This window comes from Parabacteroides sp. MSK.9.14, from assembly GCF_019041495.1.
Taxonomy (GTDB): domain Bacteria; phylum Bacteroidota; class Bacteroidia; order Bacteroidales; family Tannerellaceae; genus Parabacteroides; species Parabacteroides merdae.
Map to the genome: position 1 here is coordinate 1 of NZ_JAHPXO010000026.1, position 57671 is coordinate 57671.

Below are 57671 nucleotides of genomic sequence, written 5' to 3' on the forward strand. Positions count from 1 at the left end.
TAAGAAATTTACTCCCCCATAAATGGCAAAGGTAGCATCGCGGAGACGATTACATAACTATCATGGGTAAAAGTGATAATATGTTATATATCAATATTTTATCAAATGTCAGATGTGTTCTGAAGCTGATACAAAATAGATTAAAGAGGCTCGTTTTTTCATGAAGACAAGCTACTTTTTTGGTGAAAACAACTTGAAAAGTTTCTTCAGACCCGGGTGGAAGGGCATGGGAGATCCGGGTGTGGAGGAGGGGGAGACCCGGATCTACGTGAAACCGAAACGGGGATGTAGAGCTGTTTATCTGCCTTGTTTGAGGAGATTTTATGCACTGTTTCTGATTATAATCCAGTGGAGTTCCTGTTTTTTAACGCAAACAGTCCCTTACGATTTACGTTTCCCCTATATTTGCCATAATCATATATAAAAGACATTTTCAAGATGAAAAAGAGTTGGATTATCAGAGTTTTTTGGGGCGCTCTCTTTTGGCGGAAGGAGCTTGGAATTCCGAGATATGGTAGTGACGATTGAAGGCGATAAACTTGTGCCATACGCAGGCAATATAGGCATGGCACTTGTTAATCAGTTCGAGAAGGTGGCTATCAATTTTAATGACTGCTTTGTTGTGTTTGAGTAGTTTGTTTCCCTTTTCTTTCATGGTCAAGCATGGAAATCGGAAGTATTTATGTACTTTTGTAAACATGAAAACATTTGTAATAGCAGGATGCGGACGGCTTGCCGGAATCGTTTCGGAAGCTGTCGTCAAAGGGTTGTTGCCCGAATATGAGTTGGTGGGAGTCTATTCGCGTACGGTAGCCAAGGCGGAACGTATTGCCGGTCGGATGGCAGAGGCAGGGAAAAGCTGTGCCGTCTGTACTACGGCGGATGAGTTGCTGGCCTTGAAACCCGATATACTGGTGGAGACGGCTTCTCCGGCCGCTCTTCGGGAGTTCGCCGTTCCGGCGTTGAAGAACGGGACTTCTATCGTGACCCTTTCGATCGGTGCGCTGGCCGATGATGCGTTTTACCGGGAAGTATGCGAAACGGCCAAGGAGAACGGGACACGTATCTATATCGCTTCGGGAGCTACCGGAGGGTTCGATGTCTTGCGCACAGCAGCCTTGATGGGGAAGGCGACTGCCCGTTTCTACAATGAAAAGGGACCTGATGCCTTAAAAGGAACACCGGTCTATGAGGAGGCTTTGCAGAAAGAACAGAAAGTCGTGTTTACCGGCAATGCGGTGGAAGCCATCCGCCTGTTCCCTACGAAAGTGAATGTCACGGTAGCCGCCTCACGTGCCTCTGTCGGTCCGGAAGCCATGCAGGTGACCATACAGTCGACTCCCGGATTTAAGGGGGACACCCAGCGGGTGGAGATCAGGAACGACCAGGTACATGCCGTCGTGGATGTGTACAGTGAGACGGCCGAGATAGCAGGATGGTCGGTTGTGAACACCCTGCTTAATATCGTTTCACCCGTTGTATTCTGAAAGATTGGCCAGTACCTTTTCGCTCAGACGGTCGAACGCTTGGCGGGTGCGGCCTGTCGAGGCCTGTACGCATCGTACATGCGGATGCTCCAAAAGGTGAGCACCTCCCAAGGCGCCGACGGTATCGCAAAAACAAAGGTTATTGCCCGATAACCATTTGACGAACGGTTCCTCGTCCCAGGCGGGAGACAGTCCTGTGTTGAACAGTATCTTCTTATCACCCAACTTCCGGAATTCGGCCTCGTGCAGCAGGACGGTGTTTTTGTTCAGGCAACAGAAGACGGCTTCGCTTTGCTCAAACAGTTGGTCTAAGGGAAGGAAACGGTACCCTTTCTCACGAGCCCATTCCTTTTCGCTACGGGCAAAATAAGCTATTTCCGCACCGAAGAACCGGAGTGCATCGGCAATCATGCCGCCTGACTTGCCCAAACCGATGATACCGGCTTTCAGCCCGGTAATCTCACGAACCTCGCCTTCCCAGGCCGGCTGGCCGAACCCGTGGAAGGAGCGTACCAGTTCGCTGATGACATATTCGACTACTCCTTCGTCTCCATAATCCCGGATACCTGTGACCTTGATACCGTGCTCGTTGGCATAAATGATATCGACGTTGGCGCTTTCCGGTGAGTAAAGCGAACAGCACATGCCGATGTATTTGATATTGGGACATCTTTCCATTACCTCGCGGCGGATACTCGAAGTATAACTCAGCAGCACCGCGTCGGCATCGCCGATGCGACGGACGATCTCCTCGTCATCCGCCGGAATATCGGGGTACATCACTACTTCATTTGCAAACGTGTGCAATGCTTCTTCTGCAGACGGGATCAAACTGACCGGCTCTATCGCTACTATTTTACTAAACATGGCAAATTATTCTTTTTGAAAATATGAAGAAACAAAGATACGTTTTTTTGTAAAGTTTCTATCTTTGTATTCAATTCAATCAATGTAATAAAATAAACTTATTTCTATCCATGAAGAATTCCAGAAGAGACTTCCTTAAAAAGGGAGCGTTGGCAGGGTTCAGTGCCCTGATGATCCCGGAGATCGCAAAAGCCGCTGTTAAAGAAAATACATCCGTACATGCTCCGAAGATTAATCTGAAAAAGGATTGTGTGATCCTGTTCCAGGGAGATTCCATCACGGACTGCGGTCGCGACAGGAATAGTAACCGTTGCAATACGATGGAACAATTCGGTAGTGGCTATGTGCTCTTTACCGCTACGCAGTTGTTGGAGGGGAAAGCGGCTTTGCAGCCGAAGATTTACAATCGCGGCATCAGCGGCAATAAAGTCTATCAACTTCGTGAACGCTGGGAGATCGACTGTCTTGCTTTCCAGCCGGATGTCCTGAGCATCCTGATCGGTGTGAATGATTATTGGCATACGTTGACGCATGGTTATAAAGGAACGGTCGAGACATACGAAAACGATCTGCGTGCTTTGTTGAAATATACGAAAGAGAAACTCCCGAATACGCAAATAGTCCTTTGCGAACCCTTCACTTTGCGTGACGGGGCGGCTATAGAAGATTCCAAATGGTATCCGATGTTCGATGAATTCCGCAAGTCTGCCCGTAAACTGTCGGAAGAATTCAATACCATATTCGTTCCCTTCCAATCGGGTTTCGATGCAGCGGTGAAGCTGGCTCCGGCACGTTATTGGTCGAATGACGGTGTGCATCCCGATTTACCCGGTCGTCAGCTGATGGCAAACATGTGGATGGAAGCAACTGGATTAAAGTAAGATATGATTTTGAGCGGGTGTAGGCTGTAAAAATAGTGCAAAAAAGTGCAGTCAGGTTTTGGAAAATAAAAAAATACCTCTATCTTTGCACCCGTTATCGCGGAAGTAGCTCAGTTGGTAGAGCATAACCTTGCCAAGGTTAGGGTCGCGGGTTCGAGTCCCGTCTTCCGCTCCAATCGGTAACAGACGCGGTATGAGGCCGCTTTTTTAATGTACTGAAGAAAGGCCCAGGTGGCGGAATTGGTAGACGCGCACGTTTCAGGTGCGTGTGTCGAGAGGCATGCAGGTTCGAGTCCTGTTCTGGGCACCTTTTCTCGCGCAGGTGGTGGAATTGGTAGACACGCTACTTTGAGGGGGTAGTGCCGGTTACGGCGTGTGAGTTCAAGTCTCATCCTGCGTACATACAGATAGTCCATATAGTTAGCTTCAAAAGCTGGTTATATGGATTTTTTTTATTCAAGCAGCCGATTGGGCTTCACTATTCCGTGATCGGTGAAGGTGGTTCACAGATTATGACAAAAAAACCTCATCCACATTCACATGTAGATGAGGTTATACCAAATCAGTTCATATGAAAACAAACTGAAGTAGACTAATACCTTAAACTTAGGAATAGTTTGTTTGATTAATGTAAGTTCTACACTGTAGAACCATTTCTGCAAATTTAATTATCTTTTTGTTATTATACAAACAACGTCTGTTCGGGTTCGTATAAAAAATGATTAAAAAACTTTTGTTGTTTGTTTCCATATCCGGACCATGTAAAAGCCCAGATGCGTAAAAGCGAAAACAAAAGAGATGATCAGCAGGACTTTACTTTCTTCCCAACCAACGGTTTGCTGATGCCAGAGTCCCGTGATCACACAAAGGATGGCAAGGACGATCCCGATCATATTCAGAGCCAGCTGACCGTGGCGGTTCGCCTGATTGTATTCCAGTTTGCTATGCTTGATGCCGTAGCACGCATAAATATCCAGCCCGATCAGCATCCATAGCACCAGCCGGATCCAAGTGTCGGCCGGTAGGAAAAGCATCATGCACAGGCAAGTGATGATCCCGGCAACCGGAACGAACGGAACCAACGGAGTCTTGAAGGCGCGATGCACATCGGGCATTGTCTTTCTGACCACAAGCACACCGGCACAAACCAGGGTGAAGGCGAAAAGGGTTCCGATACTGGTCATTTCACCGGCCAGGCGTGCCGGAACGAAAGCTGCCAGCAGACCGACGAGTACCATGAACAGCAGATTGCTGCGGGCGGGTGTTCTGAACTTCTCATTGATGTGCGAAAAGAACGGAGGTAATAGACCGTCATGGCTCATGCTGAGGAAAACGCGGCTCTGCCCTAACAGCGTCACCATGATGACCGAGCAATATCCGAATAGGATGGCAAGGACGATTGCCTTGTTCATCCAAGGGTAATCCGGATGAAGCACGCCCGAAGCATCTACTTCTCCCATATGTTCGATCGCAATTGCCACGGGAGCGATTCCCTGTTGGCCGCCAAATTCGGAATAATGGGCTACGCCCGTCATGACGTGGGCGAACAGCATGTATAATATGGTACAAACGAGCAATGAGACGAGGATTCCGATCGGCATATCTCTTTTGGGGTTCTTGGCTTCCTGGGCAGCCGTACTGACAGCATCGAAACCTAAGAAAGCGAAGAATACGATGGCCGCTCCGCGTAGGATACCCGATAGCCCGTATTCGCCTAACGTGCCGGTGTTTGCCGGAATATAAGGTATGTAATTGTCCGTATTGATATATTTCCATCCTAAAAAGACGAATATCAGGACGACCGACACTTTCAGGAAGACAATGATTCCGTTAAAGATAGAGCTCCCTTCCGTCCCGCGGATCAGGAAGAGGCTCATCAGGACAACGATCAGGAATGCCGGGATATTGACAATCCCTCCATCCCAGGGACAGGCAGTGAATGCTGTCGGAAGGTTGATCCCGAGCCCTTCCAAAAAGACGACGAGATAACGGCTCCAACTGATGCTGACCGTCGTTGCGGCAACTGTATATTCCAGTACCAGATCCCAACCGATAATCCAAGCGATCAGTTCGCCCATCGTCGCGTATGAGTATGTATAGGCACTTCCGGCAACCGGAATCATCGAAGCAAACTCTGCATAACAAAGTCCGGCAAAGCAACATCCGATTGCTGCAATGGCAAATGAAAGTGTAATGGCCGGTCCTGTATATCCGGCGGCGACTGTTCCGGTTATGGAGAAAAGTCCGGCTCCGATAATGACTCCTACGCCGAGTGCGACCAGACTCCAGGGGCCTAATACCCGTTTTAATGATTTACTTCCTGTTTGATTGGCTTCGGCCTGCAGGGCCTCCAAAGGCTTTTTAATGAATAATCCCATCGTTTATTTGTGCATAGTTATAAATTTGGGCACAAAGGTAGGGATTGCCAGGATGATATACAAATGCTAATTGTGAATGGGCAACCGCCTCCATACGAAGCTGGGAATCAACTTCCAGAAAAATACTAAAACGGCATATCTCCAGTCGATTACGGTGCGTCGTTTCTTCCGTTCGATCGCCTTTACTATTTTTCGGGCAACATATTGCGGGGACATCAGCATCGGGTATTTATCGTTTTTCAACAGATCGGTCTTTACAAACCCGGGACGGATATCCGTGAATACTATCGGGAGTTTTTCCATCCGTGCCAATTGGTCGAGCGCGTCGATATAAGTATTCTGGTAGCGCTTGGTCGCGGAATAGGAGGGAGCGGCTCCCAATCCCTTTGTCCCGGCGATGGAACTGATCACGGCTAATTGGCCGCCGCCATGTTTTTTGAAGTAATCGTATGCGGCAACGACCATTTGGGTGAAACCGACTGTATTTGTTTGGACGGTAGACAATTCAATATCGGAATGCAGATCCCGGTTCTGGCTGCCGATTCCGGAACTAAGCAAGAATACATCCATTCCGCCGACTCTATCGATTAATTCCGCTAACTTTTCCGGGGCGTCTGGGCTAGTTACGTCTATTTGTGCCGTTTCGATCTGGTCAGGTGCTTCCGACCGGATTTTTGCGAGCAATTCCGTCCGCCGTCCGGCAATCCCGATCCTCCATCCCTGCTTGCGGTACAGTTGAGTGATCTCGTATCCGATGCCTGAAGTTGCTCCGATGATGATGATTTTTCTTGCTGATGCCATGCTAAATGGTGATTTATATATGCAAATATACGATTTCTTTCGTACGAAAATCCTATCTTCGTGGCGTTGTTAACAAACCAATGTAGGAAATGAAGAAGTGTTTTTGTCTCTTGTTGACCTTGTTGTGTATTAGCTATTCGGCCGTGGCTGCCTCTGGTTTCCGTATAAAAGGGAAAATAGTCGATGCCAATAACAACCAACCGATTGATTTTGCCGATGTTCTCCTTTTTCGTGAAGGAGACGTTAATCCAGTGTTTCATGCTTTGCCCGATCGTGACGGTACGTTTCGCATTGCCGATGTGAAGGACGGGAAGTATAACCTTTTGGTGCGTTTGGTCGGTTACGATCTGTATAACTGCCCCGGTATTGTTTTGGATGCGGTTTCGAAAGCGGTAGATTTGGGAACGATTGCCATGAAACCTTTGGAGGTGGGATTAGCGGAAGTCGAAGTCGTAGCGCAGAAAAAGCAAGTGATTTATAAATTGGACAAGAAAGTGATCGAAGCCTCTTCAAACCTGCTTGCCGGAGGCGGATCGGCTGTCGATATCCTGGAGAATACACCCTCCATACGTGTGGATGCCGAAGGTGAAGTCAGTTTTCGTGGAAGTACCGGTTTCACGGTCTATGTAGATGGCAAACCGAGCGTGTTCAGCGGTACGCAGGCTTTGGAGCAGATCCCTGCAGGGCATATCGAGAATATAGAAATCATCACCACCCCTTCGGCCCGTCACGATACGGGAGGAGATGTAGGGATTATCAATATCGTAACAAAGAAACACGCCCAGCATGGTTTTAGCGGTATGGTGAACCTGACGGGAAGTACGGTCCTTTCGCGCGGGGTGGATTTTCTGGTGTCTCAGCAGAACAAGGCATCGCGTTGGTATTTGGGCGGTGTGTGGAGTGACCGCCTGCGCAAGAGCGATTTCGATCAGGAGAAAACGACTATTATCTCAGACACGGCAACGACCTCCCATTCCAACGGACCGCGTAAAAGCAACAATTTCAACTATTCGATGAAGGCGGGGTGGATGTACACATTGCCCCATACGACGTTGAATGCCGACTTTGAAGGTGGTTATGGCGGGCGTACGCGCAATGGTGATCTGGATTATAAGGAAAAACGCCTGACAGACGGGGCTACTTTCGGTGAAGGCGATTATTATAGTCGTGACGATTACGATCTGCATGAAACCTATTTCCAGGGAACAATCGGTTTCGATCATAAATTCGACGATAAGGGGCATCAGTTGATGGGCAGTTTCTATCTGAAATACGGAGGTAATGCGATGGAATATTTCCAGAGTGACCTTTTTAATAAGAATAACGAGCGTGAAAAGGGACATCGTGCTTGGGAAGATGAGCATCGCTGGACGGTACGGGGTAACCTGGACTATATTTATCCTTACAGCAAGACGGGACGGATCGAAGGCGGTTACCAATATTTCTCTTATTTGGAAGACGGCGACTACACGATGCATTTCTGGGACCCGGTAAAGAAAGAGTTTTATAACCGGGACGATATCTATAACACATTCTATTTCCAGCATGGCATCAATTCGGTTTATGCAATCGTTGCCGACAGCTATAAATCATTCGATTTTCAGGCGGGTGTGCGGGGAGAGCATACGCATCGTGTCCTGCGAAGCTCGATTCCGGGCAAGGATCGTACATATAATAAGTTCGAGTTTTTCCCTTCTCTTCATTTGGGCTATACGTTTCCGAAGGAACATAAGCTATTGGTTTCTTATTCGCGCCGTATCACTCGTCCGGAACTCTTTTTCATGGAGCCGTATATCACCTATCGGGATTTTTATTCGGCCGAGATCGGTAACCCGGATATCCGTTCGGAATATATCAATTCTTTCGAGTTGAATTATAAGAAGAATATCGGTGAACATACGGTTTCAGCTACAGTGTTTCACCGGAACCGCAAGGATAAGATCGAGCGTTTGCGTGTCCCCTATGAGGCTGGTGTGACACTGGATTCGATGGCGAATGTCGGACACGACTATTCGACCGGTATCGAATTGAGCGGACAGGTACAGCTTACCCGCTGGTGGAATATGAACCTGAACGGCAGCCTGTATCATTATAAGGTAAAGAACCGGTATAAAACCGGCAGTGAAAAAGAGACAAGTACGAACTACGATGTCATGTGGAACAACTCTTTCGATGTCTTTAAATATACCCGTATCCAGGTGGACGGCAATTTTGTCGGTCCGTCCGTTACGACCCAGGGGCGTACGGATGCTTTCTGGTATGTGAATCTCGCCGTTCGCCAGCAGTTGATGAACCGTCGGTTGTCGGCTACGCTTTCTTTCCGGGATGTTTTCAATTCTGCCCGGTATGTAAGTAAGATCATCACATCCGACCTGCAGTCCATCACACGAATCCGTCCCAGCTATCCGCTTATTACGCTTACGCTTAGTTATACGTTCAATAACTTCAAGGCCAAAAGTTCTCAGAAAAAGGAAGATCATGATTTGTTTGAAGGAACGAACCACTAAATAAATTAAGAATTGAAAATGAAAAATGAAGAAGAAAGCACTTCCGAATTTTCAAGTTTCAATTCTCAATTTATTTGTTACATTTGTATCTTATTTAAAAGAATATGGAAGAGCGGGAACTGATATTATTGTTGAAGCAGGGCAGCAAAGACGCATTTACTGCTCTGTATAAACAATACTGGAAACAGGTCTATAATTTCAGTCGCCTCTATTTGACCAGTGCCGATGCTGCCGAAGAAGTAGTACAGGAAGTCTTTATCAAAATATGGGAAACGCGTGAATTTCTTCGTGAAGATGACCATTTTAAAGGTTTGCTGTTTATTATCACCCGGAATCTGATCTTTAACCGGCATCGCAAAAATGTGAATGAAGATTTCTACAAAGTCACGGTCCTTGCCGCATTGGAAGAACCGTATGATGTGGAAGAAGAAATTGATGCTCATAATCTCCAAGAATATATAGATCGCCTGATCGATGAATTGCCACCGCGCCGTCGTGAGATTTTTAACTTGAGCCGTAAGGAACAAAAGAGCTACAAAGAAATAGCTATCCTATTGAATATTTCAGAGAAAACGGTCGAAAATCAAATCAGCGAAGCCCTCAAGTACTTGAAGAAGAATATCACATTGCTTCTTCTCTTTATCTGATTTAATATATCCCGCATCCTATCTCTTATTATCATTTGAAATGCTCGTTTCATAGGGGATATTGTCATATTTTTTTGGAAATTTGTACTGTCAGGTACTAAAATGATCTGTTTTTTCCGGATTGAGTAGGGGGAAGAAGTAACTTGCGTGTATTTATATATGTAAAGCGATTGAAATGGAATACAAAGACAAAAAATATATACTAAAGAAACTAATGCAGGATGCGCTGACTGAAGAAGAGCGCATAGCCTTGCAATCATCTCGCCGGGTGACAAAAGAAATGGAGCGGCAATGGAATAATGCTCCGGATGCAGTGGAGAGCGATCGTCCGGACGAGCCATCTATCTGGCGGAATATTTGTAAAGAAGTCTGGCAGCATGATGAAGGACGGAAAGTTGTATTTTATAAGATATATAGTATGGTCGCCTCCATCTTATTGGTATTGGGTGTGGCAGGAACTGTTTATTTTGCGTTGCAGGACAAGGCGAATGTTCCAATGTATGTTGTAAGTTCCGGCATACAGAATATGGAATCTGTCTCTTTGCCGGATGGAACGAAAGTGCAGATGGGACCGGGTAGCCGCTTAACCTATCCGGCTCGTTTCTCCGGTAAGACGCGTGAAATAACATTGGACGGGCAAGCCTTTTTCGATGTGGCGAAGAATCGCGAAAAACCTTTTATCGTCCATACGGAGGATATGAGTGTGGAGGCGTTGGGGACTGCGTTCGAATTGTTCAGTTACAACATGGAAAATAAGATGGAAGCGATTCTCCTGAATGGCAAGATCAAAGTAAGTGTGGAGAATAAGGAAACAAACCAAATGAAAGAATACTTCGTCTCTCCCGACGAAAAGATTTTGGTGGACCGGCAGACCGGCAAGATCACCAAACAGATTGTGGATGCCGACAAATATACCGCTTGGCGCAAACAAAAGATGCTGAGTTTCGAAAACGAAAAACTATCCATGATCATCCCACGTCTCGAACAGTGGTACGGCAGAAAGGTGATGTGCCAAAAGGATCTGGCTGATAAATACCGGTTCACTTTCAAGGTGAGGGATGAGTCGCTAGATCGGATACTTTTTATGATAAAAGCTTCTTCTCCATTACAGTATAAAGAGGAGAAGAATGGTGATTATACATTGACTTTAAAATAACTTATTATAAACAACTTAATTCTAATGCTTATGGGATAAAAAAGAGTTAACCTTTAAAAAATTGGAAGATGCCGGCAAGCACCTTCCAATCAGAGAGTTTTCAAAAAATGCTTGTCATAGGAGTCCAAGCCAAAGACTTGCATTTATTATTCATCAAAAACTATTACAAAGTTATGGAAAAAAACAGTGAGAGGGGGTATTGTATCCCGTTATTTAGAAAAACTAAACGTATCATGAAGATCACAACCTTATTTTCGTTGGGAGTTGCATGCTGTATTTCTGCCTCTACTTATGCGCAGAACTACAAAGTGTCGATCAACAAGCAGAACAGCAGTATTATTGAAATCCTTAGAGAAATTGAAAAAAGCAGTGAGTTTACATTCTTTTTTAACGATAATCGTGTGAATGTCAACAAAACTGTGAGTGTCAATGCCCAAAATGCTACATTGGAAGATGTACTGGATCAGGTGTTGAAAAATACCGGCTACAAGTATCAAATTATCGATCGCCAAGTGTTGATCAAGGTTTCGGACAACCTCTTATTGAGCGGTGTTCAACAGAATAAGAAAACTGTTACAGGTGTAATCCTCGATGAATCCGGCTTGCCGGTCATTGGTGCCAATGTGGTGGAGAAGGGGACTACTAACGGCACGATAACGGATGCGGAAGGGAGGTTCTCCCTTAATGTTGCATCAGATGCAACATTAATAGTTTCCTATATCGGATATATTCAGAGTGAAATATCTGTAAAAAATAAAACATCTGTGTCTATAACAATGAAGGAGGATGCAGAATTGTTGGATGAAGTAGTGGTAATTGGCTATGGATCGGCTCGTAAGGGGGATTTGACCGGTCCGATATCCAGTGTCAAAGGAGCTTCCTTAACAGAACGTTCTACTCAAATGCTGTCTACGGCTATGCAGGGGCAGATTTCGGGTGTGGAGGTTACTCGTTCTTCCGGGGGTCCTGGTAATTCTGCTACGATACGTGTTCGTGGTGTGACGACACTTTCCAATAACGACCCGCTTGTAATTATAGACGGTGTACCCGGTTCATTGAATGATGTCGTGGCTTCAGATGTAGAAACCATGAGTGTTTTGAAAGATGCGGCATCGGCTTCTATTTACGGATCTCGTGCTGCGGCCGGTGTTATTTTGATCACAACCAAAAGAGCTAAGGAGAATAAATTCAATTTAGATTATAATTATGAATATTCCATTGACAAACCTACTACACGACCGACTAATGGAAATGTGATCGATTGGATGAATGTTCAAAATGAGATTAAATGGAACGATGGTGCTTCTAATCCTTATTCGCAATATTCGCAGGAAACCATTAACTCTTGGATGGCTAATAATGCAATGGATCCTTATCATTATCCGAATACGGATTGGGTTGATTTGCTGTTGAAGAATACGACTTCTCATCAACAACATAACTTTAACGTTTCAGGCGGTACAGATAAATTGCAGTCCAAATTCTCGTTCAATTATCAGACGGCAGATGGGTATTATGCGAATAAATCGTATGAGCGTTATGCGGGTCGCGTGAACAACGATTATAAAATCAATTCTTGGATTCGGGCTAATATTGATGTTGATTTTTCTGCGTCGAAAAGTGTATCTCCTGCGACTGTCAATCCTATTTATTGGGCTTATTTGACTGCTCCATATTATAATCCTCGTTGGGAAGACGGGCGCTATGCAGATGTGAAATCCGGGGCCAATCCATTGGCTATGCTCAATGAAGGGGGAACGGATGGAAAGAATTATTATAAGTTTGGGGGAAAGGCCCAACTAGATTTGACTCCGCTTAAGGGATTAACGCTTACGGCCGTTTTTGCTCCTCGATATACGTTTGAAACAGGGAAAAAATTTACAAAAGCAGTGAATGTGTATTATGAGGATGGAAGCTCCATTGCTGCACAAAGTAATAAGACAACATCTTTAAATGAAACACGGAATATGACACAAAGCCGTACTTACCAGTTTTATGCTAATTATCAGAACAAATGGACTGACCATTCCTTGAATGCGATGGTAGGTTATGAGGGGTATAAGCATAAATGGGAAAATTTGGGTGCATCAAGAAATAATTATGAATTGGATACTTATCCTTATTTGAATCTTGGTCCGGAAGATTATCAGTATAATTCGGGCAGTGCAGGTCACAATGCTTATCAATCTGTTTTCGGACGTGCTATGTATTCATATAAGGACCGGTATATGTTACAAGCGAATGTTCGTGCTGATGCCTCTTCTCGTTTTGCTTCTGATTATCGCTGGGGGGTATTCCCTTCTGTATCGGCAGGTTGGGTTATTTCTAGTGAATCTTGGTTCCCTAAAGATAAGCAGATTGATTATTTGAAAGTGCGTGCTTCTATTGGGTCATTGGGGAATGAACGCATTAGTGATGCGGAATTTCCATATCAGGCGGCAATCAATTTCGGAAATAGTTATATGTATGATAAAGGTTCCCAATCGGTGACCGCTGTACAGAATGCTGCACAATATAATTATGCATTTAATGATATTACGTGGGAAACAACTACGACTTATGATATTGGTATCGATATTACTTTGTTGAATAATCGTTTGAGTTTAACAGGAGACTACTATTATAAGAAAACATCCGACATGCTTTTGACTTTAGGTTTCCCCTCTTATGCCGGTTTTTCTGCTCCGAAACAAAATGCGGGTGATATGTATACTCACGGTTGGGAATTTGAAGCAAGTTGGCGTGATCAGATTGGTGAGGTATCTTATGGTGTATCTTTTAATTTATCTGATTATCGTTCAAAAATGGGATATTTGGGAGACAGAAGAACTATAGATGGTAATAAGATTTATGAAGAAGATTCTTATTATTATGAGTGGTTTATGTATAAGACCGATGGTCTGTTTGTTACTGATGCAGATCTGTATGATTCGGAAGGAAACAAATATCCGACACTCACTGCTAACGATAAGGCTGGTAATATTAAATATGTCGATGTGAATGGAGATGGCGTTATCAATGCAGATGATAAAGTTCGTTTAGGTAATTCTTTGCCGGAGTTTCAGTTTGGTGGTAATCTTTTCTTAGGTTGGAAAGATTGGGATTTCTCTCTTTCTTTTCAAGGCGTGGGGCATCAGAATGTTCTCTTTAATTCTGCATGGATACAGCCATTAAAAGAACAATGGGGAGCTGTGCCTTCTCTTATATTGGGGAATTATTGGAGCCAGCATAATACGGAAGATCAAAACCGGAATGTCAAATATCCTCGTCTTACATATACCAATACTACTAATACTTATACCGGATCTGATTATTGGTTGTTTAATGGAGCTTATTTCCGTGTCAAGAACATTACATTGGGGTATTCGTTGCCGCAGAAACTTATGGATAAGTGTTTCATCAGAGGACTTCGGATATATGCAACAATAAATGATCTACCAGCTATCAGCCATTATCCTAAAGGATGGGATCCGGAAATAGGTGCAAGTTCCGACTTTATATCCACGTCTTTTACATTTGGTGCGAATGTTAAATTTTAAATTTATAGTGATATGAAACAGATAAAATTTTCTATATGTACTGCATCCCTATTCATGCTTATGTCGTGTGTCGATCTTAATTTAAATCCTCTTTCTGAAGGATCAAGCGAGAATTGGTATTCTTCTCAAGCGGAAATAGAAATGTCTTTGAATGATTTCTATCGTACAGATTTTTTTCCGATTGATGATATGAAATGGGGAGATGATGTAACTGCTCGAAATGAAACATCTGCCGTGAATAACGGAACATTGACTTCAGAAGACGGAACGATTGCCAAACGTTGGGAAAACTATTATAAAGGTATCGCACGTGCTTTACGTATAATCAATAATATGGATCGAGCGCGTGCTATGGGCGTTTCGGAAAGGGATATAGCTCAATATGAAGGTGAAGCTTATTTCTATTTAGGATATGCTTATGGTATGTTAGCTTTTCATTGGGGGGATGCGATTTTGGATAAGGTAGGTATGAGCTTGGATGAAGCTTATACCGCTTCCCGATCTCCGAAAGCAGATGTATTGGCTTACAGTTACGAATGTTTGGATAAGGCTGCGGAACGTTTACCGAATAGTTATCCAGGCATCCAGCGTGCCACGAAAGGGGCTGCTTATGCTTTTAAAGCAAGAATTGCTATTTATAATGAGGATTATGCAGCCGCTGCTACTGCTGCCAAGAATTGTATGGATTTGAATGTGTACAAATTGCATAGCAACTATCAGGATTTGTTTACGGCTTCTTGGTCTGACGAATGGATTTTCTTCTTCCGTGGAGATGTGACGTTGAAGAAATATTACTGGGCTGCGTCTGATGTGTTGAATAGCATATCTCGCCTTTCAGGAGGATGGGGTGGTCAAAAAGCTCCTTCCTATGAATTGGTCTGTGCTTATCCTTGTATTGATGGTAAACCGATTGATGAATCTCCGCTTTACAATCCGAAAGACTTTTTCGAGAACCGGGATCCACGTATGGCAATGACAATTGTTCCGTTTGCAACAGCATATAACAAGAGTGTGTTGGATGGAACGTATGATCCGAACGATTATGAATGGTTAGGGTATGAGTATTCTCCTTCTCCTGTTAAAACAACCGTTCAGAGAATTTCTGACGGTGCACAAGTGGGAAATAATGATTCTAAAGCAAGAGCGGAACATGCTTCCTATACAGGTTTATTATTTAAGAAATATGTTGATGAGTCATTTTTGGAAAATGGTAAAGCTGGTGCACCGACTACTTATCCGATGTTGCGTTACGGTGATGTTCTGTTGATGTATGCTGAAGCGATGAATGAGATGAATCAGTGTAGCCAAGAAGTGCTGGATGCTACGATTAATAAATTGCGTGAAAGGGCTTATAACGGAACAGATCTTGAGTATCCACGAGTAACGGAAGGATCACAGCAGCAGTTACGTACGGTTATCCGTACCGAGCGTTTTATTGAAATGGCTTGGGAAGGTCATCGTTATAGTGATTTAATTCGTTGGAAGATTGCAGGGAAGGTATTTAATCGTCCAATTTATTTCTTGAATCGTGCGTGGTCCGGTAATACCTCTTGGAATGGTGATGAAAGTTCTGTCTCGGCCGAATACAAGCAGTTGATTCAGAACTGGAAAGATGGTAACTATCCGATAGGTGGTATTCCACAGATTGATGAAGACGGTATTGCAGATTTGAGTGGAATGGCGGAAAAGGGGTATATTACCGTGGCAACCGAACGTAAATTCGATGAAAGTCGTGATTATTTGTGGCCGGTTCCTGCAGCAGATAGATTAATTAACGAAAATCTGTCACAGAATCCGAAATGGTGATCGGTTTGGGATAGATTCGATATGATATTCATTTAAGGGTTCCTCGGCTTTATATGGTTATATAGAGGATGAGGAACCCTTGTTGTAAAAAATCAAATAATATGAAACTGAATAGTGTAATAGGATTACTGACTGTATTTTCGGTATTAGGATGTACTGCCCAAAAGGATGTCAAAAAAATACCGGAATCGATTTCCGGTATTTATCCCCGTTTGGCTTACTATAATAATGAAGGCGAATGTGGGACAGGGGCAGTCGTACCTTGGGCGGATCGTTTATGGGTGGTTACTTATGGGCCTCATTTACCGAATGGCTCTTCTGATAAATTATATGAAGTGACGTCCGATTATCGGCAGATCATGCATAAGGAGAGTATTGGAGGTACACCTGCAAACAGAATGATTCATAAAGAAAGCAATCAACTTTTTATAGGCCCTTATGCGATTGATAAAACAGGAAAAGTTCGTGTTATTCCATATACCGTAATGTCTGGTCGGCATACCGGAAATGCCCGTCATTTAACAGATCCGTCAAATAAAATTTATTATGGGACAATGGAAGAAGGATTTTATGAAGTGGATGTGAATACGTTGGAAGTAAAAGAATTGTATCAGGATGGCAATAAGAAACAACAGAAAAAAAATGATACGGATGCCGGACCGATAAATGCTTTATTACCGGGAGTACATGGCAAAGGGTTGTATTCTGGACAGGGTTGTATGTATTTTACCAACAATGGAGAAGGGACACAAGAAGCATTAAAGAAGTTTCATGTGGAGGCAGGTGTCCTAGCTGAATGGAATGGAAAAGAGTGGAAAGTAGTTCGTCGCAATCAATTTGTCGAAGTGACGGGGCCGGGTGGCATTTATGGAAATACGAATCCGGAAACAGACCCGATTTGGGCAACAGGTTGGGATTATAAATCAGTTATTTTAGGTGTACGCGATGCCGAAAAAGGGTGGGCTTTTTATCGTTTGCCCAAAGCCAGTCATAGTTATGATGGTGCGCATGGATGGAATACAGAATGGCCGCGTATTCGGAATGTCGGGACAGAGTCTCAACCTGATTATCTGATGACGATGCATGGTATGTTCTGGCATTTCCCAGGAATGTTTACGGCCGATAATTCTGCAGGCATTCGTCCTCGCTCCGCTTATTTGAAAGTGATTGGTGATTTTACCCGTTGGAACGATCAGTTGGTTTTCGGTTGTGATGATTCAGCTCAGAAAGAATTCTTGAACAAACGAAAAGCAAAAGGGAGTATAGAGGGACCTGGTCAATCGAACTCTAATCTGTGGTTTACTTCTTTGACAAGACCGGATGAATTAGGACCAGCTACTGCAGAAGGTGCTGTTTGGGCAAAGGAAAGCGTGAAAGCAGGTGAGAGCTCTGAACCGTTCCTTTTTAGTGGCTGGACACATCGTTTCGGTTGGGTCAAAAATGAAGGAAAACAACCGGTGATCTTTACTTTTGAAATAGATGAAGCCGGCAAAAATGAATGGAAGACCTTGAAGAGTGTCACAGTAAATGTAGGAAAGTCGGTCTCTGTCCCTTTTGCTTCTACCGAAAAAGGAGAATGGATTCGTGTAAAAACGGATAAAAATACATTGGCAACGGTTAGTTTCAATTATACGACTGCCGATCCCCGTTCGACTTCTTCTGATCCGATTTACCAAGGTTTGACAACAGTTAAACAAAATACGACAATCGGAGGTTTGTTGTATGGGCTTGGTGACAACCGTCGTGCATTGGGTGTGTTGGCAAATGTGACGGTAGATGGAAAAACATCGGAAACCGGTTATTATGAAATGGGAGATAAATTGGAACTGGTTCGTAAGGAAGATACAAAAACGACTGATTTTATTCGATCAAAGTTTGCCATACCTCAACAAGTCGTTTCGATAGAAGAGGGTTCTGTCTTGATTGTAGATGATTTGAACCGGCGTTGGCGTCTTCCTTTGGGGAATGAAACGTATAAAGAATTGACTAACCAAGGTGTACTGCGTGTTTGTCGGGAAGTGGCAACGGAACGCGATATGTTCTCTTGTATGGGAACTTTTTACGAACTTCCTGCGGAGAATGCGGATGGATATGCAAAAATTCGTCCTATATCAACTCATAATTACCGTATCAACGATTATGCTTCTTACCGAGGTATGCTTGTTTTGACAGGTGTGACACCTGAAGAGGGAAAAGAGAATCCGCATATTATTGTTTCAGACGATGGAAAAGCTGCTGTTTGGGTAGGTGTTATTGATGATTTGTGGACATTGGGTAAACCGGTAGGTCATGGTGGCCCGTGGAAGGATACAAATGTAAAAGCGGGTGTCGCTTCTGATCCGTATCTGATTGGATTCTATGACAAGAAAGAGCTTTCGTTGTCGCATCAATCTGATAAGAAAGTCGTCATTACGGTTGAAGTTGATCCTACCGGCAATGGGGATTGGATGGAGTATGCCGCTTATGCAGTACAACCTGGAGAAAGGTTCGTTCAGCAACTCCCTGAAGCATTTCAAGCAAGATGGATTCGTTTTGTATCGGATACGGATACAAAAGCAACTGCTTGGTTGGATTATAAATAAAATGTAGAAATGACATCCGGTGATGATACTGATAAATCAATTACCGGATGTTGTTGAATTGTAATTTTTAAATCTATAGAATCATGAAATACATTTTAATGTCTGTCTTGTTAGTTTGGGGATGTCTGAATAATACAGTTTTGTCGCAGCAGCAAATAAACTGTAGTGGTGTGTTTCCGCATTTAGCTATGGTTGCAGATCAAACTCCGAGAACTGAAGCTGGGACGGGAGCTTTATTCCCTTGGGCAAATAGATTATGGGTTGTTACTTATGTTGCACATTTTTCCGCGACTGGTTTCGGTACTGGACTTTTTGAAATCAATGATAAGATGGAAATACATAAACGCCCGGAAAGCGTGGTGGGAACATATGCGAATAGATTACTCCACGGTCCTACGAATCAGTTGATCATAGGTCCGTATATAATTGATATGAATGGTAATGTACGAGTAATTGATGGGGTAAAAGATCATCGTTTGGCTGCAACAATGACGCATTTGACAGATCCGAAGAATAAAGTTTATTTTCTGGCTATGGAGGGTCAATTTTTTGAAGTGGATGTGAATACTTTAGATACAAAACCATTATTTAACCTTTATGATGAGTTGAAAGAACCGAAAGGGTCGAAACCTCATTTTAAATCTGGTTTTACAAGGCATGGTAAGGTTGTTGTGTGTAACAATAGTTATTCTACAAAAGATTATAATAAAGATTGGAGTGCAGGCCGTTTAGCAGAGTGGGATGGTAAAGTTTGGAAAATAATAGAAGAGAAGTCGTATACGGAAGTATGGAGCTCTTCTCATTTTGGTGCACCAATTTTGGCTACAGGCTGGGATAATGCTTCTGCTGTAATGAGTGTATTTTTTCCGAATACAAAGGAATGGAAGAGGTATCGTTTGCCAAAATCCAGTAAGACATTCGATGAGACGAGTTGTACGGAGTGGCTGCGTATTCGCGAAGTTGAAACAGAACGTGCAATGATGGATTGCCATGGGTTATTTTATGAAATAGGATTTCATCTATATGTTGATCAGCTGTGGGCTATTCGTCCGGTTTGTTCGCATTTGCGTGTAATCCCAGACTATTGCTCTTGGAGGGGCATGTTGGTGATGGGAGGAAATCAGGCGACGCCGATGAAGTTTGGTACTGCTGATGGAAATCCTTTGGCTGGTCAACCTCAAGCTGGATTGTGGTTCGGTAAGACAGACGATTTGTGGTCGTGGGGTAAACCAACTGGTGAAGGAGGGGTATGGTCTGATGATGAAGTTACGGCCCATGTCCCGTCTGATCCTTTTTTAATGTATGGATTTGATCAGAAATCTCTTCATCTTTGGCATGATTCGAATGAAGCTGTTTCTTTTAAAATAGAAGTAGACGTTGTAGGCAATGGGCAGTTTAAGATTTATGAAACCAAGACTGTCGGTTCTGGTGAATATATGCATTATGAGTTTCCTGAGAGCTTTTCTGCTCGATGGGTACGTGTAACCGCAAATAAAAATTGTAAAGCAACAGCCTGGTTTATTTATAATTAGTTCTATTTTTGCAAAATAGAAAATATAGAGAGTGTTGTGTTTTTCTTTGTTTTTGTTAAATTGTAAATATTAATATCATGAAGACTCGTGTAATTTTATCATTATTATTTTTATTGAGTTTTGGATCGGTTCGAGCTGCAGACCTTTTTATTGAGGCTGAAAGTTTCAGTAACAAAGGTGGTTGGAAGGTAGACCAGCAGTTTATGGATTTGATGGGATCGCCCTATTTGTTAGCGCACGGGATGGGTGTACCTGTCGATGATGCTTCGACCGAAGTGACATTTCCTGAAAAAGGAGAATATTATGTATATGTCCGTACCTATAATTGGACTTCCCCGTGGAAAAAAGGGGAAGGCCCCGGTAAATTCAGTTTGTCTGTCGGAGGAAAGAAGATGACTTCTCCATTGGGAGCGGAGGGTTCTGCCTGGATGTGGCAGATAGCTGGAAAAGTATCTGTCAAGAATCTGAAAACTGTAATCAAGCTGCATGATTTGACGGGATTTGACGGTCGTTGTGATGCGATCTACTTTACCACGGAAGTTGGCAAGATGCCTCCGTCGGATGTAAAGGAACTGGAAGCATTCCGTCGTCAAGCATTGGGATTACCGGATGAAGCACCGGTTGCCGGCGAATATGATCTTGTAGTCGTGGGAGCCGGTATAGCCGGGATGAGTGCCGCTGTGTCGGCAGCCCGTCTGGGTTGCAGAGTAGCTTTGATTAATGACCGTCCTGTGGTAGGTGGTAATAACAGTTCGGAGATACGTGTCCATTTAGGAGGCCGTATCGAAGAAGGAACTTATAAGGAACTTGGCGGTCTGCAGAAAGAATTTGGTCCGGAAAAAGGAGGAAATGCACAACCTGCAGAATATTATGAAGACCAGAAGAAAATGGATTGGCTAGCAGGTGAAAAGAATGTGTCTCTTTTCCTGAACTTTCGTGCGATAGGGGTGACAAAGGAAGGTGATAAGATCACATCGGTTATTGTCAAACACATCGAAAGCGGTAAAGAACTGAAGTTCGAGGCTCCTCTGTTTTCTGATTGTACGGGAGACGGGACGATCGGTTACCTGGCGGGGGCCGACTACCGTATGGGGCGTGAAGGTCGTGACGAGTATGGTGAGAGCATCGCTCCGGAGAAAGCAGACAAGTTGACAATGGGTTCTTCCGTCCAGTGGTATTCTGTGGATAACAAGAAATCGAGTCCTTTCCCGGAGTTCAGCTATGGAGTGGAGTTTAACGACAAGAATTGTGAAAAGGTGATGATGGGAGAATGGACGTGGGAGACAGGTATGAACTTCGACCAGATCAAGGACTTCGAACGTATCCGTGATTATGGAATGTTGGTTGTCTATTCAAACTGGAGTTATCTGAAAAACCGTATGAAGGAAAATGACCAGTATAAGAACCGAAAATTAGGTTGGGTTGCTTATGTCGCCGGCAAGCGTGAATCACGTCGTCTGATGGGGGATTATATTTTAAAGGAAGACGATATCACGAAAAACGTGTCTCATGAAGATGCTTCTTTCGCCACGACATGGAGTATCGATTTACATTGGCAGGATCCGAAAAACAGTGAACATTTTCCAGGCAATGAGTTCAAAGCAGTGACAAAGCATATTCTGATCCATCCGTACGCCGTTCCGTATCGTTGTCTGTATTCTCGTAATGTGGAGAACCTGTTTATGGCCGGTCGTAATATTAGTGTGACTCATGTGGCATTGGGAACGGTCCGTGTGATGCGTACGACAGGAATGATGGGAGAGGTAGTAGGTATGGCTGCATCATTGTGTAAGAAATATGATGTGACACCTCGTGGTGTTTACCGTTCGCATCTGGAAGATTTGAAGACATTGATGAAAGAAGGTGTGAATAAGAAAGGGCTACCGAATAACCAGCGTTATAATGAAGGCGGTATGTTGAAAGACAAACCGGTTGTCCAATAATCAGAAAAGTATGGTGTGTGTCAAAATGTACTTGTCTCTGCGTCAAGCGTGGAGATAATCACATTTTGACACACATCTTTTTAATATATGCCTATAAAACTATTGCAAGTTTAAAAAGCCATGAAACATAAAGCTCTTTATTTATATCTGATATTATTTTTTTTATTGTGCTGTTCCGTTACTACCACCGGACAAGAGAAAAAACAGGAACGGTTTACCTTGATGGGATTAGGTGATTCTATTACGGAAGGAGCGGATTTCTTCACTTGCTATTTGTATCCGCTTTGGGAAAAATTATTTACAGCCGGGTATCAGTTTGATTTTATCGGTCCTCGTGAGAGTAAATGTCGGATCGGGACGCTTAATCATTGTGGTTTCAGCGGTAAGAATGTGGAGTTTCTGGAGTCGAAGATCGACAGCCTCTACCGGCTTTATCCGGCAGATATTGTATTGCTCCATGCCGGTCATAACCATTTTGCGGAAGAGAAACCTATTCCCGGAATGATAGCTTCTTACAAGTCTATTATCAACAAAATACAGGCGATCAATCCGAATGTCCGTATTTTGATTGCCCAGGTAATACCAAGCGGGAAACTACCTAAATATTCGTATATCCCGGAATTGAACGAGAAGATTGCGGAAATGGTTGCCGGATTAAACTCCGGACAGGTCTTTTTGGTCAATCAGGCTCAGGGATTTAACTGGCAAGACTATACGGTACACGATAAAGTACATCCGAATAAGGCTGGTGCGGAGAAGATGGCGACTGTCTGGTTCGAGGCCTTAAAGAAAGTACTGGCTTCATCGGAGACGGTGTTCTCCCCTGAAATCGTTCGGTATAAGACATTAGAGGATGGAGATTCCCTGGCGCTTCACATCTTCAAGCCCCGGAATATGCAGGCTGGGGAAAAAAGGCCGGCTATTGTATACTTCTTCGGAGGAGGTTGGAAGTTAGGTACTCCGATTCAGTTTTATCGTGAATGTGCTTATTATGCTTCAAAAGGAATGGTTGCTGTATCGGTTGATTATCGTATCGGATATCTGCACCATTCTACTCCGTTCGAGAGTTTTGAGGATGCCAAAGATGCGATATGTTGGTTGCGTAGCCATGCTTCGGACTATCAGCTTGATCCGGACAAGATTGCCGTAGCCGGTGGTTCTGCCGGTGGACATCTGGCTGCCGCACTCGGAACGATCGGGAGTGATGAGACTGTTCCGGCGGGTTACAGGCCGAACCTCTCCGTGTTATATTATCCGGTTATAGACATGGTTTCGCGAGGTTATGGTTTTCCGGAAATAAAAAGGGATTTTGAAAAAATTTCACCGATCCATCATGTGTCGGAAGCAACTCCCTCCACTCTTATATTGCTTGGCACGAAAGATCCTATCGTATCGGTCGAAACGATCGAGGCCTATCAAGATAAACTTTTGCAGAAGGGAGTGGATTGTGAACTCCATCTCTTTGAAGGTGCCGGGCATCCGATCTTTCTATACAGAAAGCCGCTTACGGAAGAGTATTATAAGGTTCGAAAGTTGACGGATGATTTTTTGAAAAGACAGGGATTCCTGTAGTATTTGACGGATTACAATAGTATGGATTATCCTGCCCAGCGTGACTTTGTAAAAGAGTTGGCTGTCACTTGCCGGAAAGCCGGATTGGGCCTGTTTATTTATTATTCGGTGGGTATAGATTGGCATCATCCCTACTTTTTGCCAAATACGATGTATGATCCGGCTCGTCCCCACTATAAAGAGGTTCCTGAGTCTTACAGATTCCGTAATGTGGAAGATTTTAAGCATTATCTGAATTATGCAAAAACGCAAATAATGGAATTGTGTACTCAATATGGGCCGATTGCCGGTATATGGTTTGATACGGTTGGAGGAGTGTATCAGTATTCTGAACTTTTTAATATTCAGGAAATATATGATATGATTCATCAGATTCAGCCTCATGCATTAGTCGTGTTTAAAACAGGTGCGAACGGTAATGAGGATTTTATAACCGGAGAAAGAGAAATGGGATCATTGGCTCCTGTCTTTAAAAGTGTCGGATTACCTAAAAAGGTACAGGACGCTGCCGATTTTTCTTGGGAGAGCAATAATGAAAAGCCGGCTGAGTTGAACATCCCGATCCAGGCTTTAGGGTGGGCATATCATACTTCTTCGCGACAACGGCAGAAATCGGCTGAAGAGGTTATGGAGCTATTGAGATATTGCGCAGATATGAATGCTAATTTATTGTTGAACATTGGCCCTCGTCCGGATGGAACCATTCTGGAAGAGAATATTCAGACCTTGGAAAAGGTTGGCAGGCAATTGGAGAAGGATGGTTTTCCAAAATTGAATACGAAATCGTATATGGACTTCCGTATGAAAGCGAGACAGACGGTTCAGACAGAAAAAGAAAATCAGACTGCTAATTAATTTATACCAAATAAATTACCGTAAAAGGAAGTGTGTCAAAATGTACTTGTCCCCGCGCTTGACGCACTTCCTTTTTTGATGATTTCTCAAATTGATATATTAGACGACTAATTATCTGTCCGCTCGAGAAGAAGGCGAATATGGATAATTAACAATTCATATTGACACCGAGAGATAATCCCAATCATGGTGCATTTTGGATGGCCATCGTCTTATGATGAAGAGCCCGAAAAATTGCCAGAGTGAAAGCGGCATGTAGAACCTGTTGGTGGATAAAACTGATTGCTGGCCGGAAGCATCCGGTTCTGCAATGTTTGCCTATGCTATGATAATGGAGGTGAAAAAAGGTTGGCTGGATGCTGCCGAGTATGGTCTGGTGGCATGGAAGGTATGGAAACTTTTTCGTAAAGAGGTCTGTTTTTGGGGAGTAAGAGACAGGCCTCTTTTTTATGGTCATTCTTAAAATATAGTCGGAATTTTTTTTGTGCTTGGAATTAAATGAGTACTTTCGGGCTCATATATATAATTTTTAGAGGGTAATTGTTGAATTAATAATCTTATTTTTAATATTATAACTATGATGAATGATGTACCTGTCCTTGATAAAGAAATGTCGACAACAGGAAAAAACTTATCTGATAGTATTGTGGAAAAATATGCTTTTGTATTTCAATCCTGTGATGTTAATATGAAGTTGCTGGTGGAGAATAAAGTCTCGCATTATCCTGCTTCAGATGTATTATTGAAAAAAGCTCGTTTCCTGTATCGGAATCAGGAGATTGGATGGATCGAGGCATTGGCTGCTTTTCAGGAAAAACATGGAGATTGCCTGGCCTTGGATGGAAAGGATGCCGCTAAAGCTTTAGAGAAGGCCTTCGACCTTTGCCGGTGGATGGGAGAGGAATCGGACTATTTGCAAACAGTATACCAGAGGAGGGCGGATGAAAAAAGAACTGAACTGTTTGACAGGATGGATCGTCTTTCTTTGAAACTGAAAGTTTGCCGTTGCTTGTCGGAAGGAAAGACGAATGAATATCTGAAGGCTGTTTTGCGTAAGTTGGAACAGAGTGGAAACATTTGGCATGTACATGACGAGATCCTAAAAATATATTATCTGCTGTCATACGATTTGACTGGTTTTTCCCAGAATCTTCCGGTACTGATCGATATCGTTTGCAGGCTAATTACCAATGGTCTGATGACAGAAGAGGAATGCAGTGATTTTTCCGGCGTATTGAAACGGAAAGCAAAGGAGATGGATGATAAGGTATCTGAATATTGGTTCTCCGATGATTGGGACACGCTTCATCCTCTGATAACCGAGTCGGTCCGTTTGCATACTTTTGTCTTCTTGATCTGTGGACAATGTCGGCAAAAGGAGGATGACCTTTCACTGATTGCTGCCCGTATATGCCGTTATCTTTCCCGTATACCATCACCGTATAGTGAACTGCTGAAAAATAAGTCATATACTTTGCTCACTGGCGAGAATACATTGGGTGACCGTATCCAGTGGGAGCATCTCCAACATTTTGATGAGATAAAGATCTTGGAACGTCTCATCATGCTACAAGCAGATGATAAAGCATGTCTTTTCCAGGAAGATAGTAAAAAGTGGAGGCAATGTCGAAATGAAAAAAATATGATCACCCTTGATAACGATGGGTTTACGTTGAGCCCATTGGTTGAATTGGGATGTAACTCGTGGAAAGGGCGTAAAGACCGGGCTACTGTGTTGAAAAACCGTTTGTTTGTCGCTTCTTTTAGCCGGTTATCTTTGAATTTTGATGCTTGTAAGAATATCCGTGATTTCCGTTCATATTGGAATCTGGTAGCGGAAGATTATCCTTTGTCGCAACCAATGTCTTCTCCGGCTTTTGTGGATACCGGATCAGATGAGAAAGAGATTGAGATACCAGAGATCGAGATGGAAGAGGAAGAGGTGGAGACAGACCATTTTCTGCGTCCGGATCAACGGGTCAAGGTCCGGATCCTGCATATCGACAAGGAAGACATGTCTCTGAAGATGGAAATTATAGATGCCCCATACCGGGGAATGAAGGCCTGTTTGCCATTCGCTTACATAAATTCATGCTATTATATCATCCCTGGTTTTATGGATATGTTTGTTGTCAACGAGATATTCCGTGCGAAAGTAAAGAGCGTGGAAGGAAGTGAAGTCAAGCTTTCCCTGATACAGGATTTCAATGAATATATGTATCCGGATTGTGTCAGGAAGAAAAATGTAATCGGGAAAGTGATCGATATTGCAGAAGGCAAAGTCTGGTGGTTGCTTTCTACCGGCATGACGGCAACAACGACTAATCCCCATAAGAAGTATAAGGCCGGTAACTTCTATAAGGTGGAATATGGAGGTTTATCGGCGGACAAATTGAAAAATACGATCAAAGTGCTGTCCCATATCCCATTTCCAGACGAAAAAGGTTTTTATAATAATGTATTGGAAAATTTGCGCAGTTTCTTTTTCTTCATGACGAAAGAAGTGCTGAAAGTCAATAAAGACAAGGAAGAGTTGCAACGTTTGAAAGAAAAAAACAATCCTTTCTTCGTCGCTTTCCAAAGCCTAAATCTTGAAGTTCCGGAGAGTGCTCTTGATGAATCGGCTCAGACTGATGAGATGCCTGAAAGTGAAAGTAAAACAGTAACTCCCGATTTATATGACGAGTCGGATAGGATAACGGTGAGCCAGTTGAAGGAACTCATTTATTGTGTAGATTCGTTGATAGGCGACAGCGAAGATATATGTGGATGCTTCAATGCTTATAATGTCCTGATATTTTTGTGCCGTTTTGTGGGAAACAAAGAATTGGCTGATTATTACGGGCTTTGTTCCGACTATATCTATTGGGTTAATTCACTGGACTCCGAATTATTGAAAAACAGAGAGGGAGTTGAATGCCGGCAAACTTTTAAGGGATTGTCGGATCGTATGGAAGCGTTAGATATGGACCGGTACAGCTTGCGTTTGCGTAATAACAAACAGGTTATACGAGTATTACAGACTTGGTTCGACTCCCGTCCCCTGACTTCCGTCCAGTCCGATTTGCAATCGTTTATGCAAAATAAAAACCGTACGGTAGCTGAGTTGGCACGCTATTTTAATATCATGTCCTATCTGAAAGAAAAGGATGATGACCTGCAGGAACTGATTTGCGAGAATATTAATGTTTTGCTTGGTTGTAAAGTCTGGGAGAAAAAAACTAGAGTGTACATACCCGTATTTTTCGGCCATGAAGGAGTAGAAAAAGAATTTAAGACATCTGCATTTATCCATGCCGACAAAAACGCGACAGAGGAGCAGAGCCTTGTCCTGGCTCGTGTGATTGCATCGTTCATGAATACGGAAGGGGGAACACTTTATATCGGAGTCAATGATAAGGGATATCTGACCGGATTGGACCAGGAGTTAAGGTTTGCTCATAATGACAGCGATGTTTACCTTCGTTCTGTCAATCAAAATGTGATCAGGCTATTAGGTAAAAAAGAAGATCGGGATCGTTATCAGGCGTATATACGTTGCCGTTTGTATGAATATGAAGACGGACGTCTGGTTTTGGCGTTTCGAGTAGCGCCAATCAATGAAGTGGTAGAGGTGAAAGGTGAAGTATATACGCGTTCTGCCAGTTCCAATCTGATCAAACCAGTTGGCAACGTGGCGGATTTTGTCAAGTTGCGCCATCGGCAAAAGCTGGATTCTGTTCCTAAGATGCCGGAGTTTCCTGCGTATTTTAGTGCAGAACGGAATGAATATATTTTTGATAAACGTTCTGTAGTCCCTGAAATGACAGCGGTTCAAGAGGTGGAAGCGGTTGCTCCGGTTTTGTCCGTAAACGAAGAAAATGTCCAGGAAAAGGCTTTGCGCACTAAAAATGCAAACACTCAAATTAATTTAGGAATCCGGACATCAGCTCTGCGTTGCAATCCTTTGCAAAAGAAGCATGACCTGGGATACACGCCCAACCATGTCTTTGTCTCCTTATTTAAAAATGGCAAAATAGCCTATTCCGTAAGTCCCAAGATCGGAAAGTGGGGAGGAGAAGGGGGAAGTGTTATTTTCTCTTATAACCCGGAAGACAAGGAAGATTTGCTGGTTACGGTTTTTAAGAATGGCGAAGTAGGCCTGTCCAATCTGAAAAAGGGAATGTCACAACCGAATATGCTTTTTGCTTTTGTCGGTTCGATTGATGATATACTATTTATTTCTCCGGCTCGTAGTACTGATTATCTGTTATTGATTTCGGATAAGGAAGGTGAAAAGCGTTACCGCATTGTCCCACTCGATATGCTTGAAAAATCAATGTCTATACAACCCAAGAGCAATCTTGTCCTTGTACCGGAAAAAGGCATTTTTGTTTTTGCCGAGATCTTGATACCGGAACTGGTGAATAGCCTTGATGATGAGAAATCATTGCAGGATACTTTCGATCAATATTGTGCCGGACGTCTGTGGGAGCATAATTCCTATATCAAGAATGTAGATAAGATCAGCAATTTGTGCAATGTCCCTTTTTAACTTGTTTCTTTTCTGAACTGAAGCCCCAGAAATATCCCTCCCGGCAGCAATATGATCCCTGCTGAGACGAGTAGGGCAACCTGGAGCGAATACATGTCATTCAGCCAACCGATAAAGGGGGCGATAGCGGCGAACATCAGGCGGATTATGAAGTTGCGGATGGAAAGCACTGTCGCCCTCATGTCGGAAAAAGTCATTTGGTTGATGTATCCTTTGAGGATGGGGGTGGCAAAACCGCGGAAGATATAAAAGACGAACAAGATGGCAAGGCCGGCGTACGTAAGGTTGAAAGCCAGGGAGACATATCCGCCGACTATAAAAACGAGGATCAGGATTCCCATCTTACGCGGACCGAAGTAGTTGTCCACCCGGTCGGACCAGAGAGCGGCGAAGCCGACTGTCAGATTCAGTACCGTCCAAATAACGCCATACCAGGAAACGGGAGTTTTCAGATACATTAAAACCGGTTGTACGAACCAAGCCATCGTGAGAGTCGCTGCCCCGATTATACCTGAATACATGATATTGTAGCAAAGTTGCTTGTTCGTTACCAGCGAATATCTGATGATCCGGACAATCTCGTTTACCGGATTCTGTATTTTATTGGAACGGTTGACCTCCTTAAGCATGAATGCTGCCGGAATACCTGTAAATGCAATCACAGCCTGCGCATAAAAAGGAAGACGAAGGGAATAAGTCGCCAATAAACCACCAAAGATACCTGCCAGCGCTTCAGCGAAGTTGCCGATCATCGTGATCCGTCCTTCATATCGTAAGTATAAATTTTCTTTCTTGTATTGGGCGGTAGTATCGTATAACAGAGCGGAATCTGCACCATTTACCAATGTCTGTCCTGTCCCCAACAAGATTTCAGCGAAAAGAAAAGCCGTGAATGTCGAGGTGAACGAATAGCATAGATATCCGAAGAAGAAAAGGATACATCCTAATATCAGACATTTGCGGCGTCCCCAAACATCAGCCAGATAGCCTGAAGGGATCTCCAAGGCAACGGCTGCTATCGAATAGACACTCTTCAGGATAAACACATCCTGCAATCCTAATCCGTGTTTTTCGTAAAAAAGCACGATGATAGGCATAACCAATGTGAACCATTTGGATAGTTTGATCAGATAAAGAGCGAGTATATTCCGTTTCATGTTTGCAAAAGTACAAAATATATGAAATATCCTTGTGGGACGTCAATTGCATTTCCGTGAACTAGTTTCGATGTTTTACCCATCAGGAGTGTCTAATTATTGTACACCATTGTCAAATAATTGGACACTTAAAAAAATGATTGTGCTTTTATCTATTTGTATTTTAGCTCGTTGACTCTTTTGGCACGCTTTTTGAATTTTAATGGACGGAATATAATAAATACGCGATATGAAAAACTTGAACATAGCATTACGTTCGCTTTTTAAGAAAGGAAGAAGTAATGGGATAAAGATTTTATCTCTGGGAGTCGGACTGGCGATGGGACTTGTCCTGATATCGAAAGTGTGTTTTGAACGTTCGTTTGATAAGTTTTATCCGGACAGCGACCGTATTTATCGGTTGCACGAAAACATCATCCGGGATGGTGAATATAAGTCCTACGGGCAGGTGAGCGGAGGCGTGGCTACAGCTATGCAAGTCGAGATACCGGAGGTTGAAAAAGCAACTCGTTTGACCTATATCGGGGGTGACAAGGAGTTGTTCAAGACACAGGATGGAAACCGTTATTCCGCCCGTTATGTCGTGATGGGCGATACGAATGTTTTCGATCTGTTGCCGCGTCCTATCCTGATCGGTGATCCGAAAGAGACTTTGTCCCGTCCGGGATATGTGATGATCTCGAATCGCATTGCCAAACTGTTGGGAGGTGCAGAACAGGCAGTGAACAAGGAATTTGAATTTGAATCCAGTCCAGGACAAACCTATACGATAGGAGGTGTGTTTGAAGATGTACCTGAAAATTCCCACTTGCGTTTTGAGATTGTTGCATCTTTGGAAGGTATGAGCAAGTGGAGTCGTGAAAATTGGCTGGGGAATGACCGTTATCTGGGATATGTAAAACTTTATCCCGGCACTGATCCGGAAAGCCTGACGACTGCCATTCGTGAGATGCAAGGACGGCATTGCGATCTGGAAGAGGTGAAAAAAGCGGGAATTGATTTGACTTATAGCCTGGTTCCGTTGATGGACATGCACAGTAACAGTGATGAGGTGAAGAGCATGAATTCCCTGTTGGGCTTTCTGGCTTTTGTGCTCATCTTTACGGCTGCGATGAATTATGTGCTTATCGTGATTTCCACGTTGATCAACCGAACCAAAGAGGTGGCTGTTCATAAATGTTATGGGGCTTCAGATAAGAACCTGTTCGGTATGATCATGTCGGAGACGTGTTTGCATATGCTGATTTCTTTGTTGCTTGCCGCTTTTCTGATCGTTCTGTTCCGTACGAAAACGGAAGAATTGTTAGGGGCAACGTTGGGAGCATTGTTCTCGACACAGACTATTGTGATACTGATAGGAGTTTGCATCGTGATCTTTTTCATTACCGGTTTGATCCCGACCTATATGTTCCTGCGTATTCCGGTGGCTGCCGCATTCCGTAATTTTAAAGAATCCCGCAGGTACTGGAAACTTTGCCTGCTGTTCATACAGTTTTTGGCAACAGCCTATCTGGTGGCATTATTGTCGGTTATCAATAAGCAGTATGACTATATGGTAAATGTCGATCCCGGATATGCCTATGAGAAGTTGGCTTATTGCTCGACACAGGGTGTGGAAGAATCCGTCCGTAATACGGCAATCGAGGAATTGCGCAAGATACCCGAAGTTGACAAAGTTTCTGCCTGCTATGACCTGCCGATTTCAGGGATGTCGGGAAATAATGTTTCACTTCCTGGAGATGACCGCGAACTGTTTAATATTGCCGATATGTACTGGGTGAAAGATGATTTCTTTTCCTTGATGGAGATTCCGGTTATTGAAGGAGAGGTGTTCCGTTCTGACGGTTCGGCTTCGAACAAAGTGATGGTCAGCCGTTCTTTTGTCGAAAAGATGGAACAGGTGGCTGGTTGGACCGGGAGTGCGATTGGCAAGAACATTATAATTACGGAACATAGCCAGAATGGAGAACCGTTTACCATCTGCGGTGTGTATGAAGATGTTTGTATTGGCAGTACCGGTAATCCGGATACACGTCCGACCGCCCTGTTCTATGATAGATATGCACCGATGATCCTGATCAAATTCCATGAGATGTCACCGGAGAATATAAAAAAGGCACAAAAGGTGCTGGAAGATGTAATGCCCGACCGAAATGTTACGGTGACGGCTTATTATATGGATATGATAGACCTGTATAAGGATTCCCGCACGTTCCGCGACTCGGTTATGATCGGGGGAATCGTGACCTTGATTATTGCATTGATCGGTCTGCTGGGATATACCAGTGACGAAACGAATCGTCGTGGACGCGAAATTGCGATCCGTAAGGTGAACGGGGCGACGGCATGGAGTATCTTGAAGATGATTTCGAAAGACATTTCCTATATTGCGATTCCCGCTATCGTGATCGGTATGACTGTCGCTTATTATTCCGGTACGGGATGGTTGGAGAAATTTACGGAAAAGGCGCCCATCGGATTTTTCATCTTCCTGGCCGGAGCGATGATGGTCTATGTTTTGATCATTGCTTGTGTCCTGTACCGTGCATGGGCCGTTTCGAATTCTAATCCGGTTGATAGTTTGAAATCAGAGTAACGATAGTAGGAAAAGCAGATAAACACGATAGATATGAGAAACTTGAATATTGCCATACGCTCATTGTTCAAAAAAGGACGTCATAATGTAATGAAGATCATCTCGCTGAGTGTGGGGTTGTCTGTTGCGTTGGTCATGATTGCGAAGATCTATTTTGAACAATCTTACGATACCTTCTATCCGGATGCGGACCGGATTTACCGGATCTATGAGAATTATAGCATGAACGGGAAAGAGGAAGACTATTATCAGGTAAGCGGTGCTGTAGCTCCCGCTATGCGGAGTGAGATTCCGGGTGTGGAAGACGCTACCCGGCTTACCTATATCGGTGGAGATAATACCCTGTTCACGACACCTGACAAACAACGTTATTCCGCCCGTTATATCATGATGGCCGACAGTAATGTGTTCGATATCTTCCCTGTGCCGATCCTGTCCGGTAATCCGAAAGTGGTGTTGGCCAAACCGTGGTATGCTATGATATCCCGTTCGTTGGCGGAAAAGATGGGAGGTATCGAAAAAGTGGAAGGCTTGACGATCATCCCCGATGAGAATCCCGGTTTGGAGGTGACGATCGGAGGTGTATTCGAGGATCTGCCCCAGAATGCCAGCTTGCGTTACGATATGTTGGTTGCCATGTCCGGCATGGATCCGGAGAGTTTGAACAACTGGTTGGGTAACGACCGTTATGCCGGTTATGTGCGTCTGTCACCGGGAGTCACGCCTGATAGCCTGACTCCGGCTATTCATGATATGACGCTCCGGCACCACGATCAGGAAGCTTTGAGAAAGTCGGGCTACGAACTGACTTATACGCTTAGGCCCTTGCTCGACTTGCATAGCAAAGCGGGAGAGGTAAAAAACATGGTTATGATGTTGGGGATTCTGGCCTTTGCCCTTTTGTTCACGGCTATCATGAACTATATTCTCATTACCATTTCTTCGATCGTCAACCGGACGAAAGAAGTAGCCGTGCATAAGTCGTACGGGGCTTCGGAAACGAATATCCATAGCATGGTTTTGTCGGAAACGCTGGTACACATGGTCTGTTCGATCATGGTGAGTATTTTCCTGATTTTTCTTTGTCGGGATATCATTTATGATTTATTGGATGTTTCGGTCGAAACGTTGTTATTATCCAAAGGGGCTTTGGTACTACTGGGGGTTTGCGTGATTGTGTTTCTGGTGACCGGCTTGGTTCCGGGCTGTTTGTTCGCCCGTATTCCGGTGGCTGCCGCGTTCCGTAATTTCCGTGAAAGTCGCCGTGTCTGGAAACTCTGTCTGCTTTTCCTCCAGTTTATTGCAGCGGGTTTGCTGGTGACCCTGTTATTGATTGTCGGCAGACAACATGCGTATATGGTGAACAGTGATCCGGGTTATTCGTATGACCGGCTGGCCTATTGCAGTATTTCGGCGATCGATTCCACGACTCGTTATAAGGTGCTGGATGAAGTGATGCGCCTGCCGGAAGTAGAAGCGGTGTCGACTTCCTATTCGTTACCTTTTTGGTCGATGTCGGGCAATAATATCGCTTTACCGGAGTCGGAAAAGGAACTTTTTAATATTGCAGACCAGTATTGGGTGAGCAACGGATTCCTTGACTTAATGGAAATACCGGTGATAGAAGGCCGCTCGTTCACCGAGAATATCCCAGTTTCGGACGAAGTGATGGTGAACCGTGCTTTTGTGGAGAAGATGAAAGAATTCGTGGACTGGCCGGACGGTGCAGTCGGTAAATCCATTTATATATCGGAACATGATCGGTATGGCTCGAAGTATTATACGATTTGCGGGGTATATGAGAATTATATCATGGGTTCGCTCATCGATATGGATGCACGTCCTTCCGTCTTGTTCTACCGTCAACGTCCTTCTGCCCATTTGTTGGTGAAATTCCACCGGATGACTCCTGATGCAGTCGGAAAAGTAAATGAGAGATTGAAAGAGCTGATGCCGGACCAAGAGCCGAAACTGACGGTTTATTCCGTTCAGATGGTCGACCTGTACAGCAGTTCCCGGAAGTTCCGCGACGAAGTGATGATCGGGGGATTAATAACGCTGATAATCTCCCTGATCGGATTGATCGGCTATACGAACGACGAAGTGAACCGACGCCGCAAGGAATTGGCCATCCGCAAAGTGAACGGGGCTACGATGAAGGATATTCTACGGATATTCTTGAAAGACGTCCTTCGTATCGCCCTCCCTGCGATTTTATTAGGATGCGGCATATCTTATTTTGTCGCGAAACACTGGCAGCAGCAGTTTGTGGAAAAGATACCTCTTAGTGCGTGGATCTTCTTGGCAGGGGCATTGTTTGTCTGCCTGGTGGTCTTGATATGTATCGTGTACCGCATCTGGGATGTCGCGAACGAAGATCCGGTCGATAGCTTGAAATCGGAATAATCCGGGATCTCGTTTTCCCGGCGAGTGTCTAATATCTTTACACCACTGTCCAAAAATTAGACACTCGCGGAAAATATTGAAATTATTATAGGGTTGTAAATAAATGGTTTATGTGCTTTGGCACGCTGTTTGCCTATAGATAGGCAAGAAGAAGCAATAATAAAAAAAACAGATACAGTCATGATTAAAATTGAAGGATTAAGTAAGTTTTTCCGTACGGAAGAGGTGGAAACGATCGCGTTGAACGGCGTGTCGATGGAAGTGAAGGATGGTGAGTTTGTGGCAATCATGGGCCCTTCCGGCTGTGGCAAGTCCACCTTGCTGAATATCCTGGGCCTGTTGGACAACCCGACATCGGGCAACTATTACCTGGCGGACAGGGAAGTCGGACACTTGAAAGAAAAAGAACGTACGCAGGTGCGTAAAGGAAATATCGGTTTCGTGTTCCAGAGTTTCAATCTGATCGACGAACTGAATGTCTTTGAAAACGTGGAGTTGCCGCTTACCTATCTCAAAGTGAAGGCAAGCGAGCGCAAGCAGATGGTCAATGACATCTTGAAGCGCATGAACATCAGCCACCGGGCCAACCACTTCCCACAGCAGCTTTCCGGAGGTCAGCAGCAGCGTGTCGCCATCGCCCGTGCCGTTGTTTCGAATCCGAAAATCATCCTCGCCGATGAGCCGACCGGTAACCTGGACTCCAAAAACGGAGCCGAAGTGATGCAGCTCTTGACCGAACTGAACAAAGAAGGAACCACCATTGTTATGGTGACACACTCCAAACACGATGCGAGCTTCGCCCACCGGGTGATCAACCTGTTCGACGGAAGTATCGTGTCGTCCGTAAACGAATTCATTTAATTTTTGTAAAATAGAACATAGACACATTCTAATTGTTTTGTGATCATATCCGGCTTGGGAAAGTCGGATATGTTCTTTGTGAGATATGAGTTTGGGGTTATGAATTATAAATGGAATACACTATGAATAATCTGTTAAATATAAAATCTTTTCTGAAATTCCTGAGCCGGAACAAGGGGTATACGGCGATCGACGTCTTCGGGCTGTCTGTTTCGCTGATGTTCGTGATCCTGATTGCGGTGTATGTGGAACGGGAATTGAATATCGACAAACAACAGGCGAATTACGACCGGATCGTTGCCATCGGCAATGAAGAGTTTTTGGAATCGGGTGTCCCGGTTTCCTATTGGCTGGAAGAGCGGTATCCGGAGATCGAGAAAGTCTGTCCGGTCATCACGGATCAAGGGAAGAGTAAACAAATTTTTTATGGAGACAAGAAGTTGACTGCCGATCTCGTATATGCGGATTCGACGTTTTTCGGCCTCTTTTCATTCAAGATACTCGATGGCGACCGCGACCGGCTTTTGGAAGATCCTTATAGCGCGGTCGTTTCGGAAAGCTTTGCCCGTAAGATATTCGGCAATGACGATCCGATCGGGAAGAGCTTGCGCATTAGCGACTCGACGAGTGTCATGGTTACCGGTGTCATGGAAGACATCAACCGTTCGGTGATTCCGAATGCGGACCTGTTGGTGCGTATCGAGCGGGTGACGGAGTTCAACCAATCACTGTCGAAGACGAATCCGGGTAACGCCGGCTCGTGCGTCTCGTTCCTGTTGCTGAAGCCGGGGATGGACTTGAAGGGGCGGACGGATGAGATACAGAGCTTTTTCAAAGAGCGGTATTGGATTTACCGGTATGATTTCGTGAAGGAAGCACGCGTTGTTCCACTTTCGGATATCTATTTCGGAAATACGGCGTCGCATAGCTTGAACCAAGGCGACAAGCGCTTTTCGTTGGTCTTGATGTCCGTCGGCATTCTGATCCTGATTTTCGCGATCATCAACTATATAAACCTGACGGTGGCACAGGCCGGCCAGCGGGCGAAGGAGATGGCGACACGCCGCCTCTTGGGGTCTTCGCGTGTGGAACTGTTCCTGCGGTTGATGTTGGAGGCTACTTTCCTGACAGTCGTTTCGTTTGCCATCGGGCTGATGTTTGCCAAGGCGGCACTGCCGTATGCCAATGACTTGTTGCAGGTGCGCTTGACGTTCGATGTGTTGGCGACACCGCTTTGGATAGGGGCGATCCTCCTGTTTATCGTGTTGACGGGAGCCTTGTCAGGGGTGCTTCCGGCATTGATGATCTCATCGGCCAAACCGATCGACGTGGTACGCGGGACGTTCCGCCGGCAGACGAAGATGGTGTTCAGCAAGGTCTTCATCACGTTCCAGAATGTGATCACGATCGCCATGATCGCCGCCTCGCTGACGATGTATCTCCAGATCGACCATCTGATCCACGCGCCGTTGGGCTACAACACGACGAACATAATCGAATCGTATAACATTTTCCGTTCCAAAAGCGAGATGGAACGGGCGGAAGATATGTTGCGCCAGCTTCCGATGGTCAAGGCTGTCGGCCATAGCAACGGAACACCTTCGAGCGGGACGAACAATATGAGTGGAACTTACGAGGACAAATCGCTCAGCTTCCAGCAGATACAGGTCGACAGCGCCGCTTTCCGCATTTTCGGTTTCGAGATCAAGTCGGACAACCGGGTGGCCAACGCCGATGGGGGGTGGTATTTGAACGAGCTGGCTTTTAAACAGATGGAATTGTCGGAAGATGCCCCTTCTTTCAGGTGGGGCGAAGATGTGACACCCGTCTTAGGGGTGATCCGTGATTTCCAGTTGAGGGACATTACGCAGGAAAATTCGCCGGTAATGTTCCGTTTCCGGAATATGGAATCAGGCTGGTGGCCGTGGAGCTACGTGGTCGAGGTGCAGGGTGATCCTGTCGAGGCATACGAGTCCGTGCGCAAAGTCTTCGAGGAGGTGTCGGGTGTTCCTTTCGAGGGACAGTTTATCGACCAGGGCATCCGTACGCATTTCGAATCGCAGATTCGTCTGGCCAAGATCGTGGTGATCTTCGCCTGCATTGCGATCCTGATCTCGCTGTTGGGTTTGCTTGCGATGTCGACCTATTTCATCCTGCAACGTTCGCAGGAGGTAGCGATCCGCAAGGTGTTCGGTTCGGACAACCGGGGAATCCTGGTGCGCCTCGTCGGTACGTTCCTGACATATGTCGGGATTGCGTTCGTGATCGCGACGCCGTTGAGCTGGTATTTCATGAAGCAATGGCTGGCGGACTATAGCTACCGGATCGCGCTTAGCCCGCTGATTTTCATCGTTGCTGGTCTTTTCTGCCTCCTGATCTCCTTCCTGGCGGTATTCTTCCAAAGTTGGAAGGCGGCGAATGCAAATCCGGTAGAAAGCGTGAAAAACAATTGACAATTGTTTACAGTTCTCCCGGTCTTTCCTCCCCCGGCTTGCCGCCGCCTTCCGGCTTTTGGGTGGCTCTTTTGGCGTTGATGGTTTTGCGGGTGGCGAGGATGGCTTTCTGGCGGTCGATGAGACGGTTGATGTTATTGATGATCTCCAGATAGTCCGTCTCGCCGTTCACTTCGGCCAGCGCGTTGAGGCGTTTGACGACAGCGCGGTAGGCGGCATCGGTTTCCTGGCGGGCCGCTTTGGTCGCGCCGGTGACGATGGTAGCCTGCTGGCTGTTGCGGTTGGTGAAGAAGGAGATGAATTTCTCATTCGCTTCCTTCAATCGCATCACCCATCTTTCGAGGCCGGCCATCTGGAGACGGTTCGTGACGTCTTCCAGCGAAACACCGTCCAACGGCGAGTTGGTCGGATCGGACAGTTCGCCGGGGCGTTCTTCTTCTTCCGAGTGGTTGTCAAATTCTTCCAAATCCTGGATCAGGTTTATCACAGCACTGTTTTCAGCCAGGTAAGGCAGTGAGCAGGGATCGCCGTTGCGGCGCAGGATGATATTGATTTGGCGGGCGATCTCGGCGATCACCGGATCGAAATCATTCATCGCGACATTGTTCTGGCGTTTTAATCCTCTGTAGGCATCGTCACGGACCTTGTCGAGGCGGGTGACATCATAGGAGAGGACGTTTTCGCCGCCGCTGACTTTCATGGAACCGTCAAATACGTTGTATTTAACTTTGTAGTTGTTTACGAACTCTGTGATTTTGGAGTCTTTGCATTTCTCAAACTCCACGATCGCGAAACTGTGGAAGCCAAAATTCTCGTCTTGGGTAAGACGGGATAAATCAAAACCTTTAATTTCAGACATGGTACATCGTTTAAATATTATTCTTCTGTTTTCATGCTGTCGGGAGTCCCGTCAACGTGTTTTTCTTTGTTTTCATGCTGTCGGGAGTCCCGTCAACGTGTTTTTTTTTGTTTTTGTGCTGTCGGGAGCCTCGCCAACGTGTTTTTCTTTGTTTTTGTGCTGTCGGGGGTCCCGCCAACGTGTTTTTCTTTGTTTTCATGCTGTCGGGAGTCCCGCCAACGTGTTTTTCTTTGTTTTTGTGCTGTCGGGAACCCCGCCGGGATGTTTTTTTCCGTATCTTTATTATCGGGCATCACATCGCTGACAAATATACCTTAAATCGGGCAGGAAACAATTATTTTATCCTTTAATTTTCAACAGATATTGAAAAATGTTGGAATTGCCGGGAGGAAGGCGACGCGAAACTGTCAAAATATTGGACACTCCTGTCTAAAATTTGGACAGAGGGTGTTGGTTGTTGCTTGATTATTGTTCTGTTATTTAATTAGTTACGTGTTGTGGTATAATTTTTGTATCTTATTGGGCAGAATAGAACAAATACAGATAGCGTGAAGGAGTAGTGACTTTTCTTTCAAGAGAAAAGTCACAGAATCAAATCTTTTTCTTGAGTGTGAAGAAGAATGTCATCCCCTTGCCCAGTCCGCTCTTGGCTGAGATCTGTCCTTTGTGGAAGTTTACGCCGTTCTTGACGATGGAGAGTCCCAGACCGGTCCCGCCCACCTTGCGGCTGCGGCCCTTGTCGACGCGGTAGAAGCGTTCGAAAATGCGGTTCACGTGTTCTTCCGAGATGCCGACGCCATTGTCCGAGAAACTGAAGTAGTAGAATTTCGGGTCCTCCTTGTAGCAACTCACCGTGAGATGGATGCCTTCGCCCGCATACGCGATCGCGTTGTCGTAGAGGTTGCGGAAGATCGAGTATAGCAGCGAATAATTGCCATAGATCGTAGGGTTGCCCGGAAGAGCGACCTCTGTCGTGATCTTCTTTTCTTCCATCTCCATCGAACATTCCTTCTCGATCTCGCCGACCAGCTTTTGGATGTTCACTTCCGACAGCTCGAACATTTCGGAAGCCTCGTCCAGCCGGTTCAATACCGAAATGTCGCGCAGCAGCCCCGTCAGCCTCGTGCTTTGCGAGTAGCAGCGTTCGAGGAAGAACTGGCGTTTGTCATCCGGCAGCTGCGGATTGCTGATGATCGTTTCGAGATAACCCTGGATACTGCTGACAGGAGTTTTCAGCTCGTGCGCCACGTTCTGCGTCAGCTGCCGTTTCATCCGGCTCTCTTCTTCCTGGCGGGAGATGTCGTTGATAGATATCTCATAGCTGTTGTCGAGGAACAGAATGCATTCGATCAGGAAAATCTTTCCGTTCTTGTCCACCGTGACCGATTCGCGCAACACTTTCCGCTTGCGGTTCGTGTTCGGGATGTTTTTGGAGAGGAACAGATGGATCGGTTCCAGTTCCGGAATGTCGACCGCGTCTTCCGACTGTCGTATCTGCATGTCGGAAATCAGGTTCGCGAACTGTACGAACAAGATGTTGGACAATATCTCCCTGCCTTCCGGTGTGAACATGGCGAAACCTTCTTTTGCGTACTGGAAATGCTTGATCAGCTTCTCGCGTTCCATCGAAAGCTCGTCCTTGGCCTTCTGCTGGCGGTGGTAAAGCCCGACGATATTCTTCGATATGTCTCCAAGCTCGTCGTTAGGAAAGACATATTCGTTCTTCGGTATGCGGTCTTTCTCCACGTTCAGGGCGAAGTCGCGCAGCTTCGAGATCGTCCGCCCGATGCTGAACGTGAAACGGGAGAGGACGAAGAAAAATATCAGCGTCATCAACGCCATAAAATAGATGAAATCCTTGTCGATCGTCAGTACGCGCTGTGTGTAAGGGTCCCAGGGGAGGGCGGAGCGGTAGATATACCCGCCGATATTCGTCGCCGTGTAGAAATAGCGCTTGCCGGTCGAGTTGGACGAACGGATGGCGAACCCTTCATTGTAGAGGCGTGCCTTGCGTACCTCGCTGCGGTCGTTATGGTTGTTGAATTCCTCGGCTCCGCTATTGTCGAACAACACTTTCCCTGCCGGATCGATAATGGTCACGCGAAGATCCTTTTGGGGGATGTCGTCGATAAACTGGTGAACCACCTGGTTGATATCCTCAGTCTGTTGCGTGCGGCGGAACAACTGGTAGTTGTAATTCCCCAACACGTTGTTCAACTTCTCTTGGGCAAACTCCCGTTCCCGCTGATACTGGAACAACAGGAAGCAAGCCGTGAACCCCAGGAACATGGCGAATATCGACCAGAAAAGTCGCTGGCTGAAAGGTATTCTGCTGTTTGTCGTTGATTCTATCTTGACCATGGGGTAAATTAAGAATTAAGAATTAAGAAGTAAAAATTAAAAATTAAGAAGTAAGAAATCATCTTGGAATGTAAGAATAAGTGCCCGTTCGTTTATTTTTTAATTTTTAATTCTCAATTTTTAATTTTCAAAGCAGTATCCGAAGCCGAGCCGCGTCACGATGTTTTTGCCGTATGGCCCGATCTTTTTGCGCAGGCGGGTGATGTTTACATCGATGGTGCGGTCGAGCACATATACTTCGTCTTTCCATATCCGGGAAAGGATCTCCTCGCGCGAGAACACGTTTCCTTTGTTTTCAAGAAGGAGTTTCAGTATCTCGAATTCCTTTTTGGTGAGCGGGACTTCCTGTCCGTCTACGGAGGCTTTTATGCGCTTCGTGTCGAGTGAGAGAGTTTCATATTTGAGGCATTCGTTTTCCGGCACTTTCTCCTTGTCTGATGTGCGGCGCAGCACGGCTTTCACACGTGCCACCACCTGACGGATGGAGAAAGGCTTGGATATGTAGTCGTCGGCTCCCAAGTTGAAGCCTGTCAGCATATCGTTTTCAGTGTCCTTGGCTGTCAGGAAGATGATGGGGATATCGGCCGTCTTTTCTTCTTTCTTGAGGATGCTGGCCATCTTGAATCCGGATATTTCACCCATCATGACATCTAAAAGCAGCAGTTGGTAGGAGGCTATATCCATCTTCAACGCTTCTTCGGCGCTAAAAGCCGTGTCTACTTCATACCCTTCTATCTCAAGATTGAACTTGAGGATTTCGCATAAATCCTCTTCATCGTCCACTACAAGAATCTTCGGCATATCCATAATCTTTGTCTCTTTTTTATTACAAATATAATTTATTTCTGCAAAGGACGTATTTCTGTATTTCGATGAAATGAAATACGTATTACAATAGCGTTACAAATGCGTCAGATCGCCACATCCTGCCACTGTCCGCCGATCAGTTCGCGGGTGGATTTGAACCCGGCCTTTTTCAGCAGTTCGAATGCTTCCGCACGTCCGTCGTTCACCAGGTCGGGATAGTGGCAGTCTGAGTTTACCATCACCGGAATATCCAGCTCACGTAAGCGGTGCAGATAGTCGGTATGCGGGTAGACCTCCTGTTTCTTCACGAGGTTTTTCGTGTTGACTTCGACCATCAGTCCCTTTTCGGCGATCAGGTGCAGACAGTCGTTGAACGGTTTTTGATACCAGTCCGCTTGCTGGTCGAAGCCTTCGCATTTGTGCCCGTTCATGTATATCTTGTCCATGTGCCCGACGATGTCGATTCCGCCTGCCTCGATCATTCGCCGTGTGGAACTGAAATAGTGGGCGACCAGCTTGCGGATATCTCCGTCGTAGTAGGCGTCGACAGACTTCTGGTACTCCCGGAAAGGACCGTCGATACACACCATATTCTCTTCCGCAAGCGGCTGTGCGATCGGAAGAAAGTGGATGGAACCGATACGGTAATCGAGCGGCAGATTGCGGAAGTAGGGGATGGACGCGTTGTAGCTCTCGTCTAAGAAATCGATTTCCAGTCCTACGTATATTTCCAACCGGTCACTGTATTTCTTTTTCAGTCGTTCTATTTCTGTCAGATATTCGGGCATATCGTCTTTAGACATGTTCCAGAATGTTTCGAACGGCAGTGGTGAATGGGATGAAAAACCGTAGGCGCGGAACCCGTGCGCAACAGCGAATTTAATGAAGTCTTCCGGCGTGCTCCGACCGTCACAGAATGTACAATGGCTATGGTAGTTACTGAGTTGCATAAATTTTTACTTGTAAAAGGGCAAAGATAATTTTTTTATCCCGAAAGACAACCTGTTTGATAAAAAAAGGCTTGATTGCTGCCTAAGGGTTAGCGGCAGAATCAAGCCTTGAAAAACACGTGAATAATGAAAAATCGTATGTTTTATTTTATTACGTTCAGTTCTTTTCCAACTTTGATAAATGCAGCGATTGCTTTATCCAGATGTTCCATTTCGTGGCCTGCGGACAACTGTACGCGGATGCGGGCCTGGCCTTTCGGCACTACCGGGTAGTAGAAGCCGGTAACATAAATGCCTTCTTCCTGCATCTTGGCTGCGAAATCCTGGGATAATTTAGCATCATACAGCATAACGGCGCAGATTGCGGACTGAGTCGGCTTGATGTCGAAACCGGCTGCTAACATCTTTTCACGGAAGTAGCTGACGTTGTTCATCAGTTTCGTATGCAAAGCATCGCTTTCTTTCAGCATCTTGAACATTTCCAGGCTGGCGCCTACGATAGCGGGAGCGACAGAGTTAGAGAACAGATAAGGACGGGAGCGCTGACGCAGCATGTCGATGATTTCTTTCTTTCCGGTTGTGAATCCGCCCATGGCGCCACCGAATGCTTTACCTAACGTACCTGTGAAGATATCGACTCTTCCGTATACATTATATTGTTCAGCTACACCGTGTCCTGTCGGGCCTACTACACCGGCAGAGTGGGATTCGTCAACCATTACCAATGCGTCGTATTTTTCTGCCAGTTCGCAGATTTTGTCCATCGGGGCCACGTTTCCGTCCATAGAGAACACACCGTCTGTTGCGATGATGCGGTGACGTTGTGCCTGGGCTTCTTGCAGGCAACGTTCCAGGTCGGCCATGTCTGCATTGGCATAACGGTAGCGTTTTGCCTTGCAAAGACGTACGCCGTCAATAATGGAGGCATGGTTTAAAGCATCGGAGATGATCGCATCCTCTTCAGTGAACAACGGTTCGAACAGACCGCCGTTGGCATCGAAGCATGCAGCGTACAGGATCGTATCTTCGGTCTTGAAATAGTCGGAGATAGCGGCTTCCAGTTGTTTGTGCAGATCCTGTGTCCCACAGATGAAACGTACGGATGACATGCCGTATCCGTGTGTGTCCATAGCTTCTTTGGCAGCCTTGATCAGACGTTGGTTGTCAGACAGGCCCAGATAGTTGTTTGCGCAGAAGTTCAAAACGTCGCTTCCTGCGTTTACTTTGATGTCGGCTCTTTGAGGAGTGGTGATGATACGCTCGTTCTTATACAATCCGGCAGCTTTGATGTTTGCCAATTCCTGAGTAAGGAAATCTTTCAGTTTACCGTACATAACTTTGTTTTTTGTTAGTATTTTTAATTAAGTTGACAATTATATCTCTATTATCGCAGACAAGTGGCAAAATATTATTCTTGAAACCATTTTTTTCTTTGTCTCTGATTTGTCTGCCGATGCGGCAAAGGTCATATTTTTTTTGAATATATAGGCTAAAAAATACAAGAAATTCATACCGGAATGTTTTTATTCTCTATACCTTTGCCATCGAAAAAACTTAAAAGAACATCAAACGCAATGAAGAATGTATTAGTAATTGGTTCTACCGGTCAGATTGGATCAGAGTTAACCATGAAGTTGAGAGGTATCTACGGTGGAAACATTGTAGCAGGTTACATCCCCGGACAGGAGCCTAAAGGCGAACTGCTGGAATCAGGACCTTCTGCAATTGTCGACATTACAAACGAACAGCAGATTGCTGAGACTGTGTCCAAATATAAGGTAGATACGATTTATAACTTGGCTGCACTGCTGTCAGCCGTTGCAGAAGCAAAACCGCAGCTTGCCTGGAAAATCGGTATGGGCGGTTTGTTTAACGTATTGGAAGTTGCACGTGAAATGCATTGTGCTGTATTCACTCCGAGTTCAATCGGTGTGTTTGGCAATAACACGCCGAAAGACAAGACTCCGCAGGATACGATCCGTAACCCGCGTACTATGTACGGTGTTACGAAAGTTTCAGGCGAGTTGTTGAGTGACTACTACAACATCCGTTTCGGCGTCGACACCCGTTCCGTACGTTTTCCGGGACTTATCTCCTATGTGACACCTCCGGGTGGTGGTACGACCGACTACGCAGTTGATATCTATTATTCGGCTGCCAAAGGTGAGAAGTTTGTATGTCCGATCAAGCAGGGTACATTCATGGATATGATGTATATGCCGGACGGTCTGCGTGCAGCTATTGAAATTATGGAAGCCGATTCGACGAAGTTCGTTCATCGTAACTCTTTCAACATTGCATCCATGAGCTTTGATCCTGAAATTATCTACAACAACATCAAAAAGTATGTTCCTGACTTCCAGATGGAATATGATGTGGATCCGTTACGTCAGGCTATCGCAGAATCATGGCCTAACTCTTTGGATGACACATGTGCCCGTGAGGAATGGGGCTGGAAACCGGAATATGATCTGGATTCCATGACTCAGGATATGTTGGCTAAATTGAAAGAACGTTTCAATAAGTAAGAATTAATTTTCCGATCATTAGCAGATCGGTAGGAAAGAGGCGACTGCCCGCACCGGGCAGTCGTTTTTTGTTTGGATCGTTTTTATCCAGTATTGTAGGCTGTTTCAATCATAATGTGTCTGTTGCTTGTGCAGGGAATGACTAAGTCAAAAGTGTATGAAAAATTATGTTGTAAAACATGAAATGGTTAAATCAGGTTAAGAGAAAGCTTTTTTTTGTGGAAATATTATGCTGCATAACATAAACTCTCTATATTTGCACTGTGTTTTTCATGGTATTAGATTTAAGGTTAACAATGAAGATTGGCTGTCTGTGAAGATAGCCTTTTTTTGTTTTACGCGGTTGATGTTGTTTCCTCCGAGAAGCGATCATTTTATCCGAATTGCCCGTTCTTTTGGTATTCTTGATTATATTTGTATATCTGAAAAGATTCATTGTAATAAAAATATCTTTATATGGAAATGTACAAAGCAAATGATAACCGGTATGCCGATATGGCTTATAGGCGTTGTGGGCGGAGCGGATTGCTATTGCCGGTCATCTCTCTGGGATTGTGGCATAATTTCGGCAGTGTAGATGTGTTCAGTAACTTTATTCAGATTGCGTATGCCGCTTTCGACAATGGGATTACACATTTTGATCTTGCCAATAATTACGGTCCTGTGTATGGATCGGCAGAGGAAAATTTCGGCCGTATCCTGAAGAAAGGTCTGGGGCAATATCGGGATGAACTTGTTATTTCCACAAAAGCCGGATATGACATGTGGCCTGGTCCGTATGGCAACTGGGGAAGTCGCAAGTATCTGATGGCAAGCCTTGACCAGAGTTTGAAGCGGATGGGATTAGAATATGTGGATATTTTCTATTCGCATCGTCCGGACCCACAGACGCCAGTCGAAGAAACGATGGGAGCATTGGCTGATATCGTCCGCCAGGGAAAAGCCCTGTATGTCGGGATATCGAATTACACTGCCGGACAGACGGAAAAAGCACTTGCCGTATTGAAAGAACATCGTGTGCCTTGCTTGATCCATCAAGCGCGTTATTCGATGCTGGATCGCAGGATCGAACCGGACTTGTTGCCTCTGTTGAAGCAGGAAGGAGTAGGGATGATCGCCTTCTCGCCATTGGCACAGGGCATGTTGACGGATAAGTATCTGAACGGTATTCCCGATAATTCGCGTGCGGCCAAATCTACAGGCCATCTTCAACGTGAACAGGTGACGGAAGAAAAAATAAATAAAGTAAGACAACTGAATGACCTTGCCAAACAACGCGGACAGACGTTAGCGGAAATGGCGATTGCCTGGCTGTTGAAAGACGACCGGGTGACGAGCGTCCTGGTGGGAGCCAGTTCGGTTGCACAGTTGATAGATAACCTGAAGGCGTTACAAAATACAGCCTTTTCAGCGGAAGAAATACAAATGATAGAAAATATATTACAGTAATATACACTGATAAATCATCATTTATTAATCCAAACAATTAATGAAACCATTCTTATATCAGGTTGCATCCCTTTTTTATTCTGAATACGGGGCGGAAGTGAGCCGTCTGGCCTTTGTTTTCCCGAATCGCCGTACCGGGCTGTTCTTCCAGAAATACTTGTCGGAAGTATCTGAGAAGCCTCTTTTCTCGCCGACGATCCTGACGATCAACGATCTGTTTGTACAGTTGAGCGGAAAGCAGGCTGCCGATCGGATCAGCATGCTGTTTAAACTATATGATATTTATTTGAGACATAGCGGTTCTTCCGAAACGTTCGACGAGTTCTTGTATTGGGGGGAAATGCTGCTGAATGATTTTGACGATATCGATAAATATATGGCAGATGCCCGTATGCTCTTCACCAATGTGACGGACCTGCGTGAGATAGAGAATGATTTTAGTTTTCTGAGCCCTGAACAAATTGCGGCTATCCGGACTTTTTGGTCTTCTTTTTACCCGAAAGGAGATACGCCCAACCAGGAACAATTTCTGGCGGTCTGGCAGATTTTATATGCCCTATATACCGATTTGCGGGAAGCGCTTGCCACCGAAGGCAAAGGATATGAAGGTATGATTTTTCGGGAAGTTGTCGAACAGATGGAGAAAGACGAATGTTGCGACCTGCCCTATACAAAGGTTGTATTTGTCGGACTGAATGCCCTCTCGGTGGCTGAAGAACGTTTCCTTTCCGGGTTGCAAAAACGGGGAATAGCTGATTTTTACTGGGATTACGCCTCTCCGAAAGTGACGGATCCGGATAATAAAGCCTCTTACTTCGTGGAGCGCAATTTGCGGCAATTCCCGTCGCAATTAATTGAAAATGGACAATTGACTATTGACAATGAAGATGACGACAAAAAGAAGATCGAGGTGATCGGCATCCCTTCCGGAATCGGACAGGCAAAGCAAGTGTGCAGCATTCTGAACGAGCTTTGCAAGGAAGACGAAATGAGTGCGGAAGAAGCGTTGCGGACGGCTGTGATTCTGCCGGATGAACATTTGTTGATTCCGGTTCTGAATGCCATTCCCGAACAGATCAAACGGATCAATGTGACGATGGGATATCCGTTGGCCGGTACACCGGTCGCATCTTTGATGGAATATATTCTGGCTTTGCAAAAGAATATTCGTTATGTGGACCGGAGGCCGGTGTTCTATTTCCGGGATGTCTTGCCAATCCTGAACCATCGGTATATCTCGACTACTTCTCCGGAGATGGTTTCTAATCTGGTAAAAGATATTTCAGAAAACAACAAGATTTACATATCGTATGACGATCTGAATAAGACGCCATTGTTGTCCATCCTCTTTACTCCGGTGACTGCGGTGGAAACTTTCTCCGATTATTTGATTAACGTGTTGCAGGAACTGAATAAAGCAGTTGAAGGTGGAAAGTTGAAAGTTGAAAGTGTAAATAGTGACACGGAGCCACTTTCAACTTTCAACTCTCAACTCTCAACTATTAACGACATCGAACAGGAGTTTATCTTCCATTATTTCGCTACGGTTAACCGGATGAAGGAAGTCATGCGGGAGGCGAATGTAGAAATGAAAATCGACACCTATTTCCGTTTGCTGAAACGTGTGACGGACACAATTACGATTCCTTTCCAAGGTGAACCTCTTTCCGGTTTGCAGATCATGGGTGTTTTGGAGACTCGTGCGCTTGACTTTGACCGGTTGATTATCCTTTCGATGAATGAAGGAATTTTCCCGTTGAGGAAAGCGGCTAATTCATTTATTCCTTATAATCTTCGTCGTGGATTCGGTTTGCCGACATACGAACATCAGGACAGTGTTTGGGCGTATCATTTCTATCGTTTGATTTATCGTGCCAGCCATGTCAGCTTGCTTTATGATACTCGGAGTAACGGATTGCAGACAGGCGAGGTTAGCCGTTTCGTGCATCAGTTGCATTATCATTATGAGGAGCCGATACAGAATAAGCTGGTTGTTTACAATGTCTCTTCTTCCAAGACTCCTGCCTTGCAGGTAGCTAAGACGGAGGAAGTCATGAACCGTCTGGCTGATTTCCGGAGTGGTGGGACGCGGGCGATATCGGCGAGTGCAGTCAATACCTATCTGGATTGTCCGCTTAAATTTTATTTCTCCGTTGTCGAGGGAATACGTGAAGAAGAGGAGGTAAGCGAGACGATCGAAAGTAATGTTTTTGGAAGTATCCTGCATAAGGTGATGGAAGAATTGTATCAGCCATTCTGCGGAAAGATGGTGACGGCTGATCTGCTGAAAGCGATCCGAAAAGATACGCCTATGTTGACGGGAGCAGTTGCCCGTGCCTTTGCCGAAATTTTCTTTAAAACGGACATTGTTCGTCCACTCACCGGACAAAACTTCCTGATCGGCGAGATGATTCGCAAATATGTGGAGAAAGTGCTGGAACGTGACGCAAAACAGACTCCTTTCCGTTATATCGAATCGGAAAAGAAGATAAAATGCCTTTTCCCATTGACGGATAAAAGCAATATCCAGTTGAAAGGATTTATCGACCGTATAGACGAAGTACGCGATGTCGTCCGCATTATTGACTATAAGAGTGGGAGCGGGACGACGCAGTTTACCTCTGTAGAAGCTCTTTTCGACAAAGCAGATACGGATCGTTCCAAAGCGGTTATGCAGGTCTTTATGTATGCATGGATGTTTAACAGGTCAGTTCAGCTTTCAACAGCTATTCAGCCGGGTATCTATTATATGAGGACCCTCTTTTCTTCCTCTTTCGATCCTGGAATTTACCATCGTACAGACCGGTTCAAAACAGAACAGGTTTTGGACTTCGCCAACTATTGCACGGATTTTGAAGACAGCCTGCGAAATTGCTTGGATGAAATCTTCGACACAGAAACCCCATTCGTGCAAACCCCGAACGGCAAAGCCTGCATGTATTGTCCGTTTAAGGATATTTGCGGAAAATAGTGTTTTTACAGATTTCCCATATATTCATCCACAATTTCATTCAGGAAGCGGTTGAATGGAAGAAGCTTTCGAAAACAATCGATGGTTTCTTCCATCCAGTCCGGCTGGCTGAAAAAACTGTCGGGCTTAATACCTATAACGCTGAAGTCTTTGTGCCTTAATATATGACCGTAAGGAGAATCGGAGGGGAAACCTGCCGGGATACGTTTTAGCATGTCCCCTTCGAGTGACGGGTACAGAGCTTTGAAGGAAGGCTCTTCGATGATGGAAACAAATTCATCTATGTTGTTGTATATTTCACGTCGAAGGACTTTCAATATTTCCGGTTTGGGATACCAGATACCGCCAGACAGTACGCAGTATTCCGGTTCAAGATGAAAGTAGTAAGCTCCCCGGATACTATGACGTCCTCCTTGAGCAATACAGGCTGACATATAAGTCTTGTAAGGCGACTTGTCGAGGCTGAAGCGGATGTCGCGATTAATACGGAACAGACATTTCCGGGCATCCAATCCCCGTATATCAGGATCAAATACGCTGATTCGTTCGATTAACTCTTGTACTTCGTTGATAAAAGCACAGCGAAGTTTGTCATATCGTTCTCTATTTTCATGGAACCAAACGGTATTATTGTTTCGTCGTAAATCGTCTAAGAATCGGATAATTTCTGCATTCATATTAGGATATTCTTTTTTTATTGTATTTTGTATCTCCATTGTTTCGGAGTCATCTGTTTCATCTTTTTGAAATAACGATTGAAGTAGGGAATGTCGGTGAAGCCGCATTGCCAGGCTATTTCGTTAATGTCCTTATCCGGAAAGTTGCGGAGTAAAGTGCCAACGGCCTCTATCCGGTATTCGTTGATGAAGTTTGTAAACGTTTTGCCTGTTTCACGTTTGAAAAACGAGCAGAACGCCGTTGTGCTCATGCTGATTACGTTTGCGGCGTCCGAAAGAGTTATTTTCTCCTTGTAATGCTCGATGACGTATTTGAAGATCAGTTGCATGCGTTGCATGTTTTTGGTAATGCCGTTGAATACCGTTTCCTGCAAACCGATAGGGATTAAATCGGTTGTGGTTCCGATTTGTTGCAGGATGCGGATCAACATCAGCATCCTTTCGCTTGCATTCAGGAGGTTCATTTCTTCTAAGCAGGATTTGATCTTTCCGGCTGTTTCGCCTGTCAGAAGGATGCCTTGCTGGATTGCCGATAACCGGTGAGCAGCATATTCCCATTCGGTAAAAAAAGACAGGCCGGTTTGTAGCAAGTCGGGATTGAATTGCACAACTATGCATCTCCGTTTTCCATCAGGCTCGCAGCTTTCGGGGTTATACATCCAACAATGTGGTTGGTTGGTCGGGACCAGTACGACTTCTCCCTCCTCGAACGGCTCCAGAAAGTCGCCTATCATCCGGTAGCCTGAACCTTTCACAACATAACATATTTCTATTTCGGGATGAAAATGAAGAGGCATTTCGTCTTTCGGGTACAAGCTGGAATAATCGTAGCGTAATGAGGCACAACTATCTTTTTTGATTTGTTCGAATTTTAGTTTCTCGTGCATGTCGGATGAACTTTCTGATAAAACACAGTAAAATTAGACAATAATTGCATAATCTGCGACAATTACACTTAATAATTTTGTTGTTTCTTTGCGGCCGGAAAAACAGAAAGATTGAATAGGTTATGAAGAAAGGTTTGTATGCATTGTCTTTTGGCACATTTGGGTTGGGGATTGCAGAGTTTATTATGATGAGTATCTTGCCGGATGTGGCGGCAGGATTTGATATTTCCTTATCCGAAGCCGGGCATCTTATTTCGGCTTATGCGTTGGGGGTATGTGTGGGAGCACCGTTGGTAGTGGTGGTGGCCAGGAGTTGGCCGCTACGTACGATCTTGCTTGCTTTGGTTGGGCTTTTTGTTGTCGGGAATCTGCTTATGGCTCTGTCGGCCGATTATTGGATGGGGTTGTGTGCCCGGTTTGTATCGGGGTTGCCGCATGGGGCTTATTTCGGAGTCGGTTCGATTGTTGCCAGCCGTTTGGCGGAGAAAGGGAAAAGCACTTCTGCTGTAGCTATTATGATAATGGGGATGACGATTGCCAATTTGTTCGGTGTCCCGGCCGGGAATTTCCTGGGGCACTTTCTGTCCTGGCGTTTGGTTTTTGTGATTGCAGCGTTGTGGGGTGGCGTAACGATTTGGTTTATCCGGAGGTGGGTTCCTGTTTTGCCCGCCCTGCCGGCGACGAATCTGAAAGGGCAGTTTCGTTTTTTGAGAAGGCCGGAACCGTGGATGCTGATTGCTGCTACCATGTTAGGAAACGGGGGAGCTTTTTGCTGGTATAGCTATGTCAATCCGTTAATGACGGAGGTGTCCGGTTTCAGTGTCGGGACAATGCCTGTATTGATGTTGCTGGCGGGTGCGAGCATGTGTGTCGGTAACTATTTGGGAGGGCATTTGTCTGATCGTTTTACACCTGGTATCGTAGCGATGTCCATGCAGTTTCTGATGTTTGCATCACTTCTGCTGATTTATTTTTTTGCTTCGTACGGCTTTTTGTCCGCTTTGCTGATGTGCGTTTGTACTGGTTGCCTGTTTGCAGTTTCTTCTCCACAGCAATTGTTGTTGCTTCAATATTCTCCTGGCGGAGAGATGATGGGCGGGGCGATGGTCCAGCTTGCTTTTAATTTGGGGAATGCCGTGGGGGCTTATTTTGGAGGATTGTCGATCGAACATGGGGCAGGGCTGGAAAGTACGGCATTGATCGGTTCGTTTTTTGCCCTGTTAGGAACTACGGTGTTTCTGGTATTCAACTATATGGTGTTTAAACCTCAGAGGAAATTACTTTTAAAGGGGGGAATATAATTTCCGAGGATCAAGACGGCATTTTTGGACATAGAAACAGCCGTCCGAAATCGGGACGGTGTTTTTGGAGATAAAAAACAGCCGTCCGAAATCGGGACGGTGTTTTTGGAGATAAAAAACAGCCGTCCGAAATCGGGACGGTGTTTTTGGAGATAAAAAACAGCCGTCCGAAATCGGGACGGTGTTTTTGGAGATAAAAAACAGCCGTCCGAAATCGGGACGGTGTTTTTGGAGATAAAAAACAGCCGTCCGAAATCGGGACGGCTGTTTGGATTTATAATGTCTCTTGTTTCAGTTGTTCGACGAAACGATCGATTCGCTGTAGTTCTTTCGGAATATCGATTCCCTGCGGACAGTGCGGATTGCATTGGTTGCAACTGGTGCAATGATCCGCCTGGCGGAGTTTCGGTACACTGCGGTCGTACCCGATCAGATAAGCCCGGCGAGCTTCGCGGTAGTTTTCATCCTGTCCGCTCTGCGGGACATTCCCCTCGTTCACACATTTATTATAATGAAGCAAAATTCCTGGAATATCGATACCGTAAGGACAAGGCATACAGTATTTGCAGTCGTTACATGGGATGGTCGGATACTGCATCATCAAGTCGGCGGTGTCGAACAAGAAACGGTTTTCCTCTTCCGTCAACGGTTGCAACGGGCAGTAGGTGCGGAGATTGTCTTGCAGGTGCTCCATGTAAGTCATGCCGCTCAGCACGGTGAGTACGCCAGGAAACGAACCGGCAAACCGGAAAGCCCAGGAGGCGACGCTCCGTCCCGGTTCGCGTTGCTTCAGGCGGGCGACGATATGGTCGTGCACGTTCGAAAGCCGTCCTCCGAGGAGTGGCTCCATGATGATGGCGGGAATCCCCCGTTTCTGTAATTCCCCGTACAGATATTCCGCATCGGTGTTTCGCGGGTTGATCTCTTTGGCATGTTTCCAGTCCAGGTAATTCAACTGGATCTGGACGAAATCCCATTGATATTCGTCGTGTTTCGAAAGCAAATAATCGAACACCTCTATATCTCCGTGATAGGAGAAACCTAAGTTTCGGATACGTCCTGCCTTGCGTTCTTCGAGCAGGAAGTCGAGTATGCCGTTCTTGACATACCGGTTTTCATAGGCTTCCATACCACCCATGCCGATCCCGTGAAGCAGCATATAATCGAGATAATCGACTTGCAGCTCCTTGAGCGAATTGTTATACATCGCTATAGAGGCTTCGCGGCTCCATGTGTCGGGAGAGAAGTTCGAAAGTTTGGTGGCGATGTAATATTTGTCACGTGGATAGCGGCTGAGGGCGATCCCCATAGCATGTTCCGAACGTCCTTTGCAGTAGGCGGGCGAGGTGTCGAAGTAGTTCACACCGTGCTCGATGGCATAGTCAGTCAGCCGGTTGACCATCTCCTGGTCGATTTCGTCGTCGCTGTCTCTTGCGCTGCTTTTGGCAATAGTCGGCAGACGCATGCATCCATAACCGAGGATGGAAACTTTGTCTTTTGTGGATGGCGTTGTGCGGTATGTCATCCGGTCCGTGGGAATAGGGGTGGAGCTTCCCGAACCTGAGGCCATCCCGCTGTCCGAACTGCACCCGGAGAGCAACGGGGCGGTAGTTGCCGTGCTGATTCCTACAATCTTCAGGAAATCGCGACGGTTTATCGCTTGATGATTGTCTTTTTTCATATATGATGATTCTTTTATTTCTTGATCAAATATTCCGGTGTTGTTCGTGTCCTTCCACATATATGGCGCTGAACGGACGCGACGGGCACAGGTTTTCACAGGCTCCGCAGCCGATGCATTTTTCCTCGTTTACGACCGGAAGTTGAGGCGAATCCGGGTCGTTCGGGTCTTTTGCCACCATCAAGATCGCCTGGGTAGGGCAATGGCGGGCACAGTTGCCGCAAGTGACGCCGTCCCGGTTGACGATGCAATTTTCCTGAATCAGTACGGCATGTCCGATCTGGATAGCCGTCTTGTCCGCTTTCGTGATCGGACGGATCGCTCCGGTCGGGCAAACTTCCGAACATTTGACGCATTCGGGACGACAGTATCCTCGCTCGTACGATACTTCTGGCTGCATAAATGTTTGAAGGTTCCCCGAAGGACGCAGCACATGGTTCGTACAAACCGATACACAAAGCTGGCACGCGGTGCAATGCCGGGAGAAATTGGCAGCGCTCAGCGAACCCGGAGGGGTGATCGGGGTTGTCCGGTCCGGTTTCTTTTTATCTTCGATGATGGCCAGTCCGCCGTCGACTTTCTTGTCCGGGAGTTGTACTTTTTCCTGGGCTTTCAATGCGGCAGAAGTAGCAAGTAATGCCGATACGGTAAAGAATTTGCGACGATCGGGCTTGTCTACGGCCGGTTGGGCGGTCTGTATTTCCGCCTTGTTTGTTTTTCTGCGTGTATATCGGATGGCTCCCTGCCGGCATTTGTCGATACAATCCATGCAGGCGACGCAACGGCTGTAATCGATCTCGTGTGCTTTCGCATTGATACAGGCTGCTTTGCAATTGCGGGTACACAAGCCGCAACCATTGCATTTGGACGTATCGATAACCGGCTTGAAAACGGAAAAACGGGAGATCAATCCCAAAAACGTTCCTACCGGGCAGATCGTGTTGCAATAGGTTCGCCCATTCCGCCAGGCAAGTATGATCAGTATAATGAAGGTAACTGTGGCAATGATAAAGGTTGGGAGGCTCCGTAGCCAGACTTCCGTCTCGTAGAAAGCATAACTGCCCGCCCGTTCCGCCAAGTAGGCCAGAAAGTTGTTCCCCCATTGCCAGAGGGGTGCGAATAAGTTAGAGGCGATACGCCCGTAAGCGCTGTAGGGTGCGATCAAGGCCGCCCATGCCCCTAACCCACTGATCATGGCAAGGATAAAGATCACCATCACCCCGTATCTTAACCAGGACAAGGCGGGGGAATACCGGAAACGATTTTTCTTCCGTTTCCCCGCCAGCCATGAAACGACATCCTGGAATATACCGAGAGGGCAGATTACAGAGCAGTAAACCCGACCGAAAATCCAGGTCAATGCAATGAGCAACAGCACCACGCCGAGGTTGAGTGCCAATACCGCCGGCAGGAACTGTATTTTCGCCAACCACCCGAACCATGCATGCAACGTCCCCGTGAAATCGAGAAACAGCAGGGTGACAAGCGTAAAACAGATAAATGCAGTTGTAAGTCTGATTGTTCGCAACATAATAAGCTCTTTTTTAGATAGTCTGTTATTTTATGTCGCAAAAATAGTGAAAGGAAATGATTTACAACTTATACGAATTACAGATTGATATACCAATATTACGGTTTTGTCAACTTCGGCAAAAAGTCTGGCTGACAAACTTCAGGACTTCCGGCAAAGCCGTCCGCCAATAGATCCAGCTATGGCCGCCGTCGCGCACTCGGAATTCATGCCTGATCCCTTTCTGCCTCATGATCTGGTGCACCTGCATGTTTCCGTCCAGCAGGCCGTCGTCATCACCGCAATCAATGTAATAACGGATTTTGGGCAAGTTGTTTTGGTCCCAGTCGGAAAGGATCTTCAAGACATTGTTTTGCTTCCAGTGTTCGTCTCCCGGTCCGAACAGGCGGTTGAATAAATCCTTATGTGACCGGGCTTTTCGTGCTTCCATGACTGTGTCGTCGAAAACGGCGGCACTCAACGGAGCACATGCGCAGAACATGTCCGGATGATGCAAGCTGTACAGGAATGATCCGTAGCCACCCATCGACAATCCGGCAATTGCCCGGCTTTCTTTGTCACTGCGAATCCGGTATGTTTTTTCCATATAGGGGATAAGTTCTTCAAAAAACATGTCTTCATAAGGTACTTTTCCATCATACTGGTTGATATACCAAGTATCCCATGCGTCCGGCATGACGATTATCATCGGCACGGCTTCCTCGTTTGCGATGGCACGGTCGGCAATCGTTTTCATTTGTCCCATCTGTATCCAGTTGGTTTCATTGTCCGTATAACCATGCAAGAGGTAGAGGACCGGATAATTCCTTTTCGAGGTGTTGTAGTCGGAAGGCAGGTAGATGGAGTAGGAAACTTTCCTACCTAATTTGTTACTTTCGAAAGAGAGCGATTCGAAAACTGTACTTTGCGAATATCCTGCAACGTTGAATAGAAAGCACAGGATACAATAGAGATAAAATTTGTTTTTCATATACTATTAATAATTAGATTTGTTTGTCTGGACAGAGTAAGAATAAGAGAAGAGAGCTTGCCGGAAAACCCATTAGGTTTCGACATACTCTCTTTCCCTTATTGGGAAATTAATCCGCCACCGGATAGGGAAATTCGGT

38 protein-coding genes and 3 tRNA genes (1 of these 41 running past the window's edge) are annotated in these 57671 nt (G+C 45.3%); 26 read left to right on the top strand and 15 right to left on the bottom strand.

Features of this window, described 5'->3' with window-relative positions; translation table 11 throughout:
* Positions 1-160: 160 nt before the first annotated feature.
* Positions 161-424 carry a hypothetical protein gene (locus KTG12_RS22300; protein WP_371745256.1) on the top strand — a complete coding sequence of 88 codons (264 nt, stop codon included), beginning with the start codon at positions 161-163 and terminating at the stop codon, positions 422-424.
* Positions 425-698: 274 nt separating this feature from the next.
* On the top strand, positions 699-1487 hold the full coding sequence (locus KTG12_RS13915; RefSeq protein WP_036724181.1) for an aspartate dehydrogenase domain-containing protein: 789 nt from the start codon (positions 699-701) through the stop codon (positions 1485-1487).
* Here KTG12_RS13915 and KTG12_RS13920 read toward each other — a convergent pair.
* Positions 1470-2354 (bottom strand): NAD(P)-dependent oxidoreductase, encoded by an 885-nt coding sequence (locus KTG12_RS13920; protein WP_155144414.1) that lies wholly within the window; start codon positions 2352-2354, stop codon positions 1470-1472. The genes KTG12_RS13915 and KTG12_RS13920 overlap by 18 nt on opposite strands.
* A 110-nt stretch (positions 2355-2464) precedes the next feature.
* Between KTG12_RS13920 and KTG12_RS13925 the strand changes: the two genes are divergently transcribed.
* The 4 genes from KTG12_RS13925 (at position 2465) to KTG12_RS13940 (ending at position 3635) form a co-directional block, all read left to right on the top strand.
* Positions 2465-3235 (top strand): SGNH/GDSL hydrolase family protein, encoded by a 771-nt coding sequence (locus tag KTG12_RS13925; protein ID WP_005635819.1) that lies wholly within the window; start codon positions 2465-2467, stop codon positions 3233-3235.
* A gap of 99 nt (positions 3236-3334) precedes the next feature.
* A tRNA-Gly gene (locus tag KTG12_RS13930) sits at positions 3335-3410 on the top strand.
* 50 nt (positions 3411-3460) lie between these two features.
* A tRNA-Leu gene (locus KTG12_RS13935) sits at positions 3461-3542 on the top strand.
* Between the two features lie 9 nt (positions 3543-3551).
* A tRNA-Leu gene (locus KTG12_RS13940) sits at positions 3552-3635 on the top strand.
* A 322-nt stretch (positions 3636-3957) separates the two neighbouring features.
* Here the strand turns inward: KTG12_RS13940 and KTG12_RS13945 are convergent.
* Both KTG12_RS13945 and KTG12_RS13950 read right to left on the bottom strand, forming a co-directional pair.
* The gene (locus KTG12_RS13945; RefSeq protein WP_122115484.1) at positions 3958-5613 is read right to left on the bottom strand and encodes an amino acid permease; all 1656 of its coding nucleotides are present in this window, start codon (positions 5611-5613) and stop codon (positions 3958-3960) included.
* A gap of 66 nt (positions 5614-5679) precedes the next feature.
* Positions 5680-6414 carry an SDR family oxidoreductase gene (locus KTG12_RS13950; RefSeq protein WP_122115483.1) on the bottom strand — a complete coding sequence of 245 codons (735 nt, stop codon included), beginning with the start codon at positions 6412-6414 and terminating at the stop codon, positions 5680-5682.
* Between the two features lie 89 nt (positions 6415-6503).
* Here KTG12_RS13950 and KTG12_RS13955 point away from each other — a divergent pair, with 89 nt between their 5' ends.
* From KTG12_RS13955 to KTG12_RS14010, 12 genes are all read left to right on the top strand, one after another.
* The gene (locus KTG12_RS13955) at positions 6504-8921 is read left to right on the top strand and encodes an outer membrane beta-barrel family protein (protein WP_122115482.1); all 2418 of its coding nucleotides are present in this window, start codon (positions 6504-6506) and stop codon (positions 8919-8921) included.
* Between the two features lie 104 nt (positions 8922-9025).
* Positions 9026-9568, top strand: coding sequence for an RNA polymerase sigma-70 factor (locus KTG12_RS13960; RefSeq protein WP_022322802.1), 543 nt, complete (start codon positions 9026-9028; stop codon positions 9566-9568).
* 175 nt (positions 9569-9743) lie between these two features.
* The gene (locus KTG12_RS13965; protein WP_122115481.1) at positions 9744-10724 is read left to right on the top strand and encodes a FecR family protein; all 981 of its coding nucleotides are present in this window, start codon (positions 9744-9746) and stop codon (positions 10722-10724) included.
* Positions 10725-10957: 233 nt separating this feature from the next.
* Positions 10958-14263: a TonB-dependent receptor gene (locus KTG12_RS13970; RefSeq protein WP_229032918.1), complete on the top strand. Its 3306-nt coding sequence runs from the start codon at positions 10958-10960 to the stop codon at positions 14261-14263.
* 12 nt (positions 14264-14275) lie between these two features.
* Positions 14276-16069, top strand: coding sequence for a RagB/SusD family nutrient uptake outer membrane protein (locus KTG12_RS13975; protein ID WP_122115480.1), 1794 nt, complete (start codon positions 14276-14278; stop codon positions 16067-16069).
* A gap of 101 nt (positions 16070-16170) precedes the next feature.
* Complete coding sequence (locus KTG12_RS13980) at positions 16171-18651, top strand: hypothetical protein (protein WP_122115479.1); 2481 nt, start codon at positions 16171-16173, stop codon at positions 18649-18651.
* A gap of 83 nt (positions 18652-18734) precedes the next feature.
* Positions 18735-20183, top strand: coding sequence for a hypothetical protein (locus KTG12_RS13985; RefSeq protein ID WP_122115478.1), 1449 nt, complete (start codon positions 18735-18737; stop codon positions 20181-20183).
* A 77-nt stretch (positions 20184-20260) separates the two neighbouring features.
* Positions 20261-22126 carry an FAD-dependent oxidoreductase gene (locus KTG12_RS13990; protein ID WP_122115477.1) on the top strand — a complete coding sequence of 622 codons (1866 nt, stop codon included), beginning with the start codon at positions 20261-20263 and terminating at the stop codon, positions 22124-22126.
* A gap of 120 nt (positions 22127-22246) precedes the next feature.
* Complete coding sequence (locus KTG12_RS13995) at positions 22247-23698, top strand: alpha/beta hydrolase fold domain-containing protein (protein ID WP_005635843.1); 1452 nt, start codon at positions 22247-22249, stop codon at positions 23696-23698.
* Between the two features lie 3 nt (positions 23699-23701).
* Positions 23702-24553 carry an alpha-L-fucosidase gene (locus KTG12_RS14000; RefSeq protein ID WP_256304668.1) on the top strand — a complete coding sequence of 284 codons (852 nt, stop codon included), beginning with the start codon at positions 23702-23704 and terminating at the stop codon, positions 24551-24553.
* Between the two features lie 268 nt (positions 24554-24821).
* Positions 24822-25016, top strand: coding sequence for a glycoside hydrolase family 88 protein (locus tag KTG12_RS21770; RefSeq protein ID WP_227226009.1), 195 nt, complete (start codon positions 24822-24824; stop codon positions 25014-25016).
* Between the two features lie 114 nt (positions 25017-25130).
* On the top strand, positions 25131-29087 hold the full coding sequence (locus KTG12_RS14010) for a helix-turn-helix domain-containing protein (RefSeq protein ID WP_229032919.1): 3957 nt from the start codon (positions 25131-25133) through the stop codon (positions 29085-29087).
* Here the strand turns inward: KTG12_RS14010 and KTG12_RS14015 are convergent.
* Positions 29084-30244, bottom strand: a complete 1161-nt coding sequence (locus KTG12_RS14015; protein WP_005642503.1) for an MFS transporter — start codon at positions 30242-30244, stop codon at positions 29084-29086. The genes KTG12_RS14010 and KTG12_RS14015 overlap by 4 nt on opposite strands.
* 229 nt (positions 30245-30473) lie before the next feature.
* On the opposite strand from KTG12_RS14015, the gene KTG12_RS14020 reads away from it, so the two are divergent.
* The 4 genes from KTG12_RS14020 (at position 30474) to KTG12_RS14035 (ending at position 38560) form a co-directional block, all read left to right on the top strand.
* Positions 30474-32840, top strand: coding sequence for an ABC transporter permease (locus KTG12_RS14020; protein WP_005635854.1), 2367 nt, complete (start codon positions 30474-30476; stop codon positions 32838-32840).
* A 33-nt stretch (positions 32841-32873) separates the two neighbouring features.
* Positions 32874-35246, top strand: coding sequence for an FtsX-like permease family protein (locus KTG12_RS14025; protein WP_155144244.1), 2373 nt, complete (start codon positions 32874-32876; stop codon positions 35244-35246).
* 180 nt (positions 35247-35426) lie between these two features.
* Positions 35427-36107: an ABC transporter ATP-binding protein gene (locus tag KTG12_RS14030; RefSeq protein WP_119216391.1), complete on the top strand. Its 681-nt coding sequence runs from the start codon at positions 35427-35429 to the stop codon at positions 36105-36107.
* Positions 36108-36229: 122 nt separating this feature from the next.
* Positions 36230-38560 (top strand): ABC transporter permease, encoded by a 2331-nt coding sequence (locus KTG12_RS14035; protein WP_138273115.1) that lies wholly within the window; start codon positions 36230-36232, stop codon positions 38558-38560.
* Positions 38561-38567: 7 nt separating this feature from the next.
* Here the strand turns inward: KTG12_RS14035 and KTG12_RS14040 are convergent, their stop codons facing one another.
* The 5 genes from KTG12_RS14040 to kbl all read right to left on the bottom strand — a co-directional run bounded on the left by KTG12_RS14040 (position 38568) and on the right by kbl (position 44871).
* Complete coding sequence (locus KTG12_RS14040) at positions 38568-39419, bottom strand: DUF6261 family protein (RefSeq protein WP_138273114.1); 852 nt, start codon at positions 39417-39419, stop codon at positions 38568-38570.
* A gap of 591 nt (positions 39420-40010) precedes the next feature.
* On the bottom strand, positions 40011-41780 hold the full coding sequence (locus KTG12_RS14045) for a cell wall metabolism sensor histidine kinase WalK (protein ID WP_138273113.1): 1770 nt from the start codon (positions 41778-41780) through the stop codon (positions 40011-40013).
* A 120-nt stretch (positions 41781-41900) separates the two neighbouring features.
* On the bottom strand, positions 41901-42587 hold the full coding sequence (locus KTG12_RS14050; protein WP_005638875.1) for a response regulator transcription factor: 687 nt from the start codon (positions 42585-42587) through the stop codon (positions 41901-41903).
* A 104-nt stretch (positions 42588-42691) separates the two neighbouring features.
* Complete coding sequence (locus KTG12_RS14055; protein WP_046451467.1) at positions 42692-43537, bottom strand: histidinol-phosphatase; 846 nt, start codon at positions 43535-43537, stop codon at positions 42692-42694.
* A gap of 143 nt (positions 43538-43680) precedes the next feature.
* A complete protein-coding gene (kbl, locus tag KTG12_RS14060) occupies positions 43681-44871 on the bottom strand; it encodes a glycine C-acetyltransferase (protein ID WP_138273112.1) in 1191 nt (396 codons plus the stop codon).
* A gap of 240 nt (positions 44872-45111) precedes the next feature.
* Between kbl and KTG12_RS14065 the strand changes: the two genes are divergently transcribed.
* From KTG12_RS14065 to KTG12_RS14075, 3 genes are all read left to right on the top strand, one after another.
* The gene (locus tag KTG12_RS14065; RefSeq protein WP_005642513.1) at positions 45112-46065 is read left to right on the top strand and encodes an NAD-dependent epimerase/dehydratase family protein; all 954 of its coding nucleotides are present in this window, start codon (positions 45112-45114) and stop codon (positions 46063-46065) included.
* Between the two features lie 456 nt (positions 46066-46521).
* Complete coding sequence (gene mgrA, locus KTG12_RS14070) at positions 46522-47514, top strand: L-glyceraldehyde 3-phosphate reductase (RefSeq protein WP_022322316.1); 993 nt, start codon at positions 46522-46524, stop codon at positions 47512-47514.
* A gap of 40 nt (positions 47515-47554) precedes the next feature.
* A complete protein-coding gene (locus KTG12_RS14075; RefSeq protein ID WP_122299577.1) occupies positions 47555-50485 on the top strand; it encodes a PD-(D/E)XK nuclease family protein in 2931 nt (976 codons plus the stop codon).
* A 5-nt stretch (positions 50486-50490) separates the two neighbouring features.
* On the opposite strand, the gene KTG12_RS14080 is transcribed toward KTG12_RS14075, so the two are convergent.
* Both KTG12_RS14080 and KTG12_RS14085 read right to left on the bottom strand, forming a co-directional pair.
* Positions 50491-51162 carry a DUF2461 domain-containing protein gene (locus KTG12_RS14080; RefSeq protein ID WP_005650266.1) on the bottom strand — a complete coding sequence of 224 codons (672 nt, stop codon included), beginning with the start codon at positions 51160-51162 and terminating at the stop codon, positions 50491-50493.
* 17 nt (positions 51163-51179) lie between these two features.
* Positions 51180-52049: an AraC family transcriptional regulator gene (locus KTG12_RS14085; protein ID WP_022322318.1), complete on the bottom strand. Its 870-nt coding sequence runs from the start codon at positions 52047-52049 to the stop codon at positions 51180-51182.
* A 122-nt stretch (positions 52050-52171) separates the two neighbouring features.
* Between KTG12_RS14085 and KTG12_RS14090 the strand changes: the two genes are divergently transcribed.
* Positions 52172-53350, top strand: a complete 1179-nt coding sequence (locus tag KTG12_RS14090; protein WP_122299579.1) for an MFS transporter — start codon at positions 52172-52174, stop codon at positions 53348-53350.
* 274 nt (positions 53351-53624) lie between these two features.
* Here the strand turns inward: KTG12_RS14090 and KTG12_RS14095 are convergent, their stop codons facing one another.
* The 4 genes from KTG12_RS14095 to KTG12_RS14110 all read right to left on the bottom strand — a co-directional run.
* Complete coding sequence (locus KTG12_RS14095) at positions 53625-55031, bottom strand: aldo/keto reductase (protein WP_195528706.1); 1407 nt, start codon at positions 55029-55031, stop codon at positions 53625-53627.
* A gap of 25 nt (positions 55032-55056) precedes the next feature.
* Positions 55057-56562: a 4Fe-4S binding protein gene (locus KTG12_RS14100; protein ID WP_122115350.1), complete on the bottom strand. Its 1506-nt coding sequence runs from the start codon at positions 56560-56562 to the stop codon at positions 55057-55059.
* A gap of 109 nt (positions 56563-56671) precedes the next feature.
* The gene (locus tag KTG12_RS14105; RefSeq protein ID WP_155144240.1) at positions 56672-57532 is read right to left on the bottom strand and encodes an esterase family protein; all 861 of its coding nucleotides are present in this window, start codon (positions 57530-57532) and stop codon (positions 56672-56674) included.
* 109 nt (positions 57533-57641) lie between these two features.
* Positions 57642-57671, bottom strand: partial view of a ketopantoate reductase family protein gene (locus tag KTG12_RS14110; protein WP_046451471.1) — the final stretch only. Its footprint extends 909 nt past the window's final position; 30 of the gene's 939 nt are visible here — the last part of the coding sequence; its start codon lies beyond the right edge, outside the window; it ends in the stop codon at positions 57642-57644.

Coding starts and splice junctions, on each gene's coding strand:
- KTG12_RS22300 (WP_371745256.1), top strand. CDS start 161: ATGAAGACAAGCTACTTTTTTGGTGAAAACAACTTGAAAAGTTTCTTC.
- KTG12_RS13915 (WP_036724181.1), top strand. CDS start 699: ATGAAAACATTTGTAATAGCAGGATGCGGACGGCTTGCCGGAATCGTT.
- KTG12_RS13920 (WP_155144414.1), bottom strand. CDS start 2,354: ATGTTTAGTAAAATAGTAGCGATAGAGCCGGTCAGTTTGATCCCGTCT.
- KTG12_RS13925 (WP_005635819.1), top strand. CDS start 2,465: ATGAAGAATTCCAGAAGAGACTTCCTTAAAAAGGGAGCGTTGGCAGGG.
- KTG12_RS13945 (WP_122115484.1), bottom strand. CDS start 5,613: ATGGGATTATTCATTAAAAAGCCTTTGGAGGCCCTGCAGGCCGAAGCC.
- KTG12_RS13950 (WP_122115483.1), bottom strand. CDS start 6,414: ATGGCATCAGCAAGAAAAATCATCATCATCGGAGCAACTTCAGGCATC.
- KTG12_RS13955 (WP_122115482.1), top strand. CDS start 6,504: ATGAAGAAGTGTTTTTGTCTCTTGTTGACCTTGTTGTGTATTAGCTAT.
- KTG12_RS13960 (WP_022322802.1), top strand. CDS start 9,026: ATGGAAGAGCGGGAACTGATATTATTGTTGAAGCAGGGCAGCAAAGAC.
- KTG12_RS13965 (WP_122115481.1), top strand. CDS start 9,744: ATGGAATACAAAGACAAAAAATATATACTAAAGAAACTAATGCAGGAT.
- KTG12_RS13970 (WP_229032918.1), top strand. CDS start 10,958: ATGAAGATCACAACCTTATTTTCGTTGGGAGTTGCATGCTGTATTTCT.
- KTG12_RS13975 (WP_122115480.1), top strand. CDS start 14,276: ATGAAACAGATAAAATTTTCTATATGTACTGCATCCCTATTCATGCTT.
- KTG12_RS13980 (WP_122115479.1), top strand. CDS start 16,171: ATGAAACTGAATAGTGTAATAGGATTACTGACTGTATTTTCGGTATTA.
- KTG12_RS13985 (WP_122115478.1), top strand. CDS start 18,735: ATGAAATACATTTTAATGTCTGTCTTGTTAGTTTGGGGATGTCTGAAT.
- KTG12_RS13990 (WP_122115477.1), top strand. CDS start 20,261: ATGAAGACTCGTGTAATTTTATCATTATTATTTTTATTGAGTTTTGGA.
- KTG12_RS13995 (WP_005635843.1), top strand. CDS start 22,247: ATGAAACATAAAGCTCTTTATTTATATCTGATATTATTTTTTTTATTG.
- KTG12_RS14010 (WP_229032919.1), top strand. CDS start 25,131: ATGATGAATGATGTACCTGTCCTTGATAAAGAAATGTCGACAACAGGA.
- KTG12_RS14015 (WP_005642503.1), bottom strand. CDS start 30,244: ATGAAACGGAATATACTCGCTCTTTATCTGATCAAACTATCCAAATGG.
- KTG12_RS14020 (WP_005635854.1), top strand. CDS start 30,474: ATGAAAAACTTGAACATAGCATTACGTTCGCTTTTTAAGAAAGGAAGA.
- KTG12_RS14025 (WP_155144244.1), top strand. CDS start 32,874: ATGAGAAACTTGAATATTGCCATACGCTCATTGTTCAAAAAAGGACGT.
- KTG12_RS14030 (WP_119216391.1), top strand. CDS start 35,427: ATGATTAAAATTGAAGGATTAAGTAAGTTTTTCCGTACGGAAGAGGTG.
- KTG12_RS14035 (WP_138273115.1), top strand. CDS start 36,230: ATGAATAATCTGTTAAATATAAAATCTTTTCTGAAATTCCTGAGCCGG.
- KTG12_RS14040 (WP_138273114.1), bottom strand. CDS start 39,419: ATGTCTGAAATTAAAGGTTTTGATTTATCCCGTCTTACCCAAGACGAG.
- KTG12_RS14045 (WP_138273113.1), bottom strand. CDS start 41,780: ATGGTCAAGATAGAATCAACGACAAACAGCAGAATACCTTTCAGCCAG.
- KTG12_RS14050 (WP_005638875.1), bottom strand. CDS start 42,587: ATGGATATGCCGAAGATTCTTGTAGTGGACGATGAAGAGGATTTATGC.
- KTG12_RS14055 (WP_046451467.1), bottom strand. CDS start 43,537: ATGCAACTCAGTAACTACCATAGCCATTGTACATTCTGTGACGGTCGG.
- kbl (WP_138273112.1), bottom strand. CDS start 44,871: ATGTACGGTAAACTGAAAGATTTCCTTACTCAGGAATTGGCAAACATC.
- KTG12_RS14065 (WP_005642513.1), top strand. CDS start 45,112: ATGAAGAATGTATTAGTAATTGGTTCTACCGGTCAGATTGGATCAGAG.
- mgrA (WP_022322316.1), top strand. CDS start 46,522: ATGGAAATGTACAAAGCAAATGATAACCGGTATGCCGATATGGCTTAT.
- KTG12_RS14075 (WP_122299577.1), top strand. CDS start 47,555: ATGAAACCATTCTTATATCAGGTTGCATCCCTTTTTTATTCTGAATAC.
- KTG12_RS14080 (WP_005650266.1), bottom strand. CDS start 51,162: ATGAATGCAGAAATTATCCGATTCTTAGACGATTTACGACGAAACAAT.
- KTG12_RS14085 (WP_022322318.1), bottom strand. CDS start 52,049: ATGCACGAGAAACTAAAATTCGAACAAATCAAAAAAGATAGTTGTGCC.
- KTG12_RS14090 (WP_122299579.1), top strand. CDS start 52,172: ATGAAGAAAGGTTTGTATGCATTGTCTTTTGGCACATTTGGGTTGGGG.
- KTG12_RS14095 (WP_195528706.1), bottom strand. CDS start 55,031: ATGAAAAAAGACAATCATCAAGCGATAAACCGTCGCGATTTCCTGAAG.
- KTG12_RS14100 (WP_122115350.1), bottom strand. CDS start 56,562: ATGTTGCGAACAATCAGACTTACAACTGCATTTATCTGTTTTACGCTT.
- KTG12_RS14105 (WP_155144240.1), bottom strand. CDS start 57,532: ATGAAAAACAAATTTTATCTCTATTGTATCCTGTGCTTTCTATTCAAC.